This is a genomic window from Flavivirga aquimarina, assembly GCF_030540835.1.
GTDB lineage: Bacteria > Bacteroidota > Bacteroidia > Flavobacteriales > Flavobacteriaceae > Flavivirga > Flavivirga aquimarina.
In genome coordinates this window covers 1-57,671 of sequence record NZ_JAUOEK010000172.1, presented here as the reverse complement: position 1 = coordinate 57,671, position 57,671 = coordinate 1, and the positions used below count along the sequence as shown (strand labels likewise).

General features: G+C 33.0%; 45 protein-coding genes and 1 tRNA gene (1 of these 46 running past the window's edge). 5 read left to right on the top strand and 41 right to left on the bottom strand.

What is annotated here, in order from left to right:
- The 29 genes from Q4Q35_RS18280 to flxA form a co-directional block, all read right to left on the bottom strand.
- Positions 1 to 307: the 5' portion of a DUF2062 domain-containing protein gene (locus tag Q4Q35_RS18280; protein WP_303279464.1), read on the bottom strand. Its footprint begins 884 nt before the window's first position; 307 of the gene's 1,191 nt are visible here — the first part of the coding sequence; its start codon is at positions 305 to 307; its stop codon lies beyond the left edge, outside the window.
- Between the two features lie 20 nt (positions 308 to 327).
- The gene (locus tag Q4Q35_RS18275; protein WP_303279463.1) at positions 328 to 825 is read right to left on the bottom strand and encodes a hypothetical protein; all 498 of its coding nucleotides are present in this window, start codon (positions 823 to 825) and stop codon (positions 328 to 330) included.
- A 7-nt stretch (positions 826 to 832) separates the two neighbouring features.
- Positions 833 to 1,195 carry an ApeI family dehydratase gene (locus Q4Q35_RS18270; protein WP_303279462.1) on the bottom strand — a complete coding sequence of 121 codons (363 nt, stop codon included), beginning with the start codon at positions 1,193 to 1,195 and terminating at the stop codon, positions 833 to 835.
- Between the two features lie 6 nt (positions 1,196 to 1,201).
- A complete protein-coding gene (locus tag Q4Q35_RS18265) occupies positions 1,202 to 1,798 on the bottom strand; it encodes a porin family protein (RefSeq protein WP_303279461.1) in 597 nt (198 codons plus the stop codon).
- A gap of 210 nt (positions 1,799 to 2,008) precedes the next feature.
- A complete protein-coding gene (locus Q4Q35_RS18260; protein WP_303279460.1) occupies positions 2,009 to 2,578 on the bottom strand; it encodes a porin family protein in 570 nt (189 codons plus the stop codon).
- Entirely contained in the window at positions 2,579 to 3,184 is a 606-nt protein-coding gene (lolB2, locus tag Q4Q35_RS18255; protein ID WP_303279459.1) for a flexirubin biosynthesis protein LolB2, read from the bottom strand.
- The gene (gene lolA2, locus Q4Q35_RS18250) at positions 3,165 to 3,782 is read right to left on the bottom strand and encodes a flexirubin biosynthesis/transport protein LolA2 (protein WP_303279458.1); all 618 of its coding nucleotides are present in this window, start codon (positions 3,780 to 3,782) and stop codon (positions 3,165 to 3,167) included. Before lolA2 ends, lolB2 begins: the two co-directional genes overlap by 20 nt.
- A complete protein-coding gene (locus Q4Q35_RS18245; protein ID WP_303279457.1) occupies positions 3,775 to 4,551 on the bottom strand; it encodes a polysaccharide deacetylase family protein in 777 nt (258 codons plus the stop codon). Before Q4Q35_RS18245 ends, lolA2 begins: the two co-directional genes overlap by 8 nt.
- Positions 4,545 to 5,609, bottom strand: coding sequence for a beta-ketoacyl synthase N-terminal-like domain-containing protein (locus tag Q4Q35_RS18240; RefSeq protein ID WP_303279456.1), 1,065 nt, complete (start codon positions 5,607 to 5,609; stop codon positions 4,545 to 4,547). Before Q4Q35_RS18240 ends, Q4Q35_RS18245 begins: the two co-directional genes overlap by 7 nt.
- Positions 5,606 to 6,808, bottom strand: coding sequence for a beta-ketoacyl-[acyl-carrier-protein] synthase family protein (locus Q4Q35_RS18235; protein ID WP_303279455.1), 1,203 nt, complete (start codon positions 6,806 to 6,808; stop codon positions 5,606 to 5,608). Before Q4Q35_RS18235 ends, Q4Q35_RS18240 begins: the two co-directional genes overlap by 4 nt.
- Positions 6,809 to 6,919: 111 nt before the next feature.
- Positions 6,920 to 7,177: a phosphopantetheine-binding protein gene (locus Q4Q35_RS18230; RefSeq protein ID WP_303279454.1), complete on the bottom strand. Its 258-nt coding sequence runs from the start codon at positions 7,175 to 7,177 to the stop codon at positions 6,920 to 6,922.
- Between the two features lies 1 nt (position 7,178).
- Positions 7,179 to 7,796 (bottom strand): 3-oxoacyl-ACP synthase, encoded by a 618-nt coding sequence (locus Q4Q35_RS18225; RefSeq protein ID WP_303279453.1) that lies wholly within the window; start codon positions 7,794 to 7,796, stop codon positions 7,179 to 7,181.
- Between the two features lie 6 nt (positions 7,797 to 7,802).
- Positions 7,803 to 8,864, bottom strand: coding sequence for a methyltransferase (locus Q4Q35_RS18220; RefSeq protein ID WP_303279452.1), 1,062 nt, complete (start codon positions 8,862 to 8,864; stop codon positions 7,803 to 7,805).
- Between the two features lie 11 nt (positions 8,865 to 8,875).
- Positions 8,876 to 10,024, bottom strand: a complete 1,149-nt coding sequence (locus Q4Q35_RS18215) for a beta-ketoacyl synthase N-terminal-like domain-containing protein (RefSeq protein WP_303279451.1) — start codon at positions 10,022 to 10,024, stop codon at positions 8,876 to 8,878.
- Positions 10,017 to 10,472, bottom strand: a complete 456-nt coding sequence (locus tag Q4Q35_RS18210) for an acyl-CoA thioesterase (protein ID WP_303279450.1) — start codon at positions 10,470 to 10,472, stop codon at positions 10,017 to 10,019. The genes Q4Q35_RS18215 and Q4Q35_RS18210 overlap by 8 nt, the downstream gene beginning before the upstream one ends.
- Positions 10,450 to 11,715, bottom strand: a complete 1,266-nt coding sequence (locus tag Q4Q35_RS18205) for an ABC transporter permease (RefSeq protein ID WP_303279449.1) — start codon at positions 11,713 to 11,715, stop codon at positions 10,450 to 10,452. The genes Q4Q35_RS18210 and Q4Q35_RS18205 overlap by 23 nt, the downstream gene beginning before the upstream one ends.
- A complete protein-coding gene (locus Q4Q35_RS18200) occupies positions 11,708 to 12,451 on the bottom strand; it encodes an ABC transporter ATP-binding protein (protein WP_303279448.1) in 744 nt (247 codons plus the stop codon). Before Q4Q35_RS18200 ends, Q4Q35_RS18205 begins: the two co-directional genes overlap by 8 nt.
- Positions 12,452 to 12,459: 8 nt before the next feature.
- A complete protein-coding gene (gene darH, locus Q4Q35_RS18195) occupies positions 12,460 to 13,461 on the bottom strand; it encodes a BtrH-related acyltransferase DarH (RefSeq protein ID WP_303279447.1) in 1,002 nt (333 codons plus the stop codon).
- Positions 13,451 to 13,858, bottom strand: a complete 408-nt coding sequence (gene DarG / locus Q4Q35_RS18190; RefSeq protein ID WP_303279446.1) for a flexirubin biosynthesis protein DarG — start codon at positions 13,856 to 13,858, stop codon at positions 13,451 to 13,453. The genes darH and DarG overlap by 11 nt, the downstream gene beginning before the upstream one ends.
- Positions 13,859 to 13,861: 3 nt before the next feature.
- Positions 13,862 to 14,317, bottom strand: a complete 456-nt coding sequence (locus Q4Q35_RS18185; protein WP_303279445.1) for a hotdog family protein — start codon at positions 14,315 to 14,317, stop codon at positions 13,862 to 13,864.
- Entirely contained in the window at positions 14,317 to 14,748 is a 432-nt protein-coding gene (locus tag Q4Q35_RS18180; RefSeq protein ID WP_303279444.1) for a hotdog family protein, read from the bottom strand. Before Q4Q35_RS18180 ends, Q4Q35_RS18185 begins: the two co-directional genes overlap by 1 nt.
- Position 14,749: 1 nt before the next feature.
- A complete protein-coding gene (darB, locus tag Q4Q35_RS18175; protein WP_303279443.1) occupies positions 14,750 to 15,886 on the bottom strand; it encodes a dialkylresorcinol biosynthesis protein DarB in 1,137 nt (378 codons plus the stop codon).
- 11 nt (positions 15,887 to 15,897) lie between these two features.
- Complete coding sequence (locus Q4Q35_RS18170) at positions 15,898 to 16,821, bottom strand: dialkylrecorsinol condensing enzyme DarA (protein ID WP_303279442.1); 924 nt, start codon at positions 16,819 to 16,821, stop codon at positions 15,898 to 15,900.
- A gap of 1 nt (position 16,822) precedes the next feature.
- Complete coding sequence (locus Q4Q35_RS18165; RefSeq protein WP_303279441.1) at positions 16,823 to 17,707, bottom strand: lysophospholipid acyltransferase family protein; 885 nt, start codon at positions 17,705 to 17,707, stop codon at positions 16,823 to 16,825.
- A 15-nt stretch (positions 17,708 to 17,722) separates the two neighbouring features.
- Positions 17,723 to 17,965 (bottom strand): acyl carrier protein, encoded by a 243-nt coding sequence (locus tag Q4Q35_RS18160; RefSeq protein ID WP_303279440.1) that lies wholly within the window; start codon positions 17,963 to 17,965, stop codon positions 17,723 to 17,725.
- Positions 17,966 to 17,967: 2 nt separating this feature from the next.
- The gene (locus Q4Q35_RS18155) at positions 17,968 to 19,191 is read right to left on the bottom strand and encodes a beta-ketoacyl-[acyl-carrier-protein] synthase family protein (protein ID WP_303279439.1); all 1,224 of its coding nucleotides are present in this window, start codon (positions 19,189 to 19,191) and stop codon (positions 17,968 to 17,970) included.
- A gap of 14 nt (positions 19,192 to 19,205) precedes the next feature.
- A complete protein-coding gene (flxB, locus tag Q4Q35_RS18150) occupies positions 19,206 to 19,937 on the bottom strand; it encodes a flexirubin biosynthesis SDR family reductase FlxB (RefSeq protein WP_303279522.1) in 732 nt (243 codons plus the stop codon).
- A gap of 38 nt (positions 19,938 to 19,975) precedes the next feature.
- Positions 19,976 to 21,115 carry a WG repeat-containing protein gene (locus tag Q4Q35_RS18145; RefSeq protein WP_303279438.1) on the bottom strand — a complete coding sequence of 380 codons (1,140 nt, stop codon included), beginning with the start codon at positions 21,113 to 21,115 and terminating at the stop codon, positions 19,976 to 19,978.
- Positions 21,116 to 21,128: 13 nt separating this feature from the next.
- Positions 21,129 to 22,652, bottom strand: coding sequence for a flexirubin biosynthesis tyrosine ammonia-lyase FlxA (flxA, locus tag Q4Q35_RS18140; RefSeq protein WP_303279437.1), 1,524 nt, complete (start codon positions 22,650 to 22,652; stop codon positions 21,129 to 21,131).
- 106 nt (positions 22,653 to 22,758) lie between these two features.
- Here flxA and Q4Q35_RS18135 point away from each other — a divergent pair, with 106 nt between their 5' ends.
- The 3 genes from Q4Q35_RS18135 to Q4Q35_RS18125 all read left to right on the top strand — a co-directional run bounded on the left by Q4Q35_RS18135 (position 22,759) and on the right by Q4Q35_RS18125 (position 25,963).
- On the top strand, positions 22,759 to 24,003 hold the full coding sequence (locus Q4Q35_RS18135; RefSeq protein ID WP_303279436.1) for an NAD(P)/FAD-dependent oxidoreductase: 1,245 nt from the start codon (positions 22,759 to 22,761) through the stop codon (positions 24,001 to 24,003).
- 26 nt (positions 24,004 to 24,029) lie between these two features.
- Positions 24,030 to 25,640, top strand: coding sequence for a phytoene desaturase family protein (locus tag Q4Q35_RS18130; RefSeq protein WP_303279435.1), 1,611 nt, complete (start codon positions 24,030 to 24,032; stop codon positions 25,638 to 25,640).
- Positions 25,641 to 25,726: 86 nt separating this feature from the next.
- Positions 25,727 to 25,963, top strand: coding sequence for a hypothetical protein (locus Q4Q35_RS18125; RefSeq protein ID WP_303279434.1), 237 nt, complete (start codon positions 25,727 to 25,729; stop codon positions 25,961 to 25,963).
- An 85-nt stretch (positions 25,964 to 26,048) separates the two neighbouring features.
- On the opposite strand, the gene Q4Q35_RS18120 is transcribed toward Q4Q35_RS18125, so the two are convergent.
- The 4 genes from Q4Q35_RS18120 to Q4Q35_RS18105 form a co-directional block, all read right to left on the bottom strand.
- The gene (locus Q4Q35_RS18120; protein ID WP_303279433.1) at positions 26,049 to 27,764 is read right to left on the bottom strand and encodes a hypothetical protein; all 1,716 of its coding nucleotides are present in this window, start codon (positions 27,762 to 27,764) and stop codon (positions 26,049 to 26,051) included.
- Between the two features lie 293 nt (positions 27,765 to 28,057).
- The gene (locus Q4Q35_RS18115; RefSeq protein ID WP_303279432.1) at positions 28,058 to 28,666 is read right to left on the bottom strand and encodes a hypothetical protein; all 609 of its coding nucleotides are present in this window, start codon (positions 28,664 to 28,666) and stop codon (positions 28,058 to 28,060) included.
- Between the two features lie 118 nt (positions 28,667 to 28,784).
- Complete coding sequence (locus Q4Q35_RS18110) at positions 28,785 to 32,246, bottom strand: LamG-like jellyroll fold domain-containing protein (RefSeq protein WP_303279431.1); 3,462 nt, start codon at positions 32,244 to 32,246, stop codon at positions 28,785 to 28,787.
- Between the two features lie 188 nt (positions 32,247 to 32,434).
- Complete coding sequence (locus Q4Q35_RS18105) at positions 32,435 to 36,610, bottom strand: LamG-like jellyroll fold domain-containing protein (RefSeq protein ID WP_303279430.1); 4,176 nt, start codon at positions 36,608 to 36,610, stop codon at positions 32,435 to 32,437.
- 323 nt (positions 36,611 to 36,933) lie between these two features.
- Here Q4Q35_RS18105 and Q4Q35_RS18100 point away from each other — a divergent pair, with 323 nt between their 5' ends.
- Positions 36,934 to 42,123: a DUF8202 domain-containing protein gene (locus Q4Q35_RS18100; RefSeq protein WP_303279429.1), complete on the top strand. Its 5,190-nt coding sequence runs from the start codon at positions 36,934 to 36,936 to the stop codon at positions 42,121 to 42,123.
- Between the two features lie 391 nt (positions 42,124 to 42,514).
- Here the strand turns inward: Q4Q35_RS18100 and Q4Q35_RS18095 are convergent, their stop codons facing one another.
- From Q4Q35_RS18095 to Q4Q35_RS18070, 6 genes are all read right to left on the bottom strand, one after another.
- The gene (locus Q4Q35_RS18095) at positions 42,515 to 43,201 is read right to left on the bottom strand and encodes a lycopene cyclase domain-containing protein (RefSeq protein ID WP_303279428.1); all 687 of its coding nucleotides are present in this window, start codon (positions 43,199 to 43,201) and stop codon (positions 42,515 to 42,517) included.
- Position 43,202: 1 nt separating this feature from the next.
- On the bottom strand, positions 43,203 to 43,655 hold the full coding sequence (locus Q4Q35_RS18090; RefSeq protein WP_303279427.1) for a sterol desaturase family protein: 453 nt from the start codon (positions 43,653 to 43,655) through the stop codon (positions 43,203 to 43,205).
- A 9-nt stretch (positions 43,656 to 43,664) separates the two neighbouring features.
- Positions 43,665 to 44,504, bottom strand: a complete 840-nt coding sequence (locus tag Q4Q35_RS18085; RefSeq protein WP_303279426.1) for a phytoene/squalene synthase family protein — start codon at positions 44,502 to 44,504, stop codon at positions 43,665 to 43,667.
- 2 nt (positions 44,505 to 44,506) lie between these two features.
- Complete coding sequence (gene crtID / locus Q4Q35_RS18080) at positions 44,507 to 45,979, bottom strand: bifunctional phytoene desaturase/3,4-desaturase (RefSeq protein WP_303279425.1); 1,473 nt, start codon at positions 45,977 to 45,979, stop codon at positions 44,507 to 44,509.
- A 47-nt stretch (positions 45,980 to 46,026) separates the two neighbouring features.
- Positions 46,027 to 46,926, bottom strand: coding sequence for a MerR family transcriptional regulator (locus Q4Q35_RS18075; RefSeq protein WP_303279424.1), 900 nt, complete (start codon positions 46,924 to 46,926; stop codon positions 46,027 to 46,029).
- A 75-nt stretch (positions 46,927 to 47,001) separates the two neighbouring features.
- Positions 47,002 to 47,086: transfer RNA gene (locus Q4Q35_RS18070), tRNA-Leu, on the bottom strand.
- Between the two features lie 353 nt (positions 47,087 to 47,439).
- On the opposite strand from Q4Q35_RS18070, the gene Q4Q35_RS18065 reads away from it, so the two are divergent.
- Positions 47,440 to 52,338, top strand: a complete 4,899-nt coding sequence (locus Q4Q35_RS18065) for a DUF8693 domain-containing protein (protein WP_303279423.1) — start codon at positions 47,440 to 47,442, stop codon at positions 52,336 to 52,338.
- Between the two features lie 96 nt (positions 52,339 to 52,434).
- Here Q4Q35_RS18065 and hisS read toward each other — a convergent pair whose 3' ends face one another.
- Together hisS and Q4Q35_RS18055 are read right to left on the bottom strand one after the other, a co-directional pair.
- Positions 52,435 to 53,805, bottom strand: coding sequence for a histidine--tRNA ligase (gene hisS, locus Q4Q35_RS18060; RefSeq protein ID WP_303279422.1), 1,371 nt, complete (start codon positions 53,803 to 53,805; stop codon positions 52,435 to 52,437).
- A gap of 543 nt (positions 53,806 to 54,348) precedes the next feature.
- A complete protein-coding gene (locus tag Q4Q35_RS18055; protein WP_303279421.1) occupies positions 54,349 to 57,000 on the bottom strand; it encodes a T9SS type A sorting domain-containing protein in 2,652 nt (883 codons plus the stop codon).
- Positions 57,001 to 57,671 lie beyond the last annotated feature (671 nt).

The window sequence follows — 57,671 nt, the reverse complement described above, 5'->3', positions numbered from 1 at the left end:
AATGCTGACCGTCTGAATCTATAGTAATTGCATAATGGTAACCTAATGTTTCTGCATGTTTAAAACCTGTACGTAATGCATTTCCTTTGCCTTTATTCTTTTCAAGATGAATTTGTTCTAGATGTGAATAGGCTTCAAGAATTTGCGATGTTGTATCTGTAGAACCATCATTAACAATAATAATATGTTGAGTAAACTGCATAACACCATCAATAACACGCTTTAATGTAAGCTTGTTATTGTATGTAGGTATTAACACACAAATATTTAAATCGGTAATTTTTTGTTCGGTTAGTTGGTTATTCACTTCATTGAAGCCTTAAAGCGTTACTGGCTCGAAATTACTGTTTTTTCTTCATCACTAAAAGCTTTAGACTGTAAAATATAGTCCTTAATATGATTTCTTAAATTAGTAGAAGTGATGTTTTTAAATTGTTTTAAAATAAACTGTTTATCTTCTTCAATATTACTTTTATATTTTAAAATTTTTGGGGTGTTTTCTTGAATCCCTAATCTAATAAAATGGGGCTCTATGTTATTTGGTGATTTTTCTATAGCATACTCTACATAAGAAACACCCTCTTGAAACAGTCTTTTTTTCTCCTTAATTTTTTTCTCTTTTCTGGCTAACAAGGCAATTGCTGCACCTTTGTAAGCAACTAAGACTGATTTATCTTTTTTAGTAATATTTAAAAGAAGTTTATTAAAGGCTTCTACTTTCGTATGATCTTGTCCTGCTGCTTTATAAGCGTTTCTAACTGCATTAATGTCTATCGATAAGACATTTATACTTATTGTTAATATGAGTACAGTTAAAAATTTCACGTATAAATTATTTTACTATAAAATTAGTTGTTGATTTTAAAGCTATAGTGTCCTCAAATTTAGAAATGTTTTTAACTCTATAACCTTCATCTGTTTCAATAACTTCTAGTTTTAATTCCAATTCTGGCGTGTTAAAAGGGTTAATTATAGCCATGAATTTAATATTATTTGCAGACTGCATAAATAACTTTTTTTCGACAAAATCCTCTGTAAGTCCTTTAATAATTTGCATCATACAAACACCAGGCATTACCGGGTTATCGGGAAAATGCCCTTTAAAAATAATATGGTCTTTATTAATAAAAACATTTGCTGTTATCGAATTATCGACAACCTCTAAATTGTTAACTTTATATAAGCCTTCTAACATATTTGTTTAAAAATTGAATTTATAAAATAGCCCCAATTGAAAGACACCATTAAATTGAATCTCGTCTTGAAAAAGCTCCGATTCAAAATCATGCCAATTACCAGAAAAAACATCTACCAGTCCTTGTTTATACCTGGCTTCAAAACCTAATCCGTTTTTAAACTCTAAACCAATACCAACATTAATAGTAACGTCTATAAAGGTAATATCATTTCCTTCTTCTCTATTAGAAATCCCAATTACAGTATCATCTACATCAAAATCAAATCCAGGGCCAATTGAGAAATGAAATCCTGAATCTTTAACATAGAATTTATTGATTGCCGAGATTGAAATATAGTGTATTTCAATGTCATCAGTAATGGAAGTATTCTTAGCACGTCCTCCTTGATTGGAATATCCTATTTCTGGTTGAAATGCATATAAATCTGAAAATCTAAAATGTCCGAAAACACTAAAATATCCACTTGTTTTTCGGTCTAAGTTAGCATTAGAAAGATTAGACAAGTTAATACCTCCACGTATTCCGAATGATTTTTTTGTTTGCGAATAGGAACTCGTAAATGTCCCAAAAACTATTAAAATAAATAATATCTTTTTCATAATCTTAATTAATCGATTCAAGGTTTATTTTTATAATATCTTGTGTTTCAAATCAAATATTAATGGCAATATTGTCATTAATGTCTAAAAAAACAAACATACTTTTTCTTTTCTATTTTTTATTGCTACTAATCACACTTGGTCGATTATTTTTGCTATAATAAGCTTTATTTTTTAAGTAAGCACCAAAACCAATAGCACATTAATCACCTATAAGTCAAACTGATACGATAATCCGATTTGAAATACTTTGTTTAAAAAAAGCTCATCAAGAGGTTCTTCATTATTTATATTATTTCCAAAAATATCTACCAAACCTATATTATATCTTCCTTCTATACTTAACCCAAAAGGCAAGTCATAGCCAATTCCTCCCAAAAAGACAATATCGAAACCTTCTAACTCACCTGAGAAATTATTGAAATTCTCCCCTGTTTTAATGTTAAAAGCCGGGCCAATAATTAGATGTAAGCCTAAATCTTTAAAAGGAGAAAATTTGTTTACTACTCCTAACGACAAATACTGTAGCTCTATATCATCATATCCAAAGTACTTGGATGTACCTTGTCTTGTATAATTTAATTCTGGTTGTAATGCATAAAAACGTGCAAATTTAATTTTAGCAAATGCACCAATATAAAAATCTGTTTTATCATTTGAATTTGAGTTTGTAATACTAGCAAAATTAACACCGGCTCTTACACCCGGTTTAATTGTTATTTGAGAAAACACCATTGTACTTACAATAGTTAATACTAATGTTAAAAATAAGTTTTTCATTTAATCAAAAATTTTCAGGTTAATATTCAGTTTTATATTTGAGTGTTCAATTTTAATTTGGTTTGCAATAGTATCATTAATTTCCGAGAATATAAATGCTACTTTTTTCTTTCCATGCTTAGTACGCACAATTTTGTTTAACTGCTGTGTTTTATAGTAAAAATGTTTTTTATTATTTAAAACAGTTTCATAAACTAAAGCATCTTGTAATGTATATGATTTAACAACCGGTAATTTTTCTTGAATAAGAGTTTTAAAGTCTTTTTTTAAAATGTTTATTAAAATAGCTTTATCCATGGCTTCGACAATAAAGTTAACCTTAAAGGCATCTTTCGAAAAGGAAAAATCGAAAATTTTATTTCCCATTTCTGTTGTAAACACAATACGATGGTGGTTATCCCCCAGTTTTTTAACTATGAAAATACCGCTAAAATTATTATCATATACCTCAATATTTGCTTTATATACATAATCTTTTATTTCATCTGAAAAATATGGGTTTTGAACCATATTATTTGATGTTGTCTGTATTTGAAGGTTCTGCTTTTTAGGATACGACCCACATGCTATAAAAAGCAAACAGAAACTACTGATTAAATATCGCATCTGATAAGGCTGTGTTTATTTTTCGATTGTTAAAAACAATTCTAGTATAATCCTCAGATTGTTCTACCATTTTTAATTCCACAACGTCACCTTCTACATTAAATGTAATGTGAAATGCTTTTATATATTTCGAAAAACTTTCGTCTTTTGGGCTAAAGTAAACTTTACTATTTACTCCTTCTTTATAGTATGTAATATCAAATTCATTTTCGTCAAACATATCCCCTTTTACACTATTTATAATTAAAGTATTTAAGTGCTTAAACATCTTATTTGAGCCTATATCTATATTACTTTTTTTACCTTCATCATTAATAAAGAGTTTTTCGTTTTTAAATATAACGACATATTTAAAGGGGGTGATATATTCCCATTTTATCATATTGGGAGACTTAAATGCCAGTTTACCTGAAGTAATAATATCTTTAGATAAAAAATCCAAATGCTTGTATTGTGTAAAGTCGCTTAATAAGGTGTTTATCGTAGTCGCCTTCGTTTTTACTTTGGCTTTTAAGGTGGCTGATTCTGCCGAGTTCATCTTGGTTTGCCCGTGTAATGCAACACCTATAAAAAATATAATATAAAAAATATTACGCATATGCTTTTATATTGAATAGAGAGTCTATGGTAACAGACTCCATATTTTGTTTCTGTAAAAATAGCAATAACCGTTCCAATACTGTAATTGTTTTTAAACTCGTATCGTGAAGCAAAATAACATCACCTCTTGAAAGGTCTTTTGTGACACGGTTAAATACCGTCTTTGATGTTCTTGAAGTCGTATCTAAAGAGCGAATATTCCAACCTATAGATTGCAATTCGGTGTGTTTTATTGCTTTTTTTATTCTTGGGTTTGTCACACCAAAAGCTGGTCGGTATAATTGCATTGTAAAACCTACAATATTTTTTACAATAGCATTGGTTTTTTGTAATTCATCAATGACTTCTTTGGTTTTAAAAAAACCAAAATTATTCGCATGGGTATAGGTATGATTGCCAACTGTATGCCCTTGTTTTATAATATCGCTGAACACATTTGGATATGCTTCAATATGTTTACCAATACAAAAAAAAGTGGCTTTGGCATTATACTTTTTTAAAAGCTCTAATACTTTGGGTGTAAACTCCGGGTGTGGACCATCATCAAAAGTAATAGCGATTCGATTTTCTTTAATTTGTTTGTTGGAATGAAGCGATTTAAGATGATAATTCCACGTTATAAAAAAGGAACCTGCCGCTGTAATTAATAACCAAATAAATACTAATATAAGTAAAGACCACAAAGGCAGTTTATAAAAGTAGCTTGTAAACAGAAAAACAAGTAAAACAATGATTGTAATTATATTTACCGACTTATAATTTAGCATTTACGTAATAAGGTGAAGCTATGGTTCTCTCCTCTATATTGATTGTAAAGTAAAATAGTGTTATAATTTGAAGCTCGTATGTCATTAAGTTTAGTTACTTCCGGAAGCTTCTGAGTTTTCAAAATTTTGGATGCCAACCAAACACCAAATGATGATGCTGTGTTAAACTCACCACACAAATGTTTATAATAAACTTGTTGTGTCTTATTAAATACTCCACAGCTTAATTCATTATAAAAACTATCGTAAGTAACATCTCCATTATTTCCTAAAACTAAAAGGTCTATGGCTTCAATATCTAAATCATTCTCTTTTAAGAATGTACCAGCCAGATCAGTAATATTTGTGCTTTTTATTGTATTGTATGTACTTATTGCTACAATTTGAGCGTAGCTTGAATCTTGTTTTATATTAGATAATACGAAAAAATTGGCACCTTCGCTAAAAACGGCTCCTTTTGTTTTAGAACCTAATAAATCTGTAGTGTTTACTTTTTCTTCTTTTATATGATTGATAAGCTTATGCAATGTACATGTATATTCTTCAATTTCGTCAACTCCACCAACTAAAACAGAACTGGCTTCATTGTTTTCTAACATTAATTTGGCATCTAATACTGCAGATTCAAAAGAAACACTTGCGTGTACATAGGTAAAATTATAACCTTTACATTTCAAACCAAGAGCTATTTGTCCTCCAACGGTATTGTGTGTGGATTGTATAAAAGATGTTGGTGTTAAAAATTGCTCATCATTATCTATAATAGCACTTAAAAACTTCTTAGAGTCCTTAAGGCACCCCATTCCTGTGCCTGTAATGATGGCATCTACATTGTCTAAATTAGCTTCTTTTAGAGCTATTTTAGAAGCTACAACCCCCATTTTAATCCCTTTTGCCATTCTACGAGAATTTGCCGGAGCAATGTAGTCTTTGTAGTTTGGGTCTACGGCTAAAATGATATTGTCTTCATAAGAAACGATTTCATCTAAAAACTGTGAATTATCAAATGTTTTTTGAGATGAAATAGAACCTACACTATTTATATAAACGGCTCTCATTGTTTTTTTGAAAAAATAACAGTTGAACAATTACCTCCAAACCCTAATGAGTTTGATAATACCGTTTGCAATTCTTTTTCTTTAAGTTCTAATTGCGGGGTAATACTAAACTCTTTCATCTGGGTTTTAAAATTCAAATTGGGGTAAATCACATTATTCTGTAGCGCCAAAACAGAATACACAGCTTCTATAGCTCCAGCAGCAGCAAGGGTATGTCCTGTGTATGCTTTTGTTGAGCTAAAATCTGGAACATGTTCTTCAAATGTTCTTAAAATGGCACGTCCTTCTGATAAATCATTATTTCCAGTTGCTGTACCATGGGCATTGATATAATCGATATCGCCAGGAGATAATTCGGCGACCTTTAGTGCTTTTTGCATGGCTAGTGTCGCACCATCTCCATTTTCTGATGATGCTGTTTGATGAAAAGCATCATTGGCATTTCCATATCCTTTTACATAGGCTAAAACCTTTTTGTTTTCTGCCTTCACAACCTTATCAGATTCTAATACTAAAAAGGCTGCTGCTTCACCTAAATTTAGCCCCTTTCTGTTTTCATCAAACGGTGTGTTGTAGGTATCCGATAAAATCATTAAGGTTTTAAATCCATTAATAGTGAATTTTGACAAGCAATCTGATCCTCCAACAATAACTCTATCCAACTGTCCAGATTTTATTAATCTGGCTCCAAACATAATCGCATTTGCAGCAGAAGAACAAGCTGTACTTATTGTAGTTACTAAACTCTGATCTATACCTAACTCTTCTGCGATTTTTTGGGTAGAATCTCCTGCATGATGCCCTTCTATATACTTTTGGGCTGCCTTGTCTTCTAAATAATCATAATAATAAGCTTCGGTCTTATCCATACCTCCAACACTTGTTGCAGATATTAACCCCGTTTTATAGGTATTTATATTGGAAATCCCTGCTTCTTCAATAGCTTGTTTTGCTGCTATAACTCCTAATAATGCCGTACGTGAATAATTATTATCCGGGCTTAAACCAAGTTGTTGTTCTAATTCTTGATTTGTAAAAGCAATTTCACCAACCATAATATCATCTTTATGAACGGTTTTGATTTTTGAAATTCTTGTTATACCGGTTTTACCTCCTATAAGAGACTTGTAATTTTCATCTACATTGTTTCCAATGGAAGAAATAATTCCCATTCCGGTAATAGCTACGCCTTTACTCATATTTTTAAATTCCTGCTTTCGCAGGAATTTCATCGTTTTAGTTCTAATTTAAAAAAAGATTTATGTCTTACTGAAACAAGTTCAGCACATGCTGCAAGAAAGGCAAACAGTTTACTTTGTTCTATTCTCACTAATGTATTTAGCCATGACATTAATAGACTCAAAAATAGCACGACCTTCTTTTGGATCTGTTAATTTAATACCATAGTTTTTATCTAGCATAACAATGAGTTCTAATGCATCTATTGAGTCTAAACCCAACCCTTCTCCAAATAGTATATCATTATCATCAATATCATCTACGCTTATATCTTCAAGGTTTAATTGCTCTACGATATTTTCTTTCAGCTCTTGTTTTAAAGTATCCATATTAAGTATTATATAATTTTAATATATTTTGTTTGTTATGTGTTATGGTTCCATTATTGGTTACCAAATATAAAAATGCTTCATAATTTTCTCCATCCAATTCAACCCAACCGCAAAGCACTTTTTCTGCTTTATTTGCCGACAATAAACTATTTGTATAGTCTAACAAATGTTGCGGATTAAAAGTGTCAAAGATAAAAAAACTATTTTCAGAAAACAGTTTGTGTTTTATACTAATTTCTCCAATACAAATATTTGGCAATGTATATACAAAAACCGCCGGACTTGGAAAGTAGTCTTCTTTATTTTGAATGGATTCTTGATGTTTTCTGTCGGTATCTATGCTCGATGCTTTGTTTGAGAATACTATAGCTATATTATTTTCTTCTTCTTGGTTTAAGCTTTCATTTTTTAATAGAACATCTGCCGCTAAAAATGCTAATTTGCTTAAGGCATCCATTTTAAAAAACTTTGCGTAATTTGTTTCTAAAGATTTATATGCTGCTTTTATAAATTCTAAAAAATCATTATTCTCATCATTATAAATTACAGAACCATTTAAAGACACCGTATTATTTTTAATGTTGCAAAAAGAGGTTATATGATATTTAGAACTCATAGTCAATTACTTTTTTTTGCAAACTAGCATGGTATGGTATTCTCCAATACTAATATCTTCTTTAATTACGAGTCCAGCTTTATCAATCAATTTTAAAAACACTTCTGCCGGATACATTTTACTGTTTCCATTTGCTAATACCGTAAAGTAAAGCGATGTTGCTTCTAAAATAAATTTAGCATTATCAAATTTCTGTCTGTCTGTAAAAGTTTCCATGATTCGTAATTCGGTCGTATCGTCCATAGACTTAACACAGGTTTTTAAGATCTTAAGGATTTCTTCTTCAGAAAAACAATCTAAAAATTGACACATCCATATAATATCTGCTCCACTTGGGATTTCTGGATTGTCTTTTAACCAATCTATTTCATATCCGGAAACTCTTTCTTCAAAGCCTTCTTTTTTAATATTAGCAAGTGCCTTTTTTAATTGCCCGGGCAAATCAATTATTTTTATAGATACGTCTTTATTATATTGACATGATTTAATTGCAAATTTTCCTGTATTCGCACCAATATCAAATATCGTCTTTGGGTTATTTCCAAAAACTATCTCTAAAGCATCATCAAAAATAGCATCGGAATAATGATGGTCAAATTCGAACCATGATTTTTGAACTTCTGGAGTTAGTTGGGATAATCCTTCATAAACTGTAGGCCAATCACCAAGTTCTTTTAAACCTTCTGGTTTTCCAGTTTTTATAGACTCATTTAAATGAAATAGCCCTTTATAACAAACATCATTTGTAAAGTTTATATTAACATTTACAGTTTCATGATAATTTAAAAAATAGCCTGTAGTTGTTAATTGATATCTACCTGCTTCATCTTTACTAACAATTTTAGAACTTTCGGCTATTTCTAATAAAACACCAATGCCATACGCACTAATTGATAGTTCTTTTGAAATGTCTTCTATTGTAATGCCTCCTTGTCTTCTTGCTTCAAAAATCAGGCTAAAAACACCCAATTTTCTTAGTGAAACTGTTGCCTGAAATACAAATGGAGCAAACGCGATTTTTTGTGCTTCTTGAATCGCATCAATAGCTCTTATCGTAGTATCTTTCATAGTTGATTTTATCAATTTTTTACTTTTTTAAATATTATTGCGGTATTACTACCCCCAAAACCAGATGCCGTTTTAAGGAAAAGATTCATTTTTTTTGGTGTTACTTCTTTAATTACATTAATAGGTTGTGTAACACCTAATTCGTCAAAACCTAAAGACGTATATAACATATTATTATAGAGAGAATGCATGCCTATTATGGTTTCTAACAAGCCTGAAGCTCCTAATGTGTGTCCAAAATAACCTTTTAAACTGTTTATAGGCACATCTTGTAAACCTAACCTATTAAATGCAATGGCTTCCATTTCGTCATTATACTGCGTTGCTGTGCCATGCGCAGAAATATAATCGATACGCTCGTACGGAATATTAGCTTCTTTTACAGCAGATGTTATGCTTCTAAATAAGCCTTCTCCTGTTCTGGAAGGCCCGGAAATATGGTTGGCATCGTTACAAGAACCTTCACCTAAAACAGTAACAGCTTCTTTTGCCAGACTTTTTTTGTTATTCGTTACTAATATACTTGCAGCAACTTCACCAATGTTAATTCCAGAACGATTCTTGCAGTAAGGTTTACAGGGTGCGTCGCTTAGTGCTTGAAACGAATTGAATCCGGACAAAATAAATTCTGTAACTATATCTCCACTTACAATAAATACATGATCGTAAATGCCCTGATTGATATAACGTTTTGCAATAGAAACGGCTAAAACACCCGATACACATGCATTAGAAACAACAATAGCATCGTTTTTAAATTTAAAAAAGTCTTTTATTTTTTTTCCTAAAACACTTAAATAAGCACGTTCTTTAGGGAATTCACTGTTTTTATCTAAAACATCAATATTACCTTTTGTTGTCGAAATTATTAAACCAACATTTTCTGCTAAAGGAATCCCAGAAGATTGAATAACCTTGTTTAAAGATGTTATCATCATCTGCTCTAAGCGTGTATAATCGTCTTTATCTTTTAAAGCCTGAAAGCTTTCTTTTAATGTTTTTGTATTTATTATTGATGAATAAAAAGGTTGCGGCAATAGGTTCTTATCATCTATTAATTGCAACCCTGAAACTTCGTTATGGATATTGCCCACAACAGTTTCACTGTTAAAACCCAATGATGAGATTATATTATTATATGAGAGGTAAACTTCAGTCATCTAAAAGGCCAACTTTTTTCTTCCATTTCATAAAAAACTCTGGGATTGTTAGAGATAACTCTCCTTGACCTATATGGTCTACAAAAACCTGAACTGTTTCTCCTGTGCAAACAAGCTGATTCTCTTGATTAAAAATTTCATATCTAAAAACCATTTTTGCTGCATTGCTATCAACATATATTGTTTTTATAGTGGCAACATCTCCATAACGCAAAGGTAATTTGTGATCGCTACTTGATTTTACAATTGGAGTTGCATAACCAAATTCTTTTTGATTTAAATATGATATACCATGATGCCTGCCAAAAGCTTCTCTACCATCCTCAAAGTATTGTATATAATTGCCATGCCAAACAATTCCTAACGGGTCTGTTTCTACAAACCGAACCCTTACTTTACTTGTAAAGCTAATTTCTTTATTATTTTTATACTGCGCTTTTCTTCTCATTATAAATTATGGCAATTATTGTTGTGGTGATAAAAAACAAAAATAACAATGTTATTTCCGGAACTATCTCCAACAGACTGGAATTTCTTAAGAAAACATCATAAAACGCATTTAGTCCCCAATTCATAGGTGATATTTTAGACAATGTCTGCATAAATTCAGGCATTACAAATACAGGAACCCAAACTCCTCCCATGGCTGCTAAAATAACTACAAAAGTGGCTCCAAATGGAGCAGATTGTTCTTGAGTCTTAGCTATAGTTCCCAAAAGCAAACCTAACCCAATAGCTGCTAAACCTGCAAAGATGGCAACTATAAATAAAAGAGGTAATTTATTTGATACATTTAATGTTGGTAATCCTATAGCCGGAAATAAATAAATTCCAACAAGTAACATTAACATAAATTGAATCAAACAAACTGCTAAATAAATTACTGTTTTTCCACCAAGAACGGTTAAATATGATACCGGATTTGTTCTTAATCTCACAAAAGTACCTTGATTTTTTTCTTTTACAATATTTATGGATAATGGCACAATAATAAAGAAAATGGCAAAAAGTGTCCAGGCTGGAACGTTATGTTGAACAGAATTTGGTATAATGTTTTCGTCTTTGTTTTTAGGTAATATTTCTTTAAAACTTATAAAGTTTTCTGTTTCGAAAATAGCTTCTGTTGGATCATCTGTTAACTGCTTTTGAAATGCGTTGTAGATAGATTGGGTTTCTATTTTAGAAATCATTTTATCTACTTCATTTTTCACCGAGTTTTTAAAAGAGAACTGTGTTGCTGGGTCAAAATATAACTTGACTTCTTTTTTAGTGAATGTTTCTTTTGGTTGATTTTTTTCTTCTTCTAAACCAAATTCACTTAAAATACCTTCAACATTTTGGTTGATTTTTTTTTCCAGATCTGAAGATAAATTTTCGGGAATTATGATCGCTAATTGGTTTTTGCCTTTAAAAACCAAATTCTTGGCGTCTTCTTCTATATCAATTTCAACAACTTCGAAAACATTAGAGCCTTCTAGTCCTTTAGCAATTGTTTCAGAAACAGACCCTTTATCATTATCCACTAAAAGTATGGGTATTTTAGTTTCACTTACACTTTTAAATGTACTATCCTGAATTATGGTTATAGTTACTATTAACACTAAAGGCATGATAAATAATATGGCGATACCACCAATATCTCTGGTGAGCAATATAAACTCTTTATATGTAGATGCCAGTAGTTTATGCATGATCTCTTAAAGCATGTCCGGTTAGAGCTAAAAATACATCTTCCAGATTATTAGCATTTTTCTGCTTAGTAATTAAATTTTCGGGATCTCCTTCTATTATTATTTTTCCATGATCTATTATAGCAACTTTAGTACAGAAAGTTTCTGCTTCATTTAGATGATGTGATGTATAGATTATTGTGGTTCCTTTTTCGTTAAGTTCTTTTAAATAATTTATAATAACATTTTTAGATTGCACATCGACTCCAACGGTTGGTTCGTCTAAAAACAATACTTTTGGGTCGTGTAGAATACTTGCTATTAAGTTGATTCGACGCTTCATTCCTCCAGAAAAAGTATTTATTTTTTTATTCGAAAATTGCGATAGTCCAAGCGTTTCTAATGCTTCTTTGATTTTTAACTCTAATGACTTCCCTTTTAAACCATACATGCTTCCAAAATACCTTAGGTTTTCAAAAGCGGTTAATGTTGGATACAAAGCATATTCTTGAGGCACGATGCCTATGAGCTGTTTTAACTGATTTTTATTTTTCTTATAGGTAAGGCCATTAATAACAAACGAACCCGAAGTTGGTTTTATTAACGAGCACAACAACGAAATTAATGTCGTTTTCCCTGCTCCGTTAGGGCCTAACAATCCAAAAATGTCTTTTTCAGAGATACGCAAATCTAAATCGGACACTGAATATGTATCTGCGCCTTTATATTTTTTAGATAATTGTTTAATCTCAATCATAAGTGATTCTATATGGCCTTTTTAAGTTTTTTAAAAAAAACTTCTTCCTTATCTGCTATGACTTCTAACTGTGACGCCACATTGTTATAAACATCATTTTCTGCGCTTCTACTTCTACTTTTATAAATGCGAGAGGCATCCAAAGCAAAATCTCTCCATAAATCGCCGATAACGGTCATTTCTTTGGATAAATCTGCTAATTTATTATTATCCAATATTTTACTGGACTCTTGTAAAAAGGCTGCATAAATATATCTAAATCCACCGCCTCCGGTTCCAATCTCTTCTTGCATTCTAACAATTTGTCCTAAATAATGGTTAGCAACTTTAACACCTTTCTTCTTAGGCCACTTGCGTATTAACTTTGCTGTATACCTAATACCATTAACACCAATAATAGGTACTGGCGCTAACATGTCTCTACAGGTGTTTTTTATTCCTTTTATAATCGCTTCTTTAATATTTAGCTCTTTTGGAAAACTTATGGGATAATACATATGCCCTTTAGGAGCAAAAGCCCCTTTAGCAAAACGAACTTTTTCTAATTCTTTAGCGGTTAATGTTGTAACTGTTTCCATAACCGGATCGCTAATTAAATAGCTTCCATTTTCTTTGCCAAATACTATTAAATTATGTGCATTAAAATGAAAACGATATTCGTCTGGAAAGTACACTAAATTATACACCCCAACTTGAAGACCAACGGGGTTATTCTTTTCTAAATTTTCGTTTAGTCTTGCTTCTGCTTGCTGTGGGTTTTTAAATTTTTCTTTTTTAATTTTTATTCCAACACGCTTAGCAAATTTTTTAAAAATCTGACCGGGCATTGTTCTATATGATATTGCCGGAGCATGATTTACTTTTAAAAAGGGGATATAACAAAATATTAAGCCAGAGCCAATACCAAACACCATGGGTTCGCTTATCTCAAAGCCTTTATACTTCATCAAATTTGAAATAACCCCATTCTCACAATGAGCCGTTTGGTGGTGCGTAAAATTAATTTCCATAGTCAATATCTTTTAATTGATTTATAGAAATTTCGAAAATACTGGCGTATTTCTGTAATGTTTTTTCAGATAATTTATTAAATCTTTTCAATTTAAAATGTCTTTTTACTTGCCATTTAAACAACCCTACATAGCTTGCTAAAATACCAACGTCCATTTTATGAAGTTCCATATAATATTCAATAGGACTGGTTTCGTTATTTAATACTCTGTTTTTAGCATTTTCGATACGGTCATTAATTTCTTGTATCGCATTATCTAAGGCAATTGTTTTTGGCTGCCAGCCGCTACTTTTAGCTGTTGTGTATTCCCCGTTTTCATCAACAGCATAACATAGCTCTTTATGTTTGCCTGTTTCTAGGCTACTCTTATCTTGTGGAACATCACTTTTTTTCATAAGTTATTTCAAATCTTTAATAACCAAATTCATCTCACAAGATAATAATTGGACTGATTCTTCATAAATATTACATTCTAAAGAACATATACTATAACTATCTGTATCGTATCTTGATGTTAATTTCGCACTGGATATTATGGTGCTACCTACTTTAGGGCAAGAAAACAGCGTTACTTTTTTTATAGCACTAATAAAGCCTATTAAATTAGCTCCTTCTCCTTCGATATCATCATCATTAAAAAAACTTTTACCTACTATTGATGAACAAGTTTGTGCTGCATTTTCTACCAATCCCATTTCACTAAAATAGTTATTCTCAACAAAAAGATTGTCTTCTTTAATTTTAAATGACGTAGATACTTGTTCATCATTAAGAACGAGCACTTTGTCTATCATTAAAAATGGAGGACGGTGTGGTAAAAAATTGGAAACATCTATTTTATCAAGATCAATCATTAATTCGCAATAACCGTTTTCATTATACTTGAAGCAATTTTTTCTTTTTCGGCATTAAAAACAGTTATTTCTACTAAAGTCACTCCCATAAATTCGTGTAAAATATGAGCTTCTGTTTTTATGGTTTCATGTAATTGAGGCAATCTGGAAATCTCTACTTTTTTAATAGAGCCTATATAACCCGTTGGGGCAGGCTCTCCTTTTAAAAAATAATTGTATCCTGTATGAAGTGCCACTGTTTGTGCCATATTTTCTATTAACCCAGATTCAGATAGTACCTTGTTTTCAAAAAAAATGTTGGCCTCTAAAACTTTTAATGAGGATACTACATTTGTATTAGAAAAACCTAGCAAAGTATCGACCATCACAAAAGGTGTTTTTTGCGGAATTAAGTGTTCTATATTTGTAATTGGTTTTTCTAACAGAATCATTTTAACAAACAGTTAAATGCGCATAAGCATAAGAAAACCTACCGCTTTCTGGTACAGACAGCAATATTTTGTCTCCTTTTTTCAATCTTCCGGAATGCACTAATTCTTCGAGCATTAAATAAATGGATGCAGAACCAACATTTCCTACGCTACTCAAATTAGTAAACCAGCTACTTTCGGGTATCTTTAATCCTTTTTCTTTAATACCGGTTTTTAATTTTTCGGCAAAATAATTAGATGATATATGAGGTAAAAAATAATCGATATCTGAAGGGTCTTTAGAATACTTTTCAAAGACCATTTCTAAGCTTTCAACGCCTTTACTAATAACATGCTCCTCCAAAATTTTAACATCTTGTTTTACAGAAAAGATAGAATCCTCTAACCACTGTTTAGAACTGTATTCTGTCCAGGGTTTTATTGAGCCATCTTCCTGCTTTTCTCCTCCAGAATACATACAGGTCTCTAATTCGTAAGCAAACGAATAGGCTTCCATCCAGTCTATTTTTAAAGAAAGTCCTGTTTCATTTTTTTTGTTTTCTAACAACATGGCTCCGGCTCCATCTGATAGCATCCAGCGTAAAAATTCTTTTTTAAATGCTATAATAGGCTGATCTTCTAAACTTGATAGCGACTCTGCCTCTTCATTAAACATACTTGCCATCATTCGTGTTGAAGATCTTTCTGACCCTGTACAAACTGCATTGTTAGAATTTTCCGATTTAACAGACAAAAAACCGAACTTTAAAGAACTCATACCTGCACAGCAAATGCCCGATGCAGAGTTTACTTCTAAATTTTTATTTGCTAATAAACCATGAACCATGACTGCATGCGAAGGCAACAACTGATCTGGAGAAGACGTGCCACAGCATAATAATTCCATATTGTTTTGAGTAAACGAATCGTCAAATAATTTTGTTATGGCTTCTTTTGTTAATTCTGCATTGGTATGGGTAATTTCACCTTGACTATTAATAGCGTAATATCGTTCTTTTATACCATTATTTCTTAAAACAACTCTTTTGGCTCTAGAAGGTTTTCCATTAATTTGCCCCAAAATGCTTTCCATTTCATCATTGCCAACTGGAGCGTTAGGTAAAAATTTTGATATTCTTGTTATGTAAACGTCTTTCATTTAAATCCCTTCTATTTAATTTCTACAGATGAATAATATTTTTTATCTTTTTTTATTTTTCCAGAAAAAGGCAAATAAGTCAACAAAAATAAAATAAAAACTAAGGGAGCAATAACCCAAATGGCAAATAATAAATAAAAGTTAAACATTTTAACCCAGATTGTACGTCCAACGGCATTTGCTTCACCTTTCGAATAAATAAGTTTTGCCCATTTACCAAATAAAATATTAGCTCGTTTGTCTGCCAAGACCAAAAAAGGTTTTATTACTACAGCTTCTTCTTTTATTAAGTCTTTTTGGAGATCTTCGAGTTTGTTATTAGTTAAATGGTTTAATATAACATTGCCAAATCTTGAAGATTCATCAATATCCTTTTGAGACACTCCTGGTTTAGGAAATATCCCTAAGTACTTTTTTTTCTCTCCGGTAAACATCCATTGTACTATAGTTATAACACTAATGTGATTTATATGCCTGTCTCTTAAAACAATATTACCAACTAATTTTGAATTTAGCCCTTTTAGCATTTTTTTTACTTTTTCTTGAGCCATTATCCACATATTTCTACAACCAATAACTGTAATTACTGGTGTATTTGCTAGTAACTTTTTAGCTTCTGGAGAAGTTAAAAAAGAATTTGTTGGAATTGAGGGGCTTAAATACCAAACGGAATACCCTAGAATTACTAAATCGAATTTTTGATTTAATATATCTTCAGGTATGGGTGATATTTTTGAAGGTATTTGAAGAAAAGATTCAGGAAATATATTTAAAAAGTCTTTTTTTTTCCACGGAAACGCAAAAGGTGTTTCCATTTCTATTTGATGATGTACCACTTTAACATCTTCAGAATTGGCAAGTGGTGTCGCTATATTATTTACGATTTCTGTTAGTTGCCCAGATTGAGAATAATGTATTACTAAAATGTTCTTCATCTTATTCTTTTTTTGCATCCCAAAAATCGAAATAATTAAACCATTGTAATGGGTATTTTTCAATCATCGACTCCAAACTTTGAGTATATTCTTTTAATAAAGCTTTAGCATCTCCATGTTTTTCTTGCGCTTTTCTTGCATAAAGATGATAGTGATTTCTGGTTTCTTTCAATACGTACACAAAAAGAACAGGAACTTGTAACCTAGAACTTATAAGAAACGGCCCTGCAGGAAACTTGGCTTTTTTGCCTAATAACTCTTGTTCTAAATACTTTGAATCCTTGAAAAAACGATCTCCTGTAATGCATACAATTTCGTTTCTCGCCAATGCTGCATTAATTTCAAATATATGAGAAAAGTCTTCTTTAATAAGGATAAATTTTATATTAGATTTTTTTGTGATACCATCAAGATAATCCTTTATGGCTGTATGCTCAATATTAGTTGTAAGCAAGCTTATACAATCGTTGTCTTCTAATTCTCCAAAAAAGTGCTCGGCAATTTCAAAATTACCCATATGACCACTTATAAGGATACCTCCTTTTTTTTGTTTTAATATTTCTTTTATACGCTCTACACCATCAAAATCATAAGTAAATTTGGACTTCAACCCAGAAGAAATAGCTACTTTATCTATTATTGTTTGCCCAAAAACGTAATAACTTCTGTAAATATTTAATATACTTTTAAGCTTAGAATATTTTAGTCTTTTATGGAAATAATAGTAAGAAGCTTTTGTGCTATCCAATGTAAAAAAGCAGAAGTAGGCAGCGACAAAATACAAAATAAAATAAGCTGAAGACAACCCCAGCTTTTTCATACAAAACACAAATATTTTGTAGCCTAGAACTGTTCCTCTGGACTTTCCTTTCCATTCAGCAGCCATAAATATTTAGTATAGTTATTTTAGTTTGTTCTCAATAAGATCGTAAAAATCTTGAAGTGTTATTATATTTACAAAATCTTCTCCTACTAATTTAACGCCAAAATTAGATTCGATAGAAACAACAAGGTCTACAAAATCTAAACTGTCCAGCTCAAGAGTTTCTTTTAAGTTAGCTTCAGGTGAAATATCTTCAGTTTCAACTTCAAATTCATCAACAAGAAAGTCGTTTATTTTTTCAATAATAACTTCTTTATTCATCTTTATTCTTTTATTTTTTTGATTATTAATGCTGAATTTGTTCCTCCAAATCCAAAAGAATTCGACAAAAATACATCAATTTTTTTATCTAACGTTTTACTTACTAAATTTAATTTAGAAGCATCTTCGTCTGGCTGCTCTAAATTTATATTTGGAGCAATAAAGTCATGCTGCATCATAAGCATCGAATAAATAACTTCGCTAGCACCAGCCATCCAACATTCATGACCTGTCATCGATTTTGTAGAACTAACACAGGGACCATTCTCTCCAAACACTTTAAATATAGCTTTAGCCTCATTAGCATCTCCAACCGGTGTTGAAGTTGCATGGGCATTTACATAATCAATCGCTTTAGAATCTATATTTGCTTGTTCAATAGCTTTAGACATAGCATTTGTTGGACCATCAACATTTGGGGTCGATATATGCTCACCATTAGAAGAAAAACCATATCCAATTATTTCCCCTAAAATTGGTGCACCTCTTTTTACAGCCGATTCGTAGCTCTCTACTACTAAAGTTGCTGCTCCACCACTTGGCACTAAGCCATCTCTGCTTTTATCGAATGGGCGCGAGGCTTTTTCCGGTTGGTCTATAACTGTCGAAAACACACCTAAACCATCAAAACTACCCATGGCAAATTTATTTATTTCTTGAGCGCCTCCACAAATAATACAATCTTGTAACCCACTTTTTATAAGTTGATAAGCCATACCTATAGCATGTGAGCCACTGGCACAAGCTGCACTTATTGTAAAATTAACACCTCTAAGCTTAAATATTGTTGAGAGGTTCATGGTTACTGTAGAATTCATGGCTTGAAATATAGCTCCAGAACCAACCAGGGCAGTATCTTTTTTCTCTCTAATTTTGTCTACAGAGTTTATAACTGCTTTTGCTGTACTATCATTACCATAAAGTATTCCTACTTCGTTTGCATCCAAAAAATCTTGAGTTATTTTAGCATTTTCTAGTGCTTCAATAGTTGCAATGTAGGCATAAGCTCCTTCTTCACCTAAACTTAAACGCTGCCTTCTTGAAAGGTATTTTTTTAAGTCCGGCTCTTCTACCATTCCTGTTAATGGGGAGCGGTATCCAAAAGGAATTCTATCTTTATCTACCTTAATTCCAGATTTACCATTATATAATGACGTCTTTACTTCTTCTAAATTCTCACCAATACAAGAATAAATCCCCATTCCCGTGATAACAACTCTCTTCATTCTACAACATTAATTTATGAATAAATGCCTCCATTTATATTTATTACTTCTCCTGTAATATAAGAAGCTTTTTTTGAAGATAAAAAAGAAACGGCGTGTGCTACTTCTTCGGCTTCTCCAAACCGATTTGCAGGAATCATTTTCTTTAATTCTTTTTCGTTAAGATCATGGGTCATATCTGTTTTTATAAACCCAGGAGCTACTGCGTTTACAGTAATATTTCTCTTTGCTACTTCTTGCGCTAATGCTTTAGTAGCTGCTATTACCGCTCCTTTTGCTGCCGAATAATTAGTTTGCCCGGGTGTGCCTTTTAATCCAGAAACAGAAACCATATTAATAATTCTTCCATATCGATTTACCAATAATTTCTGAATTAAATGATTTGTTACATTAAAAAACCCATTAAGAGACGTGTTAATAACATCTTGCCAATCGTTATGAGGCATCCACATAAATAAACCATCCTTTGTAATACCTGCATTATTAACCAGTACTTCTATAACAGCATCTTTATTATTGTCCTGCCAGGCATCAAGTACTTCCTTAACTTCGTCTGCATTAACAACATTAAACTGTAATATTTCTCCGGTTCCTCCAGCATTTTCAACTTCTTCCAAAGTATTTAAAGCTGCGTCTTTATTACTATTATAATTTATTAAGATATGATAGTTAGTATCTTTTGCTAATTGAACACAAACAGCTTTACCTATTCCTCTTGAACCTCCGGTTACTAAAGCGTATTTCATTTTGTCACTTTCAATTTTGTTCATTTAATACTTTAAGGTTATTGGTTCGTGTTTACAAATAGTTCAACATTTTGGTACCATTTGTTTCCTAGCGCCTCGCCTTTTACATTTAAAAAAGCCCATTTTTTATCAAGTTTTACTCTAGCCAAACCGTTTTTAAATCCTTTTAAGTTGTTCTTTGTAAAGATAGAGAACCCACCTGCCGTAATTTCGTATTTTTCGGGGATAACTAACTTTCCTGTTTTATCTATGAATCCCCATAGTTTTTTACTCTTTACTGGAGCCAATCCATCTGCTGAAAATATTTCAGCATCTTTATAAATAAATCCTGTAACTTCTTCTCCTTTTGTATTAATATAACCCCAAGATTTACCTTTAAGAACAGGTGCTAATCCATTGCTAAAAGATCTTACTTTTGCGTATTGTGGTTCTATAACCCATTTACCTTTATTATCAATAAATCCAACTTTTTTGTTACTACGGGCATAAGTAAGATTAGATTTATCATTAAAATCCCAAATCTTATCTACACCAGATACCATATTAAATTCACCATTTGAAATAATCCCAAAAGTCTCTCCTTTTTTAGCCCAAATTCCAGTACTATTATAACTTCCAATTCCAGAATATTCTAAAGGAATAGTTACAGTTCCTTTTTTGTCTATCATTCCCCAATTTTCACCATTTCTTACTCTGGCATAACCGTCAACAAAAGGCTTAATTACATCGTAAGTTGGTTCGATGATAAGCTTTCCATCTGTTCCTAAAAGTCCTAATTTTTTTTCTACTCTAAAAAAGGCTATGCCATCATCATTAAAATCATAATATTTTTCTTGAACAGGCGTAGTTAAAGTCTTATTGGAACTATCAATATAACTCCATTGTTTACCTTTAAGAACCAAAGCGAAGCCAGCATGAAACGCTTTAACTTTATCATACTCCGGTTGGATAGCCCATTTACCCGAGGTATCTATAAACCCCCACTTTTTATCTTGACTTGCTGCTGCTAAATTGCCAGAAAAGTTTTTTGCTACTTCAAATTGAGGTTCAATAACATATTCTCCAGAAGTATTTATATAACCAAACACACCATTTTCTCTAACTAGAGCTAATTCTTGAGCCGAAATTGAAAAAAGGTTTAAAACGAAAGTAAAAATTAAAATGTATTTTGTTTTCATAATAACACTGTTTTTAATTGTTTATAATAAAATCCTTTACTTTATTAACGTAAGGATACATAATAACATCTTCTGTAAAAGCAGGTACTATTTGTCTTATTTCATCGTACATTTTTCTTGTTTTTGAAGACACTTTGTCCTGTACTTTAAGATATTCTATAGCTTGAATAACCGTTATCATTTCTATAGCCACAACTTCAAACGCATTTTCAATAACTTTTTTAGTTATTAAAGCTGCATTGGTTCCCATACTTACAATATCTTGATTATCATTATTATTCGGGATACTGTGCACGTACATTGGATTTGACAGTGTTTGATTTTCGGCAGTTGTAGATGTCGCTGTAAACTGCACACCTTGCATACCAAAATTCAGTCCTAATTTTCCAAGGTTTACAAAAGCTGGGAGAATATTATTTAGGTTAGGGTTTAACAAATAGTTAAGTTGTCTTTCTGCTAACATGCTTAGTTTTGTGACTACTATTTTTAGCTTATCCATTTCTAAAGATACATAATCACCGTGGAAATTTCCTCCATGATAAACATGTTTTTCTTCTACATTAACAATTGGGTTATCATTTGCTGAATTTATTTCTTCAATTAATATCCTTTCAACTCTGTTTAATGTATCTAAAACAGGCCCTAATATTTGTGGTACACAACGCAACGAATAGTATTCTTGTACTTTATCTTCAAAAACCGAAACATGGTCATTATTGTTCTCGTACAAATGATGTTCGCGCTTTCTGGTTAAAGAACTGTCTTTTAAATGCTCACGCATCTCTTCTGCGATTTTGCGTTGCCCTATATGTTGTTTAGACTGGTTTAATTCATAAGACAAGTGATCATCATAGGCTTCTACAATTTCATTAATGGCAGCAGAACAGGAAATCATCCAATTTAGTAACCTTCTTGCATAAATGGCATTTACTATACCAATACCTGTCATCACTGAAGTTCCATTTATTAAACCTAAACCTTCACGTAATTCTACCGTAATTGGTTTCAAGTTTTCAGCTTCAAAAACATCCTTTGTCGGTTGGCGCTTTCCTTTATAAAACACTTCGCCTTCACCAATTAAAACCAAAGCCAAATGTGCTAATTGTACTAAATCTCCACTTGCGCCAACACCCCCATGTTCATAAATTAATGGTGTAATATCTTTATTGATTAGCTCTGCCATTAATTCAACAACATACTTATGTACGCCAGAATTCCCTAAAGACAGTGTATTTAGCCGGGCTAACATGGCTGCTTTAACATACATAGGTGGAATTATATTCCCGGTACCGGAAGCATGACTTCTTATTAAGTTATACTGTAATTGGATTCTCTCTGAGTTTTTAATTTTGTATTGAGCCATTGGGCCAAAACCCGTGTTTACTCCATAAATGACTTTGTTTTCTGAAAATTCCTTTAAAAAAACAAAACTCTTTTCAACAGTCTCTAATACGCTATCATCAATTTGAATAGAATGGTTTTCGAATATTATTTTGTAAAAATCTTCGATACCTAGTTTCTCCTTAAGTTTTAACATCTATATATTTTCAATATATTTAATAAATAAATTTTTATAACTGAAGCATTGTAGTTATTTTGGTCTGTAAATTTATAATAATAAATGAATCTACACTATAAAAATAATGAGTAATACAAATGTTGATGTTTTAATTATTGGTGCGGGCCCCTCCGGATGTGTTGCTGCCTCTTACTTACAGAATAATGGACTAAAGATTAAAGTTGTCGAAAAAAGTAATTTCCCTAGGTTTGTTATAGGAGAAAGCTTACTTCCAAGATGTATGGATCATTTTGAAGAAGTAGGTCTTTTAGAGTGTTTAAAAGCTCAGGGTTTTGAACGAAAAGATGGCGCTCGCTTTTTAAAAGGTGATGTTGTATGTAATTTTGACTTTAGTGACAAGCATACTAAAGGTTGGGATTGGACCTGGCAAGTGCCGAGAGCAGATTTTGATGACGTACTTAGCAAAGAGCTTATAAAAAAAGGTGTTGATATCGCTTTTGAACATGAAGTAACTGATGTCGTTTTCGATGAAAACGGCGTTTCAAAAACAACTATTAAAAATAAACAAGGAGATATCTCAACTATCAATGCAAAATTTATTGTCGATTCCAGTGGTTATGGTCGTGTTTTGCCAAGATTATTAAACCTTGATGTTCCTTCGGCTTTACCTAAACATTCTTCCATTTTTACTCATGTAAAGGATATTAAACGACCAGAAGGAAGAGAGGGTACTCTTATTACTTTTGATGTTATAGATACTAATACATGGTTGTGGGTTATTCCTTTTTCTAACGGAGTAACAAGTATTGGTTATGTAAGCGATACAGAATACATGGAATCGTTTGAAGGAAATAATACTGAAAAGCTAACTGAAATGCTGAAACTTTCAGATTATTATTATGACCGTTTTAAAGATCTCGACTTTTTATTTGAGCCCATAAACATAAAAAACTATTCAAAATCTGTTAAGCAGTTGTATGGAAAAGGCTATGCACTAACAGGAAATAGTGCAGAATTTTTGGATCCCGTATTTTCTTCGGGTGTTACTTTTGCAACAGAATCTGCATTACTGGCTGCAAAACTTATAACCAGAGAATTAAATAATGACGTTGTAGATTGGGAAGAAGATTATGCCAATTACATTAAAAAGGGGGTTAACGTTTTTGCTACCTATGTTAAAGAATGGTACACCGGAAATTTACAAACCTTATTTTTTCATAGACCTGAAAACCCAGAAATTAAAACACAAATTTGTTCTGTTCTGGCTGGTTATGTTTGGGATGAAACCAATCCATTTGTAAAAAAACATCATAAAATTATACAAAACCTGGCTCACATCATTAAGTTAGGAGAAACACAACATACATAAACTAACTAAGCTCGGGACACTCCTTTATGCACAAAAAAAATTACGAAACTTTTTCGTCTGATATGGATTTTTCGGGCTACGAGTATTTTGTTATAGGTTCAGGTATTGGAGGACTAACAGCTGCTACTTGGTTGGCTAAGGCAGGAAAAAAAGTGGCTGTTTTTGAACGTCACTATGTCCCGGGAGGGTTTACACACAGTTTTAAAAGAAAGCATGGTTTTAAGTGGGATGTCGGAGTTCATTATGTTGGTAATATGGATAAAAATGAGTCATTACTTGGCATGTTTAATTTTATTACCGACGATAAGCTGAAGTGGGAATCTATGGGTAACGTGTACGATGTAGTACATGTTGGAGGAAAAAAGTACCAGTTTAGAGCTGGAAAAGAAAACTTTAGAAAACAATTCATTGCCTATTTTCCAAAAGAAGAAGATGTCATTAATAAATACATATCATTAATAGAAAAGGCCAATAAAAGAGGGGCGGCTTTCTTTTTTGAAAAAGTTTTCGAACCTTGGCTAAGTAAATCTCTTGGGTGGATTATTAGAAAAAGATACGCTCATTATTCTCAAAAAACCACTTGGGAAGTATTAAGTAAACTGACTGACAACAAACTTTTAATTGCAGTTCTTTGTGGACAATGTGGTAATTATGGATTGTCGCCAAAGTATAGTAGCTTTGGAGCACACGCCATGGTTATTGCTCATTTTATGGAAGGAGGCTATTATCCTAAAGGCGGTGCAGATAAAATTTGCCATAACATCATTGAAGTTTTAAACGCTTTAGGAAGCAAAGTATTTATTAATGCAGATGTACAAGAAATTATTACTAAAAACAATAAAGTAACAGGCATTAAAATAGACAATACGGTTATAAAATCCTCAAATGTCATTAGTAACGTTGGGGTTGATAACACATTTAATCAACTACTCTCAAAAAGTGCAAAGAAACGATGCAACTTCAACTTACGTGAGGTTAAACCAGCAAGTGGACATATGTGTTTGTATATTGGGTTAAATAAATCGAGTGCAGAATTAAATCTACCTAAGCATAATGTTTGGTATTACGCTAACGAGAACACAGATGAATTGATTGAAAAAACCAATCTAGCAGACGCTCCAAATAATTTTGCTTATATCTCGTTTCCTTCTGCAAAAGATTCTGAATGGGAAACAGAAAACCCAGGAACATCAACTATACAGGCAATGTCTGTAGGTCTATACGATTGGTTTTCGGCTTACGAAAACCAACCTTGGATGAACCGGGATGACGCTTACAAAAAAATGAAGGCTAACTTTGAAATGACCATGTTGAATAAAATATATAGTTTATTCCCACAGCTTAAAGGCCATGTACAGGTAACCGAAGTTTCTTCGCCGCTTTCTACCAGGCATTTTTCCAACTATAAACATGGTGAAATATATGGTTTAGCACACACTCCAAACAGGTTTAAATTACCTTTTCTAAGACCAAAAACTAAAATAAAAGGATTGAAATTAACGGGACAAGATATCACCTTAGTAGGTGTCTCTGGAGCCATGCTTTCGGGGGTACTATGTGCTACAACTATATTAAAATTGAGATCTTGGCGGGTATTTAAAAAAATGAACAAAGCTAATAAAACAGTAACTGTTTAAATGATAAAAGGAATTTAAGAAAGTGTGGTTTTATTCATTAAAAAATCAATGCTATTTCTGTAAAATAAGAAATCTAAACTATATTTTTGAGTGGATTCCTGCCTACGCAGGAACGGCAAATACACGTAAATTCATTTGGAGTTAATAAAGAATTTCTTGAAACCAACTATCCTCGAGGCAGAGCCATAGAGGTATTTCGCTGGTTTCATTTTGGCCTAAAAAGGTCAAAAACCGAAATTCTGTATTTAGATTCCCGTTTTCACGGGAATGACAATTTCAACGGAAACCCCGAGGCAGAGCCTCGAGGAATTCTTTTCGATTAAACATTTATACCCATTTATAACAAAAACCACCTAAAAGTAAATTTTAGGTGGCTATTATTTATCATTTGTAAATAGAAATGAAGTTCTATTTCTTAGCACTAACTTTCACTAAAAAATCCTTACTTCTTCCCTCAAAGCCTTCAATTAAGATTTCAGAATCGGAAAGAGGTAGGATTTTATCTGTTTCAAAATGCTCCATTTCTGTACCGTTAATATCCCGGGTATTAAAAACAGCTTCTTTTTTAACCTCTCCTGTTTTGTCATTAATGATGTAAGTTGTAAAATATCCTCCTTGCCCATCTGTGTGTTTATATGGAACTTTATCCTCTGGTAAATCCAAGTTTTTTACATTATCTAAAAATAATAAATAATGATTATCCCCAGCAAACATGTGCGTATAAGACATGGACCCTTTACGATTTACTCCTCTTTGTCTTTTTGGTAGTTTATGCATCCAGGCTAATGTACCATCTGCATTTATTTTTGCAGCTAGAATGTCTCTAAAATGAAAAGACAATCCTTTTAAACTCATCATAAAAGCATCTTCATCAAAAACCTGAGTATATCTAGGAAAACCTTCTCCATAATCACTTTTTTGTAATATATACCTTTGTTCACCAAGAATTAAAAAGCTACCATCACTATTTAATGCTATTGAATTAAGCTCTAAGAAATTGAAAACCGGTTTTTCTTCTTCTTTTTTATTTTTTTTATTAATATTTTTTTTCTCTTTTCTTGTGGAAAACTTTCTTAACATCTCAACAGGGAAATCATAATTTTTAAAATCTCGTACCCCTCCTTCTTCTGTTAAGTTAATTGTGAAAACACCTGTAGCTTGCCCTTTTTCTTTGGTAGAAAAAAACGGTATTGATTTTCCTTTATCTGGGTTTTTACAAGTCCCTCCAATTACAATATTTCCTTCTGCATTTTCATAAAGAGATGCATCATCAATAAATTTATCTCCTATTTGTATCTCATTTTTTATAATAGTATTTGTATTCTTAACAATTTTAAATAATTCCAAATGATAATTAGCATCTTTCTTTTTTTTCTTTTTTTCATCTGTACTATCATCTTCATACACCATAGCTAACATATAAAAATTACCATCTCTATCAATAGTGTAATCTCCATTATTCATTTTTTTCTCTGTGTACGGCATTTCTACAACCTCATTCCATTCCAACTTTAATTCTGAATCAAATACATGCATGGCAATCCGATCAAAACTCTTAGAATCATTTCTAAATTCTGGTTTTAATCTATATGTAACCAATAGTTTTTGTTCATCAAAAGATTTTTTAAAAAAATACTTCCCTCCAAATACCTGCATCATTACCAATGGTTTTGAACCTGAAAGTTTATGTCGTACGATAACTATTTTACCTTGTTGACTAAGAAAAGTATATGGATCACCTACAGCTAAATCATCTAAAGAAATATTAACAGCCATCAATGACTCAACTTGTTCATCTCTATTCCAAGCTTCATAGAAAAATAAAGCTTTATTTCCCATCTGTATTATTTCTTTATTTCCTCCTTTATCCTTCATAAAGTTTTTTAACTCTATTCTTTCTATTTCCTTAAGAGTCTTAGTGTCAAATTTCTGAATAATCAAATCCTTTTTTTGACTGTTTATTGCTACTGCGTAATCATTATGCTTAAAAAACACCTTTATCTTGCCATCCGTTTCCCCATATTCTTCTCCAACTTCAACAGTGAATTTATCGGATAGTTTTGGGTCTTGAGCGAATATACTAAGTGAGCTTAAAAGTAATACGAATAAAAGTTTGTTAATCATTAGTTTATTTTTTGGGGTTATTTTTCACTTTAATTAATAAGCGCTAATTTAACATAAAAAATTAGGGATAATAACCTTTTTAGATAACTATTCTTAGAATTTATAATATAAAGTGGAATTTCATTTCGGACAGTTTTAAATTACCTTTCCAAACCAAAACAAGAATGATAAAGAATGTTGTGGAACCCCATAGCTATAAAAAAAAAGATTGCCTTGATTTTAGACAACCTCTTTTAATAATTAATATGACCTGTACCTAAAAGACCATTAACATTAAGTCTTTTTTAATGTTTTTATTTTTTCGTTTTTTTCTTAATATGTGCTGCAAGAGTTTTTGCTAATTTCGCATAAGCCTCTGAAATTCGATATCCCGAATTATAATCATTACCAAAAGCACCATTACCTTCTGCTTTAGTGTACTTTACAGAAAAAAGAATATTGTTTGGGTTTCCTGTTTTATATACTGAAATGATAGCATCAACCTTTGAGTTTTGTCTCACAACACCAACATTATAACCCGCATACATAAACGTGGTTTTAATTTTCATTGTATATTCTGCACCTGCAAGATCCTTCCCTACTTTTATTTGCCCTTCATCAAATCTTTTATTGAAAGATTCAATAAATTTTGGCTCATAGCGGTTTTCTCTATCAGCAAACCAAGATTTTTTAAATTCTTCTCCCGATCCAGGATTTTTATCCTCACGTTTCTTCATTTTATCTTTAAGAAATTCCTCTTCAGAATCATACTTCGGGATTTCTAAATTAGCATAATCAAATTCTAAATTATAAGCTGTAATCCCTTTTAGGTTTTTAAAATCGCCCTCTAATACTTTTGCTTTTTGTGAAAACACAAAAGAAGCACAAAATAATACTAAAATAATTGTTAATTGTTTTTTCATGGTTAGTTATTATTGAATTATAGTTTTTACAAACATAATTAATTTAGTTAGAATTTTACATAAAAAATCTACAAATCAGATAGTTACATAGCTTCAATCCAAAAAAGTTTAAATAGGCTTAGTGCTTAATTAGTCTTCTTGTAATTGAATCTCCTGTTTCTTTGTTAATGATTTTAAAAATATATGTGGCACTTTCCAGTTTATCTAATTCTAAAACATGTATTGTTTCATGGGCGCTTGGATATTTTTTATCAATTATTAACCTGCCTCTTAAATCATATAGTGAAATGTTATAGTCTTTATGGTTTAAGCCCAATGGCAATTTTATGGTTATATTATTATTAAAAGGGTTTGGTGCTATAATTATATTTTCCAGACCATATTTTTCATTGCTTAATGGATTTTGAGCTTCACCATCACAGTCTTCATCAACGGTATTTCCTGTAATCTCGGTGGCTCCTGGATTGATCCCCGGATCGCTGTCATCACAATCTGTTACCGGCAATACTGTTGTAGTATAACCTATTCCCGGGCTAGTACATTGTACTTGGGTTGATACTGCATAATTATCTCCATCTGCATCTAAATACCAAATAGGATACGCATTTTGAATCTCAGTTGGTGTTAAAACATAATCATCGTATACTGCAAAAGCATCCATCTTTCCTGTAAAATAGGTATCGGAAGCGTTTTGAAAACTATCATTACCACTTAATTTACCACCAATTCCGCCATAACTATAATGGCTTATTAGTGATGCCGGAGTACTACTACTTGTAGCGACCTCAGCACCATCTATATATAATTTTTGAGTGGTACTCGTTTGATTATAAATAAATGCAATATGGTGCCAATCACCATCATTAGGAAATGAAGCACTAATTTGGTCTGCTACGCTAGAAGTTTCTCTTACTATAGCTTCCAAATTAGCATTGTTAAGCCTTATGGCAATACCTCTATTTTGACCGCCTTCATCAAATATATTCTGAATCCCCGTTAAAGAAGATGGCTTAATCCATACCATAATACTTCTCGAATTGGTTATTAAATTTAGAAAACTATCTGGTGATGTAGAATTTGTTGCATATTGAATAGCTTCTGTACCATCAAAAATTACTGATCGATCTCCTTCTTTAAAATCTACATCATCGTAAGTAATAGCTCCTGTAGGTGCTAAAGTAGGGTTATGATCATTTCCTGATGCATCATCAGCATCACTCGCAAAATCAAAATCCCAAAAAGCTTCGTATCCTGCTGTAGGTTGACATCCTGCTGTAGAATTGGCAACAACTAAGCATGAAGCTTCTTCTATTTGTGAAGCAGAGAGAGCCGCATTATAAACAGAAAACGCATCCATTTTACCTGTAAAATAACTATCAGCCGAAACAACAAAACTATCCCAACTACCTATCACGCCTCCTATACCTCCTCCTGTTGTATTGTGTGAGCCTATTGAAGCCGGTGCGGAACTACTTGTAGCTACCTCAACACCATCTATATATAATTTATGACTTGTATTGCCACCATCATATACTAAAGCCACATGATGCCAATCACCATCTGATGGAAAACTGGCACTTAATACATCAGAAACTGAAACAGTTTCTCTTATAATGGATTCTAAATTTGAACCATTAAGCCTCATGGCTATGCCTATGGTATTCCCTCCTTCATCAAATATTTCCTGAACGCCTGTTAAACTTGTTGGTTTAATCCATGCTGAAACTGTTCTTGCAGATGTTGTCTGCGACATAAATGTAGCACTGCTATAGTTAATATCTACTGTTCCATCGAATACTACAGATTGATCTCCTTCCTTAAAATCTACAGAATCATAAGTTAGTGTCCCATTCACAGGGTTAGGATCATGTCCATTACCTGATGCATCATTAGCATCACTTGCGGAATCGAAATCCCAATAAGCTTCATAACCACTTACTGCTTGGCAACCATCTGTTGAGTTTGGCCCTGCTCCACTTGTACTTATAATATATGGCAAGTCTACCGTCTCTCCATTACTTCTATAAGTTGGTAAAGGAGCCGATATATTTATTAAATGATTTTGCAAATCGGTACTCATATCATTACCTATAGTTAATATCGCTAAATCAGGACTACCTGCTAATAAATTAGTAGCTTCACTTATATCGTTTATTAAATCATATAGTTCGTAAGACGTTGTTTCATAATTATAGATCAACTTATAATCTCCTTTTCTAATAATTGAAACCGGTCTCGCATCTCGATTTGAATCTATAAGATATCCCGGGTAATGCCAATATAATGCATCTCTACTCAGAGCGGTTCCATTAGTTAACATTTGCCAATGACTTACACCATCAATATCATAGCCTCCTCCCGGTAAAGTGCCTCCAGCTACTTCAACACATGTTGGATAAATATCAAATCCAACTATAGGTGTTGTATTAACTGTTCCTTTATTTACCAACCAAGGAGCTTCAGACCATACTATACTAACAGATCTAATGCCTCCTTCGTACCACTCGCCTTTCATCCCTCTTAATGGTCCGGCATCATCACTGTGGACGGCGCCTCCATTATCTGATATAAAATACACTAAAGTATTTTCAGATAACATATTACCTGGGTTTCTCGGATCTGCTGTCGTTTTTAAATAATTTATTAATCTTCCTATTGTTTGATCCATTCCCTCAGCCAAAGCCGCTTGCCCCGGTTTTCTGTCATGTCCCATTGAACTGGGATCACTTATTGCTTTAGCTTCATATTTTGCTCTTAAATCTGGTCTTGCATCACTCGGGTTAAATGGCCCATGTATCGCAAAATTGCTAAAATGCATAAAAAATGGACTGTTTATGTTTGTATCTATAAAATCCATCGCAGCATCTGCTAAAGCATCAGTAACATGTTTTGCTGTCCCGGTTAAAGAGGTATCTCCCGCTAACATATTTGATTCTGCTGTTGTATAAGGTTCGGCATAAGCATCTAATTCGGGGCCTATATTACTTCCAAATGTATATGGTACTCCACTGTTTGAAGCAAAATAATCCCCCGGGTTTCCTTTTGTTCCTCCTCCATAGTTTACATCAAATCCTTGGTCGGTTGCAGCATTATCCGAAACATCTGTGGCTTCATTCTCTCCTACATGATACTTTCCTAAATGAACCGTTGCATAACCGGCAGTCTTCATAGTTTCTGCAAGTGTAATAGCTTCTTTAGGGAGTTCGTCTACACCGCTAGGTAATCCGTTATCTGGACCTACTAGTAAGGTTGAATTGCCACCTCTGTTTAGGTTATCTACAGCAAATATATTATTTGTTGCTCGTGAGGCATACTGCCCACTTAAAAGAGCTGCTCTGGTTGGTGCACAGTTAGAACCATTAACATAACCGTAAGGAAAACTTATACCTCCGCTTGCTAATGTCTCTAAATTAGGTGTTTCGAAAAAGTCACTTGGGTTGTTAAGGTTCGTTAATCCAGTACTAACTTGAGACCATCCCATGTCGTCGGCTATAATAACAATAACGTTTGGAGATTGCGTATACATTTTTGTAACCACTATTGTAAATAATAGCAATGTCCAGAGAGTATTGGTGTTCATAGATTTGGATTTTAGCAATTAAAGTCTTACAAAAATATATCATTTGAACGAAAAAACAATACATTTCATCGATTTTTTATTTAAATACATCTTTTTTAGGTAGGAAATAGATTAATAAAAAACAAAAAAAGAGAAGAATAAATCCTTCTCTTTTAAATATAATAACGTTATAATTTTTTAATCTATTTCTAATCTTTCACTACCCGTTTCTGAACGGTTTTCCCATCAATATTTATATTAATTAAATACTGCCCACTATCCAAATTCGAAGTTGGCATCTCAATCAATGTATCTCCAAAATAACTCCTTTCAATGATCATTTGACCAAGTATATTGAATATTTTTATATTAGATCGATTATATGTTTCCTGAATCTTAATAATTAATCGCTCTCTAAAAGGATTAGGATATAATATAGGAGCGGCGGTTTCTGTTGTATCAAAATCTTCCACCTTAGCAGCAATTTCTGTTTTTGGGTTTTTAGAAATCGATTTTGAAGATCCGCCTGAGCTGCTACATCCACTAATAACAATATCGTCAATATATACCCAGTCTGAATTTCCTGAAGCATCAGCTCTAAACCTCAACTGTGTATTAGTAGTAAAGGGACCGGAAATTATAACTTGATCTGTATAAAATTGATTGTTTACAAACTCATCATCTCTATTCCATTCTTCAACAGTTGTAAAGCTACCTCCACCATCAGTAGATATTTGCAACCAAAAATCTTCATTACTATTATCCATACTTCTACAATAATAACCAAAATCGATTGTAATTTCTTCGTAAGTTGTTAAATCTAAATTATCTGTAGTTCCAACCGATGTTGAAGTATTATCTCTAAGGCGCATACTGTAACTTCCGGTAGTGGCGTAAATCGCGTTTGAGTCTCTAAATGAATCTGAACCTCCATCATTCCAAATTCCCCAACCAGATTCAAAACCTTCAGTATTTATCACAGAATACGTACATGCTACTGGATTTACAGTTACAATAACATCATCATTAGAGCTACAACCATTTTGTGTAACAGTTACTGTATAAGTTGTCGTTGCTGTTGGGCTCACTACTATACTCGCAGTAGTTTCTCCTGTACTCCATAAATAAGTACCACCTCCTGTTGCCGTTAACGTGGTCGAATCACCTTGGTTTATTGTTACATCTGCTCCGGCATCTGCTGTAGGTACTGGATTGACTGTTACAATCACATCATCGTTATCAGAAGTAACTCCATCTGAAACTGTTACGGTGTACGTTGTAGTGGTAACAGGACTCACATTAATACTAGCTGTTGTGGCTCCTGTACTCCACAAATAGGTAGTTCCTCCACTTGCTGTTAAAGTAGTTGTATCTCCTTCGCAAATTGTTACATCTGGTCCCGCATTAGCTACTACTTGTTGACTTATGCATGCTGTTTCTTGAACCTGAGCTAATGTTAAAGCTGCATCATATACTGCGTAACCATCCATTTTACCTATAAAATAACTATCTAAAGCATTTCCAAAAGCATCTTTACCTCCAATAACACCTCCAATACCTCCTATTCCTGTATGTGAAGCAATTGAACTCAAAGCGCTATTATCTGATGCTACTTCAACACCATCTATATACAATTTAAGACTGGTAATGCCACCATCATAAACAAAAGCCACATGATGCCATGCACCGTCACTTGGAAAGGCTGCGGTTATTTGTGTAAAATTAGTTGTACCACTTCTAATAATAGCTTCCAAATTACTTCCGTTTAATCGTAAAGCTAGGCCTTGATTTCCTCCTCCTTCATCCATAACTTCCTGAAAACCGGACAATGCAGTTGGTTTAATCCAAACCGCATAACTTCTAGTTGTTAATGCAGCTGTTAAAAAAGCTCCTGAACTGTATTGTATATCTACTGTACCATCAAAAACTGCAGATTGATCGCCTTCCATGAAATCGACTAAATCATAAGTTAGTGTCCCATTCATAGGATTTGGATCATGTCCATTTCCAGAAGCATCATCGGCATTACTTACAATATCAAAATCCCAAAGTGCTTCAAAACCACTTGTTGGTTGACACCCTGCTGTTGAATTTGTTAATGCCACACATGCAGCATCGTTTATTTGAGTATCACTCAATACTGAATCGTACACTGCAAAAGCATCCATTTTTCCTGTAAAATAACTATCGGCTGCATTCGTAAAACTATCCCAACTGCCTATAACACCTCCAATACCGCCTCCGGTTGTGTTATGAGACGTAATAGAACTAGGTGCTGCATTACTGGATGCTACTTCTACGCCATCTATAAATAACTTGTGACTCGTATTAGTGCCATCATAAACAAGACCGATATGATGCCAATCTCCATCATTTGGAAATGCTGCTGTTATACTATCTGCAACGGTTAGTGAACTCCTGACTATGGACTCTAAATTTGAACCATTTAATCGAATCGCTATACCAACAGTGTTACCTCCTTCATCAAAAACTTCCTGAATACCATTTAAATTCGTTGGCTTTATCCAAGCAGAAACTGTTCTGGCAGATGTTGCAAGAGACATAAAAGTAGCAGAGCTATAATTAACATCTACAGTTCCGTCAAAAACAACGGATTGATCACCTTCTTTAAAGTCTACTGTATCATAAGTTAATGTTCCATTAATAGGGTTTGGATCATTTCCGTTACCGGAAGCATCATTAGCATCACTAGCGATATCAAAATCCCAATAAGCATTGTATCCGCTTATAGCTTGACAGCCATCTGTTGAATTAGGTGTCCCTCCGCTAGTACTTATTATATATGGCAATGCAACTGTTGTACCATCACTTCTATATGTAGGTAATGGTGCCGAAACAGCAATTAAATGATTTTGTAAATCGGTGCTCATATCATTAGCGATTACCAACGTAGCTTGGTCTGGACTACCAGACAATAGGTTTGTAGCTTCACTAATATCGTTTATAAGATCGTATAACTCATACGATACTGTTTCATAATTATAAATTAATTTATAATCGCCTTTTCTTATTATTGATACTGGTCTTTGGTCTCGGTTCGAATCTATAAGGTATCCGGGAAAGTGCCAGTAGATTGATTCTCGGGTCATGCTAGTTCCATTTGTTAACATTTGCCATTGACTGGCTCCATCAATCTCATAGCCACCTCCTGGAAGCGTACCTCCTCCCATCTCTACTAAAGTAGGGTATAAATCAAACGCTATTATTGGTGTTGTATTAATGGTTCCTTTATTTGCTAACCATGGTGCTTCAGACCATGCTATGGTTACCGATCTAATACCGCCTTCATAATATTCTCCTTTCATACCGCGTAATGGGCCAGCATCATCACTACTTATTGCCCCCCCGTTATCTGAAATAAAATATACTAAGGTGTTTTCTGATAACATGTTACCAGGATTTCTTGGATCTGCTGTTGTTTTTAAATAGTCTATTAACCTTCCTATAGTTTGGTCCATACCTTCTGCAATAGCAGCTTGTCCTTTACTATTGTGCCCCATTTGACTAGGCGTTTTAGTATCGTATTTAGCATATAAATCTGGTCTGGCGTTTGCCTGATTAAATGGTCCATGAATGGCATAATTACTAAAATGCATAAAAAATGGATTGCTCTTTTCTGCTTCCATAAAATCAATGGCTGCATCTGCCATAGCATCGGTTACGTGTTTAGGAGTTCCTTCTAGCGAGTTGTCTCCTGCAAGCATTAAAGATTCTGCTGCCGTGTAAGGACTTGCATAGACATCTAATTCAGATCCTATATTACTACTAAAGGTATAAGGCGCACTACTTGATGCAAAATAACTTCCTGGTGCTCCAGACGTACCACCTCCATAATTATAATCAAAACCTTGATCGGTAGGTGCATTATTAGACGTATTAGAAGCTTCATTTTCTCCTACATGAAACTTACCTAGATGTGCTGTTGTATAGCCTGCTGTTTTCATTGTTTCTGCTATGGTTATAGCGCTTGATGGTATTTCGTCTATATTGTTATTAGACGCTAAACCCATATCGGGTCCAATTAATGTAGAATTGGAACTCGTATTTCCTCTGTTTAAATCATAAACATTAAAAATGTTATTGGTGGGTCGTGAGGCATATTGCCCACTTAACAATGCTGCTCTGGTTGGCGCACAATTAGCACCATTAACATAGGCATAAGGAAAAGCAATACCTTGACTGGCTAAAGTCTCTAAGGTAGGGGTTTCATAAAAATCACTAGGATTATTAAGGTTGGTTAGTCCGGTACTAACTTGAGACCAGCCCATATCGTCTGCAATTATTACTACGATGTTTGGGGTTTGGGAATACGATAAACTGCTCACGGCTATGAGCATACAAAAAAAGATAATTTTGTCTTTCATTTTACAAGGGATTTATGGTTAGTAATCTATATATACAAAACATTTACACTTAAAGTTAATTGACACAACTTTAAGATAAAACTTAAATCCCTCGTCATAAATTTACACTTAATATTTGTTTCTTTTTCCTAAATAGAATAAAATATTTCCTACTGATTAACTAATAGTCTTATTATCAGAATATTAACAATGTTTTTAATTAATAATCACGCTTAAAAGTAAGTAAAATAATATGCATTTTGTCGTCTTTATTTGCGTTTTACGGATTTTTGTCATACGTTTGCTACAATACAATTAGTCCCCAACTAAAAATCTAACCACTTATGGAAAGAATTACTTTACTTTCAAAGCACGCCCTCTTGTGGATTTTAATATGTATTAGTCCAAGTGTTATCGCTCAAGATTTCAATGTGCAGCATATACAAGATGATATTGATGAAACTGGTGGTACTAATACTAGTTTTACAGCAGTTTCTTCTACCACTAGTGCATTTGCTTTACCAACAAATAACCGAAAAACTCACGCAGGAAGATCAAATTCTAACAATGGTGATTTAGAAGGTTATGATATGGCTGGTGCACGAGTATTAACAGGAATTAATACTCTTACTTATTATCGCGAAGGTAGTTCTCTAAACTCCGATATGCGTTTTAATACCTCTATATGGGAATATACTGGAGCTCCAGGTGGTGCAAACGAATTTATTGTTAGAGGTAGATATGCTGTTGATTTAAATGGAACAACTTCGGGTGTAGCCACTGACATTACAGCATCTGGAGTAGTTGATGCGAACAAATGTATTCCTTTTATTACGGGAATCATGAATGATAATTCGGCTGATGGATCTGACTCTGGATCTGCTATTGCATGGTTATCGAGTACTACTAATTTAGAAATAAGAAAAGGAAGTACTTCAAATAATGTTAGAGTATATATAACTATTGTAGAATTTACAGGATCCAATTGGACTGTTCATCATACCACTGCAGGAGGAAATATTAGTAATACTGGTTCCCTTACTCTTAAAGATGGCGCAGATGGAACAGGATCAACTACATCTGTTAGTAGCTGGAGCAATGCTATTATTTTTACACAATCTAAAGCGCAAACAGCAACATCTGGAAGCCCTAAAGAGTATGTTGATAGTCAATGGCCAATAATAGCTCCTGGTGCAGATACGCAAACAGTAGATTGGACATATGATTCTGGTAGAAGTACCGCTGCTAACAACAAAAGTAAACACTTTGTTCATGTATTAGAAAATTCAGAAATAACTGTGACCAGATTTACAGACACAAGTTCTGCCGATAATGAGTCTAACGTTGATATTACATCTGCTGGACTAACATCTTTAGATCAATCTATGATTATTGGTACTTCAATATCTTCTGGTAGCGATAATGAATATGGTAAAGGTTGGAGAAACTATTATTTAAATTCAATAACCCAAGCGGCACATTGGTGTCATAGAAGCAGTAGTACAATGTCTCACAATATACAAATAATTGATTTTTTCACCACACCAACCCAAACCGAAGGTCCAGGTGGTGTTACTTCAAATTTAGAGTTATGGCTTAAAGCCGATTCTGGTGTGGAAGAACTCGCTAGTGATAGTGCAGAACATGCAGATCCTGTATTAAATTGGTTGGACAATACTATAAATAACAACGATGCTACTCAAATTACAGGAACCAATAAACCGACCTATACAGATGGCGTTTTAAATTTTAATCCTGTAATTGATTTTGATGGAGATGATCTTTTACAAACCTCTGCAATATCCACTAATTCTGATATGACCGTATTTACTGTTGCTGAAGGACAAAGTGGTGTTCAAAAACAAATATTAAATTTAAACGGTGGTGATAATATTATTATAGAATATGAAGATGCTACCCCTACTTTTAGAGGAAGAATGTATGATGGTACGAATACTGGAGAAATATCAACGACAACCGTAGCAGACGGAATAACCTATATTACAAATTATGATGTATATTCAGGTAGTAATTCCGAACTCTTTATTAATGGTTCTTCAATTGGAACAGATGCCACAAATACATATGCACCAACAAGTCCAATTGCGAACATAGGTGGTCATCCATCAAATACAGCAAAAAGATGGGATGGTGGTATGGCTGAAGTTATTATATATGATGGTTCTATAACAAATGCCGAAAGAGACAAGATAGAGTCTTACTTAGCTATTAAATATGGAGTCACATTGGGCACAAATGGTACATCGCAAGATTATGTTGATTCTGATGGAAGAGTTATTTGGGATCAATCGGATAATGCAGGTTTCAATTATAACGTTACTGGTATAGGTCAAGATGATGTTACAGAATTAAACCAAAAACAATCGAAATCTATTAATACAACAGATGATATTACTATTGGGATTAAAGATATTGCTACTAACAACAGTACAAATACAAATTCTTTTTTCGCAGATAAAACCTTTTTGATGTGGGGTCATGATAATGGCGCCACAACTGCAACCACAGATATTACGAAAGATTTTGGAGCTGGAACTGCAGTAACCAGTAGTGTAAGTGTTACCCCTATTATCAGAAAATGGAAAATGGTCGTTACAGATTCTGTACCTACTATAAAACTTTCTATTCCAGAATCTATGGTATCTGCTACCAATGTTAGTGGTGAAGAGTATGTTATGATCGTTGCCGACGATGCTTCGTTTACAACCAACGTAACATCGGCTACTATGGAAGATGTAGGCACCGAATTAGAGGTCGACTTTTATTTTGAAGGGACAAAGTATGTTACTTTTGGTTCTACACCAGAAATTGCCATAGGGTCTCGTTCTGCACATTTTGATAATTACTTAACAACCGATTCGTATTTAGATGCAGGCGACGTAAATGATTTAGATAACACAGATTATACTATTAGCGCCTGGGTAAAACGTGATGTAGGAGAAAATAAATTTGATATCGTTTCTAAAAGAAATTATTTCCACGAAGGTGCAGGTTCTCCCCCTGAAACTTATACGCATGGTTATGCTTTTAGAATTAATACATCCAGTCAATTTAGAATGGTGTGGAGAGACCCTAATGACAGCTCTAACAATGTCATGCAAACTTCGGCGACAATTCCAGAAAATGAATGGCATCATATAGCCGCAACTTATGACTCTGGTACAAATATGACAAGTTTATATATTGATGGTTATTTAGAAGATAGTGATGATACATTAGATCCAATGGAAACACCATCAGACGCCCATTTCCTTATTGGTGCTGCACACCATATTAAAAGGCAACAAAAAATGAGAGGTAGTGTTGACGAAGTACGTGTTTGGAATGTAGCACTTTCTGCAGATCAGATTAGATATATTATGAATCAGGAAATTGAGAATAATTCCAGTTTTGCTGATGGCGTAGTTTTACCAACTTCAACTACGAAAAATGAAATAGAACCTATTCCCTGGAATAACTTAATTGCTTACTACCCTATGAGCACTTTAGTTTTTGGTAGCATTAAAGATGAATCTAATAGTGGTAATGATGCCTCCATGATTAATTACAATGATTTGGATAATCAAACAGCACCTTTACCTTATAAAACAACTGGGGATGGCGCTTGGGATAGCTCAACGACATGGGAAAATGGTGATGTACAATACTTACCGGGAGTTGATTCTTATTTAGATGCCTTAGAGACTATTGATTATAATATTGTTCAAATTGATCATAACATAACCATGGATAATTCTAATACTGCTCTTATTCCCGCTTCCAGAAATGGTAATAGAACCGTATTAGGTTTAATTGTGAATAGTGGTGGTGATTTACAAATTGACGGCGATACTGCTTCAAATACTGGTTTTGGGTTAACTGTTTCTCATTATCTTAAACTAGACGGAACTATAGATCTGGAAGGTGAATCTCAATTAATTCAAACGACAGATAGTGATTTTGACGCAACAAGTACTGGTACTTTAGAAAGAGATCAACAAGGAAATGCTAATACTTATTTATATAATTATTGGTCTTCACCTGTTGCCCCTACCAGTAATGCAAGTTACACTTTACCCAATATATTCAATGGCCTTGACTTCTTAACTTCTGGGTATGATGGTACGGCTTCACCTGTTGCTGTTGCAGATTATTGGATATGGAAATATTCAAATAGACCCACAGATGACTATTCTCAGTGGCAACATGTTAGAAGTACCGGATCACTTTTACCGGGTGAAGGATTTACCATGAAAGGCCCTGGCACACTTACTATAAATCAAAACTATGAATTACTGGGACAACCCAATAACGGAGATATCACCTTAACATTAAACGATGATAATGACTATTTGATTGGAAACCCTTACCCATCTGCTATAGATGCTAATGCCTTTATTCTAGATCATATTAGTGTTAACAACGGTGGTAATTATTCAAGCACAACAGAAAATATTATTAATGGCGCTTTATATTTTTGGGATCATTTTGCTAATAACACACATTATTTATCAGGATACGAAGGCGGATATGCTACCTACACATTAATGGGAGGCGCTGTTGCTATTTCGAATGATACAAGAATAAATACGTCTAATGCTGTAGGAACAAAACTCCCTGAAAGATATATTCCTGTGGGTCAAGGATTTTTTGTGTCTGCCGTACTGGATAGTGATTTAATTGGAGATCCTAACGATCCCGGAATAGCTTTACCTGTTAACGGGGGTACTATTACATTTAGAAATAGCCATCGAGTATTCCAAAAAGAAATAGTTTCTGGATCTAATACTGGGTCGCTGTTTTTAAAATCTAATACAAAAGGAAAATCGGCTACAACTCATAAAAAAGTAGACACTAGACAAAAAATCAAATTAATGTTTGACTCTCCTGGTGGTTATCATCGTCAATTACTCGTTGGTACCGATGAAAACGCATCTAAAGGGTTTGATGTAGGCTATGATGCACCACTTATTGAAGATAATGAAGAAGATATCTTCTGGACACACTTAGGTTGTGGATTTGTAATTCAAGCTGTCAATAACTTTGACAATGACCAAACCTTACCATTAGGGTTGAAAATAAATGAAGATGGGTTAGCAACAATAAAAATAGACACTTTAGAAAATATTGCCAGTAACAAAGAAATATATTTACACGATAAAGAATTAAATATTTACCATGATTTAAAAGCAAACAATTATGAAGTCTATTTAAATACTGATACAAATACAGATCGTTTTGAAATTACTTTCCAAAGTTCGCAATCATTATTGGAAGTTGATGATGTAGAAGAAACCAACTTACAGGTTTATTTTTCTAATGAAAAACAAAGTATCATTATTCATAATCCAGGTTTTAAAACTTTAAAATCAATACATGTTTATAATATTCTTGGTCAATCTGTGTTTAACTTTAATGAAAACACCAGTAAAAACTACCTTGAATATAATACAGAACATATAAAACCCGGAGCATATATTGTAAAAACAACAACTGAAAATGGAATACTTTCTAAAAAAGTAATAATAAAATAAATAAAGATTTTTTAACCGGATATCCTCAAGTTTGAGAGTCTTGAGTGATTTTTTTTAATTAATCACCGTATGTATTCATACATACACCTAATTGCTAACACTATTAGGCAGTCCCAAAATACTTCTTATAGTATTTTGGGACTATTTTTTTAAAGTTCTAACCATTATTAGTCATTTTAATTCGGGTATAATACTTTAACGTGATTTCGATTTAATATATATGAGTTTATATTAACCTCTCGACAAGCTACACTTGCTACTTTCACTACAAAATATATTTTGTAACTCAGTAATGCTCGAGGAGACAAGCATTAGCCTTTATACTTTTAAATAGGAACGTTAAATCGAAATCACGTTACTTTAAGATTATACTTAAAACGTAGAAAAAAAATTAAGTCTTCTCGGCTATAACCTGTTTCATTATAAACAAATTCATCAATATCATTGAAAAAGCATATACCATATCTTCAACAGGGATTGTAAAAAGGCGGATGTTCAAATTTTCTGAATTATTATACCATACAACTTCACTATCTATAAAACTACCTGTTAAAATACCATTCACAATAAAAAATGGTATTAGTATAATCAAAAATGTGATATAAAATTCGCTAAGCAGTTTTATGTTTTTAGTGCTTACTATACTAATTAATATTACGGCTAGTATAAAGTTTACTAGAGTATACCATTTATCGTAGTTTATAATAGACAATAAAGCCAAAATAAAAATCAAGGTATAACTTAATATTTTTGTCGTGGGTATTGCTAATGACATCTGTGGAAAATAATGCAATAAAGCATAATGAGTAAAAACACAGGCATAAGGAATACATATAAAAAACAACCATTCTTCCATTGGCAATTGTAATAGTGTTATGCCTAAAAAATAATCATCATTGAACTTCCAAATCCCTTGATTCGTAAAGATAACATCCCACGGAATAAAAATAACCATGGTTAATATAGTGCCAATAAAAAGAGGCTTCCAAAGTTTGTAAAATTTTAATTTGGGATGAAAACTGAATAGAAATGGTATAGCCAACGAGCCTATATTTAATAATAGATATAGGTACTTCATCCTATTGTTTTTTAAAATACTTAAAAGGTACGACTAACATGCCAAAACACTCGCCGTGTTTTTTCCCTATATGCTTATGATGCATTTTGTGAGCTCTCCTAACACCTTTAGCATACCAATTGTTAGCATTTTTAAATAGTTTGAATCGTTGGTGAATAAAGATATCATGTACTATAAAATAAGAAACTCCATAAGCAAAAATACCCAACCCGATAGGTAATCCAGCCCAGAAGCTAGTAAATTTCCAAAGTAAAAAAAAACCAATACTTACCACAGCATAAAAAACAAAAAATGCGTCATTACGCTCAAACCAACTATTGTGATCTTTTTTATGGTGGTCTTTATGCAAACTCCATAAAAAACCGTGCATAATATACTTATGTGTAAACCAAGCCATAAATTCCATAAAGGCATAGGTAAACAAAAAAATTAAAATCCAAAGTAATATTTGCATGACTTAAATTTATATTAAATTTAGTTGATATTTTACATAACTACGCATAAGTAATGCTATTTTTTTAGGGTTTGAAACACGTATTCTAGTATTTTTAATTTGCAAAGCGGGTGTTCTTTTTAGCTTTTTTAATAACTGCCTGTAATACCTATAAGCCATAAAAACACCAAATTTAGCTTCTATTGGGAGTCTTTTAATTCCTCTTAGACCTTTTTTAAAGTCTTTTTCGATATCATCAATGATGTTTTGCTTTGAAACTTCATCTAAATTATTTAAATCGGTATTTGGGAAATAACTTCTCTTTAAAACATCATGATCTGCTTTTAAATCCCTTAAGAAATTCACTTTCTGAAATGCCGATCCTAGCGACATTGCCCCCTCTTTAAGAGCTTGATATTTAGCATCATCACCTTTAACAAAAACTTTTAAACACATAAGACCAACCACATCGGCAGATCCATAAATATATGCGTTGTATTCTTCTTGAGAATGGTATTCTACTTCAAATAAATCAAGTCGCATACTATCCATAAAAGCATCTATTAGGTCTTTATCAATATCATATTTATGAAATGTGTGTTGAAACGAATTAAGAATTGGGTTTAAACTTATTTCATATTTTAAAGCACACTCTAAATCATTCGAGAATTTGTTAAAAAGCATATTTTTATCATAGTCATGAAACGAATCAACAATCTCATCTGCAAACCTTACAAACCCATAGATATTATATATATCCTGTCTAATTGATTTATAAAGCATCTTGGTAGCCAAAGTAAATGACGTACTATATGCTTTGGTTACAATCTTACTACAATTATATGAAACGGTATCAAAAAGTGCTTTCATAATTACAAATTATTTAGAGTATGTTTTAATATTAAATCGGCTACTAATTTCCCAGAAATCAGAGAAGGTGGCACTCCAGGTCCAGGAACTGTTAATTGTCCTGTAAAAAAGAGGTTTTTCACTTTTTTACTTTTCAATTTAGGTCTTAAAAAAGCCGTTTGCCATAGCGTATTTGCCATACCATATGCATTTCCTTTATAAGAATTATAATCTTTTATAAAATCATTAATACAAAAAGATTCCTCAAACAGTATATGGTTTTTAACATTTTGGGAGGTTAAAGTCTCAAATCGAGATATTATTTTTTCAAAATAGATAGCTCTCAGCTCTGGAGTATCCTCTAACCCGGGAGCTAATGGAATAAGAAATATCCCTGCCTCCTTTCCTTTTGGTGCTAAACTAGCATCCGTTTTACTTGGAAAACTCGCATAAAACAAAGGGTTCTTTGGCCATTTTGGGTGATCGTAAATAGACGCTGCATGAACATCAAAATCCACATCGAAAAAAAGAGTATGGTGATTTACGTTTATTAACGTTTTATCGAACCCTACGTAGAAAAGTAGAGAGGACGGTGCAAAGGTTTTTTTATTCCAATAATCATTAGAGTATTGCCTAAAAGGTTTCTCCAAAAGTTTTTCAGAATGGTGATAATCGGCTCCGCTTAGTACAACATCAGAATTGTAAATAATTCCGTTAGAAACAATACCTGTTGCTTTGCCATTTTCAACCATTATTTTTTCTACGTTTTCGTTGGTTTTAATTGTAACGCCTAATTCCTTAGCTAAAGACTCCATGGCCAATATTACTTGGTACATTCCTTTTTTAGGATGAAATGTACCCAAGCCAAAATCGGCATAATTCATAAAACTATAGAAAGAAGGGGTATTACTAGGTTTTGCTCCCAAAAACAAAACGGGGAATTCTAGAATTTTTATCAAACGTTCATTCTTAAATTCTTTTCTAACATCTTTCTTTATAGTACTAAAAAATTGGTTTATTTTTTTAATTGTGGCAGGTGTAACTAACTCCATAGCAGAAATCCCGGGGTTATAAACCAAGTCCTTAATAGCTACATCATAATTACTTTTAGCAATATCAATAAAGGTTTCAAGCTTTTTAGAGCTACCGGGTTCTTCTTTTTCGAACGTAGCATATATTTTTTCTAAGGTATCTTCAATGGTAATAAAATCGTTTCTACCAAAATAAACACTATAAGCAGGGTTTAGCTTTTCCAATTTATAATAATTAGAAGGCGATTTATCAAAATCATTAAAAAAGCGTTCAAAAACATCGGGCATCCAATACCAGGTAGGCCCCATATCAAATGTAAATCCATTTTTAATCAATTGACGGGCTCGTCCTCCTATTGTTTTATTCTTTTCAAAAACAGTAACCTCATAACCTGCCTGTGCCAAATAACATGACGCTGCTAAAGAAGAGAAACCTGAGCCAATTATAGAAATAGATGTTTTCATTTTTGTTTAATAAATATAACAAAAAATTAAACAAAACAAAAGTTTTTTTATAATTCTTTAACTAAGCCTTCTATAGAATTAAAAACACGGACTTTTCTTGGCAACTTTGTATTGGTTATAGAGGCCATTTTTTGTCCTAAAAGAAAGAAGTTAGTATTAGGTTTTTGTAATAAAAGATTATCGAACTTATTAATATAGAGCGGTATTTCCTGTTCTTCCGGACTTACTGTAAAATAAGATACAAACGTAATATCTTCATAAAAATTGAGTAAGTCAGTTAAGCTTTCCATGGGTATACTTTCACCTAAAAATATGGTATGGTACCCCTTGCTTATCAACTCGTAATTAATAAACAATAAGCCAATATCATGTATTTCTTTTTCTGGTAAAAAAAGTACAAATGTTTTGGCTTCTGGTTTCGGCTCTAAACTTTGTAATTTTTCAATATTTAATAATATTTTTTGTTTTATATGAACCGAAAGAAAATGCTCATGGGCAGGGGTAATTGTATTGGTCTGCCATAGCAAACCTATTTCATTTAATAAAGGAAGGAAAATAGTATAGAAAATCTCACTAAACGTTTTATTTTCTATTAGGTTATTATAAGTGTTATAAAAAAGTACTTGATCAAAATTCAACATGGCCATTTTTAATGCGTTAATGGCATGATCTTCTATTTTTGTCCTAGAGGCAATTTCTCGAACTTTAACAGGAATTTCTTCCTCTTTTAAATTCGCGATTTTAGATATTTTAAATCCGTTACTATTTAGGTAAGATATATTTAAAAGCTTTTGTAAACTACTTAAACTATAAGTTCTAATGTTCGTATCTGTTCTATTTGGTTGTAGTAAATTATAGCGTTTTTCCCATATTCTAATGGTATGGGCTTTAATACCAGTTAGATTTTCTAAATCCTTTATGCTAAAATTAACCTGAATATTGTTCATCTATTACAACAAATAATTAAACAAACTTAATCAAAATAATTTTAGCATCAGAAAAAAGTAAGTGAAAATTAAATGTGCGCACGAGAAGATTCGAACTTCCACATCCTAAACGGATACTGGCCCCTCAAGCCAGCGCGTCTACCAATTCCGCCACGTGCGCATTTAAAAGTGGATGCAAAAGTACAAAAAAAATAAGCTTTATTGTTTAACTTTTTTGAGATCTAACCAGAGTTTTAACCTAATACCTTAGTAACAGCATTATTTTATATTCAATTAGTTTTTACAACTAGTATTAACAGGATGAAAAAGTAAATTGTGAAGCTTAAATTTAAATGAACTCTCCATCCAAATTTTTTAAAAAAATTTAGTGCTTTTTTATTCAAAAAGTTATTTCGTCGACATTTTTAAACACTTCGTCGTATTTTTTAAAATAAAAATGTATATTTGCAAGGTAATTCGTTTACCAAAACATTAAAAAAATAACTATTTAGCCCCAAACTAAATAACCTACTTATGAAAGATATTGCCCGTAGATATTCGTTAATGATACTTGTGTTTAGTTTACACATCTCTTTTAATGCGATATCGCAAACTATTGCTTCGTATGATTTTGAAAGCGGTTTACAAGGTTGGACTGATGGTGGCTTAGACTCAGGCTTAAATACTAGTGCTATATATGCTAGTAATGGGTCTCGATCTATTTACTCAAAAGACAACGACACATCTCAAAACTATACAACTTCTCCTACTTTAAATCTTTCTGCATATAGCTCTATAGATTTTTCATTTTCATTTATAGGCCGTGGTATCGATACAGGTGAAGGTTTCTCTTTACAGTATTTTAACGGGTCGAGCTGGTCTACAATTAAAACCTATGTATTAGGAACAGACTTTGATTCAAACAACTATATCTATACTTTTTATCAAACTATAAGTAGCGGACTTGTTTCTAATGCTCAATTCAGATTCAGTAGTACTGCAAATGCCAATGGTGAGTATAGTTATTTTGACGATGTTTTAATAAAAGTTTCTGAGCCCGAAATAGATATTACAGGTAATAGCCTATCCATCTCAAATGGCGATGTAACCCCAACAAATTCAGATCATACCTCTTATGGCACTTCAAATGCTGGTACTGTAGTAACAAGAACCTATACCATTTACAATAAAGGAGGCAGCAATCTAACTATTTCAAATATTGCGCTATCTAACACTACAGATTTTTCAATTATAGCACCCTTTTATTCATCTCCTGTACTACCGTCTACCGGTACTACTACATTTACAATTCAATTTAACCCGCCCACTTTAGGAACAAAAACTTGTACTGTAACTATTACTAATAATGATTCTGACGAAGCTTCATATCAATTTGATATAGATGCACGTTCTGAACAGAATTTTTTCGATAGTGACGGGGACGGCATACTTGATAATATAGATATTGATGATGATAATGATGGTATACTTGATTCGGAAGAAGAACTGTCTTGTAGTGGATCTTCAATATCCAGAACAACAAATTATAAATTTTTAAATGAAACGTTTGGAGAGGGTAACAGAACTACAATTAATACAACTTACGATGCTACAACCACTTATTGTTATGAAGACGGAACTAATGGTAGTAGTACAACTGCATGCCCGAGTTTAGGTAATGATGATTTAAGTGATGGTGAATACGTTGTATATTATAAAGCTGGTGATGGTGATGGAATAGACGATACCCCTAATGCAGAAGTAGCAAGTTGGGCAGATAATTATTGGTATACTGGCGAAGATCATACTTCTGGAGACACTAATGGAAGAATGGCCATGTTTAATGCCTCTTACGATCCCGGAATTTTTTATACAGCAACTATTATAGGATCGTTACCAAACATACCTATTACTTACAGTTTTTGGGTATTAAATTTAGACACAACAACAGCACCAGGCATAGCAACTAGGCTAAGGCCAGACATATTAGTAGAATTTAGAGATGTAAACAATAATCTTTTAACCTCAATAACCACAGGAGATATTCCTCCTTCAATTAATGGAGATCCTGCTGGAAGCTGGCATCAGTTTACGGCTAACTTAACTTTTAATGTAAGTGAGTTTTATGTTTACTTTATTAACAACGAAATTGGAGGTGCTGGTAATGATTTAGCTATAGACGATATTGTAATATCACAAACATTGTGCGACACCGATGGTGATGGCGTTGCAGATATCTTTGATTTAGATTCAGACAATGATGGTATTCCAGATGTTGTAGAAGCTGGTTTAGGAAATTATAGTGATGGAAATGCCACACTAACCAATAGTGGAAGTTGGGTAGATTCTAACAACAATGGAATGCACGATTTAAGTGAAGGGAATAGTACTCTAGATTCAGATCTGGATGGCATTCCTAATTACTTAGACTTAGACTCCGATAATGATTCTATTTTTGATGTAGATGAATCTGGAGCCAGTAATTCTGGTAGTGCCACCTATCAAAACGGTGATGGCGATGTTACCGGGGATGGCGTAGGTGACGGAACAGATACAGACGCAGTTAGAGAAACCGATATTAATTCTGATGGTACTTTAGAGTATTTTCCTGATGGTATTTTAGACGCATATGATTTCTTTAATGGTATTACATTTGCTACGGCCTATGGTAATTCAAATCAAGGATCTACCGGATCTGGTTGGGAGTATTATGTAGCCGATACTGATAATGACAATACGCCCGACTATATTGATCTTACTTCAGATGGATCAACTTATGATATTTCACATACTTTATATGCAAGTTTAGATGGAAATAATGATGGCTTAATTGATGATACAAATGATGCTGAAGGTGATGGTATTGTTGATTTATTTGATACGGATGACACCGTATTTGGCTCTCCAAGAGATTTAGATCAAAAACTACAACTATATTTTGATGGTCGTAATGACTATGCTGCCGAAAGCTCGGTAATAGATGGTTGGGGAGAAGCTTCTATAATGGCATGGATTAAAATTGATCCTACTGCTACAGGAGCACAAGTTATTGTAGGGCAAGACGAATTTTATATTCGCCTCAATACCGATAAAAGCATTACAGCCTTTGCAGATGGTAACGCTATAACAAATGATGTAGCTTTAAATACAAACCAATGGGTACATGTTGCAGCAACTTACAGCGATTCAAATAGTATTTTTAATCTTTATATTAATGGTTCTCTTAGTAAAAGCGTCTCTATTACGGGTGCATTAGACTCAGATAGTTCCAGCTTTACTATAGGCAGACAACCAGACACAGACAATAGTTATTTCCACGGATATATAGATGAAGTAAGAGTTTTCGATAAGGCTTTAACCGAAAACGAACTTAAAAAAATGGTACACCAAGAAATTGAAAACAACGCAGGTATAGCCAGAGGAACTATTATACCATTAGATATAACAGATTTTGTTGATACTTCAAATATAACACCATTAAATTGGTCTTCGTTACAGCGTTATTACAGGCTAGACACGTATAAAGATAATGTTATTGACGATTTAACAACTGCCTCAATAGATGTTGGCTCTGGAGCCAGAATTTATAACACTAAAATAATTGACGAACAAACAGCACCACTACCCTACGTTACGACAATGTCATGTACCGGCAATTGGAGCGACCCAAACAATTGGGCGCAAGGTAATCTATGGGATATTAGTAGTACAACACCAGATTGTGCCATAGTTCAAATTAAAGGAGATTTGCAAATCAGTACAGACCTATCTACCATTGGCTTAATTCTAGATAGCGGAAGCGAATTAGAAGTGAATGGAGATTCTGGGTTATACAACGACTGGTATTTAAAATTAGATGGTGATATAGATTTAGAAGGTGACTCTCAATTAGTACAAACTTATGATAGTATGCTTGATGCTACTAGTTCAGGTACACTTGAAAAAGACCAACAGGGAACTGCAGATACTTATACATATAATTATTGGTCATCTCCCGTAGGATTATCAAATAATTCTACAAATAACAACAGCTATAAATTACCAAATATATTTACTAATGTCACTTTCTTAACCTCTGGATATGATGGCACAGCCTCTCCTGTGGGAATTGCAGATTATTGGATTTGGAAGTTTAGCAATCAGTTAGGAGAATATTCCAAATGGCAACATGTGCGCAGTACCGGATCGCTACTTGTAGGTGAAGGCTTTACTATGAAAGGCCCGGGAACTGGTAGTATCAGTATACCACAAAACTATGTGTTAAAAGGGAAACCGAATAATGGAGATATAAACCTTACCATAAGTACAGGAAATGAATATTTAATTGGTAATCCATACCCATCTGCAATAGATGCGGTTCAATTTATATTAGATAATGGTGATACCATAAACGGTACAGGCTCTACAACAGGTACATTATATTTCTGGGAGCATTGGGGAGGTGGTTCTCATATTCTAAACGAATATCAAGGAGGATATGCAACCTACTCGCTGTCAGGAGGTGTCCCCGCAGCATCTAAAGGCACCAACCATCCAGATGTAGCTACCGGAGGTACTCCTACCAAAACACCCGCCAGATATATTCCTGTTGCTCAAGGATTCTTTGTTGCTGCCGAAGCCGGTGGTACTATTAAATTTAATAACGGGCAACGTGTTTTTCAAACAGAAGATGGCAGTAATTCACTATTTGTAAAATCGTCTAATACTAAAAAGAGTAAAACAAATTCTAGTAATGAATCCAATACGGGAGATACCAGAATGAAGCTAAGAATTGGTTTTAACTCTGTAAATGAAATCCACAGACAATTATTAGTCACTGTTGATGAAAATGCCTCTGCTAATTACGATTGGGGTTACGATTCAAAAAATATAGATACCCAAGTTGACGATATGTACTGGCTAATTAATAATGAAAAATTTACCATTCAAGGCATTAACGTCATTAATGAGCAAACTGTTATTCCAATAGGTATTCATACCAACAAGGATGGGTTTAATAGCATTACAATTGATGCATTAGAAAACACACCCGATAATTTAGAATTGTATGTGCATGATAAGGAATTAGATATCTATAAAAACTTAAAGCAAGGCAATTATGACACCTACTTAACTGCAGGTGAATATTTAAACCGCTTTGAAATTACATTCTCTAAAGCTCAAAAAACTTTAGATGTCAACGATATTAATGATAGTCCGATAGAAGTTTATTTTTCTAATGAAAAAAACAGCATCATTATCAATAATCCTGTTTCTAAATTAATAAAGTCTGTCGAAATGTTTAATATACTTGGACAATCGCTATTTAAATTTCAAACAAATTCTAATGAAAAACACTTGGAATATAATGCCAGTCAAATCAAAACAGGAAATTACATCTTGAGAATAAAAACCGAATATGGGGTGATTTCCAAAAAAATATTGATCAAGTAGTTGAGTTGAGTTAATTATTTGAGTTAGTCACTTAAAATACAAATCTACTTTATACTCAACTATACTTTGGGTCCTAAATTAATTTTTAGGACCTTTTTATTTTACAAGAGTAATTAATGCATCCAAAGACACTTTATGCTGTTCTCCAGAAACCATATTTTTTAGAGTATATGTGTTTGAATTTACTTCCTCATCACCTATTAAAACCACAAATGGAATAGCGCGTTTGTTCGCATGGTTCATTTGTTTTTTCATTTTAGCAGCATCAGGGTACAATTCAGAATTTATGCCTTGTAATCGCAATTCATTAATAGCTTTCAAACTAAACAAAGCTTCTTTCTCTCCAAAGTTTATAAAAAGAACGGCTATATTTTTATTCACTGTTTCCGGAAATAAACCTAATTCTTCAAGAACCAAATAAATTCTATCCAGACCAAAGCTAATCCCCACGCCACTTACATCTTTCATTCCAAAAATACCGGTTAAGTCATCGTAACGACCACCGCCACCAATAGACCCCATCTGCACATTTTCTGGTGCCGATACTTCAAAAATAGCTCCCGTATAGTAGTTTAATCCACGGGCAAGAGTTACATCCAGTTGCAGTGTTGCTGTTGATAATCCTAATTCTGAAATTGCTTTATTAATAAAGGATAGCTCTTCAATGCCTTTTTTTCCATCTTCTGAAGATGATAAAATACTTTTTAAGCTATCTATTTGAGATTCAAAAGAACCCGACAAAGTAAATAAAGGTTGTAGCTTTGTAATACCTGTTTCCGAAATACCTTTACCTCGCATTTCTTCTTTTACCTTCTCCTCGCCTATTTTATCCAATTTATCGAGTGCTACCGTAAAATCTATTAACTTATCAGAAGCCCCGATAACTTCAGCGATTCCAGAAAGTATTTTACGATTATTGATCTTTATAGTAACGCCTTCCAACTTTAACGCCGAAAAAACAGTATCGTATAACTGAATAAATTCAACCTCTTGCCAAAGTGACTTACTCCCAACCACATCGGCATCACATTGATAAAACTCTCTAAAACGTCCTTTTTGAGGCCTATCTGCTCTCCATACAGGTTGTATTTGGTAACGTTTAAAAGGGAATTCTATGTCATTTTGGTGTTGTACCACATAACGTGCAAAAGGCACTGTTAAATCATAGCGAAGTGCTTTTTCTGATATACTTGAAGTTAACTTATTAGAATCTTTAGCCTCATAAGCCTCGCTATTGGCTTTAGATAAATAATCCCCAGAATTCAAAATCTTAAAAATCAAACGGTCTCCTTCTTCGCCATATTTCCCCATTAAGGTCCCTGAGTTTTCAAAACTAGGGGTTTCAATAGGTTGAAATCCAAATGTTTCGAAAGCACTTCGAACAGTATTAAAAATATAATGACGCTTTGCTACTTGTTCTGGGTTAAAATCTCTAGTTCCTTTTGGTATGCTTGGTTTTTGAGCCATATTAACTACCTGCGAAAACAGGTATCTTTTAATGATTATTTAATTTTTTAAAGTGGATTCCTGCCTACGCAGGAATGACAAAAATAATTAATGAAAACGTCATTGCGAGCTTTTTCAATAGAAAAAGCGTGGAAATCTTTTAAATTGAATCTAAATTAAAAAAATAGTTAAACAGTTAACAAATTGTGACACTCATCCTAATAGTTATCGGGACAACAAAAATGACCATATGCCCTTTTTATGGGCTTATATAAATATAGATTCCATCCTAAATTATAATAAAGATGTGTCCTGTTGCCAATTAGTTTGGATTGGGTTTAAATAAAATAACCATGAAGAAATACGGTTTTTTAAACGTCAGTTTTAAAAAGCACCATAAAAAGAAGTTGTCTTAAAAGCATAAATTGATAATCCACAAAAAGGACTTTAACACTATGGTTTTTGTCGATACTTTTAGAACAAATAACCCAAACAGTATGGCGACTGTTTGAGTTTTATAGCTAGCAATGTTTTGTTATAAACAAACATAAAAACCTAAATGTATCATTGCTTAACAATTTTTTTAGTAGCTGTTAATCCTTGAGTATTTTCAATTTTTAAAAGATACAGTCCAGAGGGTAATGTACTGGTATTTACTGTTGTATTGGTAGTACTTAATACTTGTTTACCTAAAATAGTATAAAGTGTCGCTTCTTTTATCTCAAAACCAGCAGGACTATTAATAGTTAATACACTAGTTACCGGGTTATTTACACTTATGGAGTTACTAAATACTTCATCATTAATAGATAGAGTACTACAATTGGTATTAAAACTGGCAGTGTTATCCATATTGATCCAATTGGTGGTACTGTAGGCTGCATCGTCTACTTGTATACAGGTTAAATAGGGATTGTCATCGGCTCTAAAGTGTGTGTTAGCTATGTTAGTATTATTACCATTAGCAACATTTAAGAGCGTTAAAGCATTAGAGTGGCAATATAGATATGTTAAAGCCATATTGTTGGATACATCCAGACTGGTTAAAGCATTAGCATAACAAGATAGATATGTTAAAGCCATATTGTTGGATACATCCAGATTGGTTAAAGCATTAGCATAACAATATAGAGATTCTAAATCCGTATTGTTGGATACATCCAGACTGGTTAAAGCATTAGAACGACAATCTAGATATGTTAAAGCCGTATTATTGGACACATCCAGACTGGTTAAAGCATTAGAATTACAACGTAGATTTGCTAAATCCGTATTGTTGGATACATCTAGACTGGTTAAAGCATTAGTATCACAATATAGAATTCTTAAAACAGTATTGTTGGATACATCCAGACTGGTTAATTCATTAGAATAACAACCTAGAGATTCTAAAGCCGTGTTGTTGGATACATCCAGGCTGGTTAAAGCATTATCATCACAATATAGAGATTCTAAAACCATGTTATCGGATACATCCAGGTTGGTTAAATTATTAGAACTACAACGTAGAGATGTAATGTTAACAAAAGCTTCAATACCGGTAAGGTCTGCTATGCCTTTATCACTTACATTCATTGTACCTGTAAAAGCTAAGGCTTCGGCATAACTTATTTCAGTATCGATATTAGTATTTATAGCCGTATCCTCTAATAAGGCATCTTTAAAATAGGTATCGGGTATATTAACAAGGCATGATTCCTCACTAAAACTGGCAGTGTTATCTATATCATCAGTCCAGTTGGCGGTACTATGAGCTACATCGTCTACTTGTATACAGGTTAAATTAGGGTTATTAGTGGCTATAAAACTAGTAATAGCCGTATTATTACCATTCGCCATATTTAAGTGTATTAAATTATTGTTGCTACAATCTAAAGTTGTTAAAGCGGTGTTATTGGATACATCCAGACTGTTTAAAGTATTATAACTACAATCTAAACCTGATAGATTAACAAAGGCTTCAATACCGGTAAGGTCTTCAATGTCTTTATTATTTATATCTATTGTGCCTGTAAAAGCTTCTGCTTCTGCATAACTTATTTCATCAGTATCACTATCGGTGTTTATAGCCGTATTCTCTAATAAGGCATCTTTAAAATTGACATCGGATATATAAACAGGGCATGGTACCTCACTAAAACTGGCAGTGGAATCAATATCAGCCCAATTGGTGGTACTGTAGGCTACATCGTCCACCTGTATACAGGTTAAATTGGGATTGTCACTGGCTCTAAAGCCTGTGATATCTGTATCAATATCTGTATTATTACCATTAGCAACATTTAAGTGTGTTAAATCATTAGAACTACAATTTAGAAATGTTAAAGCGGTATTGTTGGATACATCCAGACTGGTTAAAGCATTAAAACTACAATTTAGAAATTCTAAACCCGTATTGTTGGATATATCCAGACTGATTAAATTATTAGAATAACAATGTAGATCTGTTAAAGCCATATTGTTGGATACATCCAGACTGGGTAAAGCATTACTCTGACAATGTAGATTTGTTAAAGCCGTGTTGTTGGATACATCCAGACTGGTTAAATTATTACTATAACAATTTAGAAATGTTAAAGCGGTATTGTTGGATACATCCAGACTGGGTAAAGCATTTAAACCACAACGTAGATATGTTAAAGCCGTATTGTTGGATACATCCAGACTGGTTAAATCATTAGAATAACAATATAGAGATGTTAAAGCGGTATTGTTGGATACATCCAGACTGGTTAAAGCATTAGAATAACAACGTAGATTTGTTAAAGCGGTATTGTTGGATACATCCAGACTGGTTAAAGCATTAGAATAACAATGTAGAGATGTTAAAGCCGTGTTATTGGATACATCCAGACTGGTTAAAGCATTAGAACGACAAGATAGATATGTTAAAGCCGTGTTATTGGATACATCCAGGCTGGTTAAAGCATTATCATAACAATATAGAGTTGTAATGTTAACAAAAGCTTCAATACCGGTAAGGTCTGCAATAGCTTTATTATTTACATTTATTGTACCTGTAAAAGCTTCGGCTTCAGCATAACTTATTTCGTCATCATCATTTGTATCTATCGTAGTACTGTAATTCAACAATGCATTTTTAAAATTGACATCGGGTATGTTGACGGGATCGTCACCGTTTTGAGCTTCTGCGGTTATACATACCTGTACCAACATCAGGAAATACAATACTCTAAAAAAGGTTTTTTGTTTCATAATTGAAGTATTTTTTGTTAAAAAATATTATTACACACAACAAAGAATTAAAACAACCACCATCACTCAAAAAAAAAGTGCTGAGTAAAGCTTAAATAGGGAAGAACCATGTGTTTTTTGGGATTTCATTAAATTGGTTTTAGGCTCACAATGTTCATTATCTGTTGCGAATAGAGAGCATTAAACCTTCAGCGTTTTACCTGAATTCTGAATAATTAATTTTTTAAGAATTAAAACCATTTAATCCAACTGCAAAATAAAAAGTGCAGACATGTACTAAAACTGGGATAAAAGAGTGCAGTGTTGGGATGTGGAAAAATCAAAAAAGAAAATTTAGAGCGTGTCTTTAACAGATTTCCAATAGCATATACTTTTGAGCGTTTTTTTGCTTTTCCGTTGGTCTATTATGTTCTATTTCAACAATGCCACCAAACCTTGTTCAACAAAGATGTGTACACCACTGTAAAGCATTAAGGTTGTAGTAAAATCTGTCAGATATAATATGACATTAAAAAAAATACCGACTAAAATAAAGAATTTCTTGAAACCAACTATCCTCGAGGCAGTCCCGATAGCTATCGGGACATAGAGGTATTTCGCTGGTTTCATTTTGACCTAAAAAGGTCAAAAACCGAAATTCTGTATTTAGATTCCCGTTTTCACGGGAATGA

What these genes read in the sequence shown, in the direction of transcription:
- Q4Q35_RS18270 (WP_303279462.1), bottom strand. Translation starts at nt 1,195, where the DNA reads ATGTTAGAAGGCTTATATAAAGTTAACAATTTAGAGGTTGTCGATAAT.
- Q4Q35_RS18265 (WP_303279461.1), bottom strand. Translation starts at nt 1,798, where the DNA reads ATGAAAAAGATATTATTTATTTTAATAGTTTTTGGGACATTTACGAGT.
- Q4Q35_RS18260 (WP_303279460.1), bottom strand. Translation starts at nt 2,578, where the DNA reads ATGAAAAACTTATTTTTAACATTAGTATTAACTATTGTAAGTACAATG.
- lolB2 (WP_303279459.1), bottom strand. Translation starts at nt 3,184, where the DNA reads ATGCGATATTTAATCAGTAGTTTCTGTTTGCTTTTTATAGCATGTGGG.
- lolA2 (WP_303279458.1), bottom strand. Translation starts at nt 3,782, where the DNA reads ATGCGTAATATTTTTTATATTATATTTTTTATAGGTGTTGCATTACAC.
- Q4Q35_RS18245 (WP_303279457.1), bottom strand. Translation starts at nt 4,551, where the DNA reads ATGCTAAATTATAAGTCGGTAAATATAATTACAATCATTGTTTTACTT.
- Q4Q35_RS18240 (WP_303279456.1), bottom strand. Translation starts at nt 5,609, where the DNA reads ATGAGAGCCGTTTATATAAATAGTGTAGGTTCTATTTCATCTCAAAAA.
- Q4Q35_RS18235 (WP_303279455.1), bottom strand. Translation starts at nt 6,808, where the DNA reads ATGAGTAAAGGCGTAGCTATTACCGGAATGGGAATTATTTCTTCCATT.
- Q4Q35_RS18230 (WP_303279454.1), bottom strand. Translation starts at nt 7,177, where the DNA reads ATGGATACTTTAAAACAAGAGCTGAAAGAAAATATCGTAGAGCAATTA.
- Q4Q35_RS18225 (WP_303279453.1), bottom strand. Translation starts at nt 7,796, where the DNA reads ATGAGTTCTAAATATCATATAACCTCTTTTTGCAACATTAAAAATAAT.
- Q4Q35_RS18220 (WP_303279452.1), bottom strand. Translation starts at nt 8,864, where the DNA reads ATGAAAGATACTACGATAAGAGCTATTGATGCGATTCAAGAAGCACAA.
- Q4Q35_RS18215 (WP_303279451.1), bottom strand. Translation starts at nt 10,024, where the DNA reads ATGACTGAAGTTTACCTCTCATATAATAATATAATCTCATCATTGGGT.
- Q4Q35_RS18210 (WP_303279450.1), bottom strand. Translation starts at nt 10,472, where the DNA reads ATGAGAAGAAAAGCGCAGTATAAAAATAATAAAGAAATTAGCTTTACA.
- Q4Q35_RS18205 (WP_303279449.1), bottom strand. Translation starts at nt 11,715, where the DNA reads ATGCATAAACTACTGGCATCTACATATAAAGAGTTTATATTGCTCACC.
- Q4Q35_RS18200 (WP_303279448.1), bottom strand. Translation starts at nt 12,451, where the DNA reads ATGATTGAGATTAAACAATTATCTAAAAAATATAAAGGCGCAGATACA.
- darH (WP_303279447.1), bottom strand. Translation starts at nt 13,461, where the DNA reads ATGGAAATTAATTTTACGCACCACCAAACGGCTCATTGTGAGAATGGG.
- DarG (WP_303279446.1), bottom strand. Translation starts at nt 13,858, where the DNA reads ATGAAAAAAAGTGATGTTCCACAAGATAAGAGTAGCCTAGAAACAGGC.
- Q4Q35_RS18185 (WP_303279445.1), bottom strand. Translation starts at nt 14,317, where the DNA reads ATGATTGATCTTGATAAAATAGATGTTTCCAATTTTTTACCACACCGT.
- Q4Q35_RS18180 (WP_303279444.1), bottom strand. Translation starts at nt 14,748, where the DNA reads ATGATTCTGTTAGAAAAACCAATTACAAATATAGAACACTTAATTCCG.
- darB (WP_303279443.1), bottom strand. Translation starts at nt 15,886, where the DNA reads ATGAAAGACGTTTACATAACAAGAATATCAAAATTTTTACCTAACGCT.
- Q4Q35_RS18170 (WP_303279442.1), bottom strand. Translation starts at nt 16,821, where the DNA reads ATGAAGAACATTTTAGTAATACATTATTCTCAATCTGGGCAACTAACA.
- Q4Q35_RS18165 (WP_303279441.1), bottom strand. Translation starts at nt 17,707, where the DNA reads ATGGCTGCTGAATGGAAAGGAAAGTCCAGAGGAACAGTTCTAGGCTAC.
- Q4Q35_RS18160 (WP_303279440.1), bottom strand. Translation starts at nt 17,965, where the DNA reads ATGAATAAAGAAGTTATTATTGAAAAAATAAACGACTTTCTTGTTGAT.
- Q4Q35_RS18155 (WP_303279439.1), bottom strand. Translation starts at nt 19,191, where the DNA reads ATGAAGAGAGTTGTTATCACGGGAATGGGGATTTATTCTTGTATTGGT.
- flxB (WP_303279522.1), bottom strand. Translation starts at nt 19,937, where the DNA reads ATGAAATACGCTTTAGTAACCGGAGGTTCAAGAGGAATAGGTAAAGCT.
- Q4Q35_RS18145 (WP_303279438.1), bottom strand. Translation starts at nt 21,115, where the DNA reads ATGAAAACAAAATACATTTTAATTTTTACTTTCGTTTTAAACCTTTTT.
- flxA (WP_303279437.1), bottom strand. Translation starts at nt 22,652, where the DNA reads ATGTTAAAACTTAAGGAGAAACTAGGTATCGAAGATTTTTACAAAATA.
- Q4Q35_RS18135 (WP_303279436.1), top strand. Translation starts at nt 22,759, where the DNA reads ATGAGTAATACAAATGTTGATGTTTTAATTATTGGTGCGGGCCCCTCC.
- Q4Q35_RS18130 (WP_303279435.1), top strand. Translation starts at nt 24,030, where the DNA reads ATGCACAAAAAAAATTACGAAACTTTTTCGTCTGATATGGATTTTTCG.
- Q4Q35_RS18120 (WP_303279433.1), bottom strand. Translation starts at nt 27,764, where the DNA reads ATGATTAACAAACTTTTATTCGTATTACTTTTAAGCTCACTTAGTATA.
- Q4Q35_RS18115 (WP_303279432.1), bottom strand. Translation starts at nt 28,666, where the DNA reads ATGAAAAAACAATTAACAATTATTTTAGTATTATTTTGTGCTTCTTTT.
- Q4Q35_RS18110 (WP_303279431.1), bottom strand. Translation starts at nt 32,246, where the DNA reads ATGAACACCAATACTCTCTGGACATTGCTATTATTTACAATAGTGGTT.
- Q4Q35_RS18105 (WP_303279430.1), bottom strand. Translation starts at nt 36,610, where the DNA reads ATGAAAGACAAAATTATCTTTTTTTGTATGCTCATAGCCGTGAGCAGT.
- Q4Q35_RS18100 (WP_303279429.1), top strand. Translation starts at nt 36,934, where the DNA reads ATGGAAAGAATTACTTTACTTTCAAAGCACGCCCTCTTGTGGATTTTA.
- Q4Q35_RS18095 (WP_303279428.1), bottom strand. Translation starts at nt 43,201, where the DNA reads ATGAAGTACCTATATCTATTATTAAATATAGGCTCGTTGGCTATACCA.
- Q4Q35_RS18090 (WP_303279427.1), bottom strand. Translation starts at nt 43,655, where the DNA reads ATGCAAATATTACTTTGGATTTTAATTTTTTTGTTTACCTATGCCTTT.
- Q4Q35_RS18085 (WP_303279426.1), bottom strand. Translation starts at nt 44,504, where the DNA reads ATGAAAGCACTTTTTGATACCGTTTCATATAATTGTAGTAAGATTGTA.
- crtID (WP_303279425.1), bottom strand. Translation starts at nt 45,979, where the DNA reads ATGAAAACATCTATTTCTATAATTGGCTCAGGTTTCTCTTCTTTAGCA.
- Q4Q35_RS18075 (WP_303279424.1), bottom strand. Translation starts at nt 46,926, where the DNA reads ATGAACAATATTCAGGTTAATTTTAGCATAAAGGATTTAGAAAATCTA.
- Q4Q35_RS18065 (WP_303279423.1), top strand. Translation starts at nt 47,440, where the DNA reads ATGAAAGATATTGCCCGTAGATATTCGTTAATGATACTTGTGTTTAGT.
- hisS (WP_303279422.1), bottom strand. Translation starts at nt 53,805, where the DNA reads ATGGCTCAAAAACCAAGCATACCAAAAGGAACTAGAGATTTTAACCCA.
- Q4Q35_RS18055 (WP_303279421.1), bottom strand. Translation starts at nt 57,000, where the DNA reads ATGAAACAAAAAACCTTTTTTAGAGTATTGTATTTCCTGATGTTGGTA.